The organism is Nostoc sp. DedQUE09, assembly GCF_034530915.1.
Taxonomy (GTDB): domain Bacteria; phylum Cyanobacteriota; class Cyanobacteriia; order Cyanobacteriales; family Nostocaceae; genus Nostoc.
In genome coordinates this window covers 1-44655 of the sequence record NZ_JAVRCE010000067.1, presented here as the reverse complement: position 1 = coordinate 44655, position 44655 = coordinate 1, and the positions used below count along the sequence as shown (strand labels likewise).

The 44655-nt window shown below is 42.7% G+C and carries 38 protein-coding genes; 12 read left to right on the top strand and 26 right to left on the bottom strand.

All coding sequences use genetic code 11. From position 1 onward, the window contains the following. Window positions 1–691 precede the first annotated feature (691 nt). Window positions 692–1183, bottom strand: coding sequence for a crossover junction endodeoxyribonuclease RuvC (ruvC, locus tag RMY27_RS29430; RefSeq protein WP_322668374.1), 492 nt, complete (start codon window positions 1181–1183; stop codon window positions 692–694). 174 nt (window positions 1184–1357) lie between these two features. Here ruvC and RMY27_RS29425 point away from each other — a divergent pair, with 174 nt between their 5' ends. The 3 genes from RMY27_RS29425 to RMY27_RS29415 all read left to right on the top strand — a co-directional run bounded on the left by RMY27_RS29425 (window position 1358) and on the right by RMY27_RS29415 (window position 5056). After that, window positions 1358–2767, top strand: coding sequence for a gluconeogenesis factor YvcK family protein (locus tag RMY27_RS29425; RefSeq protein WP_322668373.1), 1410 nt, complete (start codon window positions 1358–1360; stop codon window positions 2765–2767). Between the two features lie 61 nt (window positions 2768–2828). Then, on the top strand, window positions 2829–3284 hold the full coding sequence (gene tsaE / locus RMY27_RS29420) for a tRNA (adenosine(37)-N6)-threonylcarbamoyltransferase complex ATPase subunit type 1 TsaE (protein WP_322668376.1): 456 nt from the start codon (window positions 2829–2831) through the stop codon (window positions 3282–3284). A gap of 1133 nt (window positions 3285–4417) precedes the next feature. Continuing rightward, window positions 4418–5056 (top strand): PadR family transcriptional regulator, encoded by a 639-nt coding sequence (locus tag RMY27_RS29415; RefSeq protein WP_322668372.1) that lies wholly within the window; start codon window positions 4418–4420, stop codon window positions 5054–5056. Window positions 5057–5159: 103 nt separating this feature from the next. On the opposite strand, the gene RMY27_RS29410 is transcribed toward RMY27_RS29415, so the two are convergent. Together RMY27_RS29410 and RMY27_RS29405 are read right to left on the bottom strand one after the other, a co-directional pair. Beyond that, on the bottom strand, window positions 5160–6158 hold the full coding sequence (locus RMY27_RS29410) for an aldo/keto reductase (RefSeq protein WP_322668371.1): 999 nt from the start codon (window positions 6156–6158) through the stop codon (window positions 5160–5162). 62 nt (window positions 6159–6220) lie between these two features. Further along, window positions 6221–6952, bottom strand: a complete 732-nt coding sequence (locus tag RMY27_RS29405) for an SDR family oxidoreductase (protein ID WP_322668370.1) — start codon at window positions 6950–6952, stop codon at window positions 6221–6223. Window positions 6953–7161: 209 nt separating this feature from the next. Here RMY27_RS29405 and RMY27_RS29400 point away from each other — a divergent pair, with 209 nt between their 5' ends. Then, window positions 7162–8076, top strand: coding sequence for an AraC family transcriptional regulator (locus RMY27_RS29400; RefSeq protein WP_322668369.1), 915 nt, complete (start codon window positions 7162–7164; stop codon window positions 8074–8076). Between the two features lie 209 nt (window positions 8077–8285). Here RMY27_RS29400 and RMY27_RS29395 read toward each other — a convergent pair whose 3' ends face one another. Further along, complete coding sequence (locus RMY27_RS29395) at window positions 8286–8972, bottom strand: HAD-IA family hydrolase (protein ID WP_322668368.1); 687 nt, start codon at window positions 8970–8972, stop codon at window positions 8286–8288. Between the two features lie 236 nt (window positions 8973–9208). On the opposite strand from RMY27_RS29395, the gene RMY27_RS29390 reads away from it, so the two are divergent. Then, window positions 9209–9988 carry a glucosamine-6-phosphate deaminase gene (locus tag RMY27_RS29390; protein WP_322668367.1) on the top strand — a complete coding sequence of 260 codons (780 nt, stop codon included), beginning with the start codon at window positions 9209–9211 and terminating at the stop codon, window positions 9986–9988. Between the two features lie 321 nt (window positions 9989–10309). On the opposite strand, the gene RMY27_RS29385 is transcribed toward RMY27_RS29390, so the two are convergent. The 3 genes from RMY27_RS29385 to RMY27_RS29375 all read right to left on the bottom strand — a co-directional run bounded on the left by RMY27_RS29385 (window position 10310) and on the right by RMY27_RS29375 (window position 14154). Beyond that, entirely contained in the window at window positions 10310–10801 is a 492-nt protein-coding gene (locus RMY27_RS29385) for an orange carotenoid protein N-terminal domain-containing protein (protein ID WP_322668366.1), read from the bottom strand. Between the two features lie 930 nt (window positions 10802–11731). Then, window positions 11732–13180 (bottom strand): AAA-like domain-containing protein, encoded by a 1449-nt coding sequence (locus RMY27_RS29380; RefSeq protein WP_322668365.1) that lies wholly within the window; start codon window positions 13178–13180, stop codon window positions 11732–11734. A 578-nt stretch (window positions 13181–13758) separates the two neighbouring features. Beyond that, on the bottom strand, window positions 13759–14154 hold the full coding sequence (locus tag RMY27_RS29375; protein WP_322668364.1) for a hypothetical protein: 396 nt from the start codon (window positions 14152–14154) through the stop codon (window positions 13759–13761). 456 nt (window positions 14155–14610) lie between these two features. Here RMY27_RS29375 and RMY27_RS29370 point away from each other — a divergent pair, with 456 nt between their 5' ends. Then, entirely contained in the window at window positions 14611–15165 is a 555-nt protein-coding gene (locus tag RMY27_RS29370; protein WP_322668363.1) for a Coq4 family protein, read from the top strand. Between the two features lie 447 nt (window positions 15166–15612). Beyond that, window positions 15613–18324 carry a zinc-dependent metalloprotease gene (locus RMY27_RS29365; protein ID WP_322668362.1) on the top strand — a complete coding sequence of 904 codons (2712 nt, stop codon included), beginning with the start codon at window positions 15613–15615 and terminating at the stop codon, window positions 18322–18324. Window positions 18325–18341: 17 nt separating this feature from the next. On the opposite strand, the gene RMY27_RS29360 is transcribed toward RMY27_RS29365, so the two are convergent. The 3 genes from RMY27_RS29360 to RMY27_RS29350 all read right to left on the bottom strand — a co-directional run bounded on the left by RMY27_RS29360 (window position 18342) and on the right by RMY27_RS29350 (window position 20838). Further along, a complete protein-coding gene (locus RMY27_RS29360; protein WP_322668361.1) occupies window positions 18342–19310 on the bottom strand; it encodes an alpha/beta hydrolase in 969 nt (322 codons plus the stop codon). Between the two features lie 196 nt (window positions 19311–19506). After that, complete coding sequence (locus tag RMY27_RS29355) at window positions 19507–20016, bottom strand: HugZ family protein (protein WP_322668360.1); 510 nt, start codon at window positions 20014–20016, stop codon at window positions 19507–19509. Between the two features lie 165 nt (window positions 20017–20181). Continuing rightward, window positions 20182–20838: a DUF3386 domain-containing protein gene (locus RMY27_RS29350; RefSeq protein ID WP_194040812.1), complete on the bottom strand. Its 657-nt coding sequence runs from the start codon at window positions 20836–20838 to the stop codon at window positions 20182–20184. Between the two features lie 100 nt (window positions 20839–20938). Between RMY27_RS29350 and RMY27_RS29345 the strand changes: the two genes are divergently transcribed. Then, a complete protein-coding gene (locus RMY27_RS29345) occupies window positions 20939–21610 on the top strand; it encodes a LuxR C-terminal-related transcriptional regulator (protein ID WP_322668359.1) in 672 nt (223 codons plus the stop codon). A 228-nt stretch (window positions 21611–21838) separates the two neighbouring features. Here RMY27_RS29345 and RMY27_RS29340 read toward each other — a convergent pair whose 3' ends face one another. Continuing rightward, window positions 21839–22285 carry a hypothetical protein gene (locus RMY27_RS29340; RefSeq protein WP_322668358.1) on the bottom strand — a complete coding sequence of 149 codons (447 nt, stop codon included), beginning with the start codon at window positions 22283–22285 and terminating at the stop codon, window positions 21839–21841. Here RMY27_RS29340 and RMY27_RS29335 point away from each other — a divergent pair. After that, on the top strand, window positions 22268–22945 hold the full coding sequence (locus RMY27_RS29335) for a hypothetical protein (RefSeq protein ID WP_322668357.1): 678 nt from the start codon (window positions 22268–22270) through the stop codon (window positions 22943–22945). The two genes, RMY27_RS29340 and RMY27_RS29335, sit on opposite strands and share 18 nt — an antisense overlap. Window positions 22946–23050: 105 nt before the next feature. Here the strand turns inward: RMY27_RS29335 and RMY27_RS29330 are convergent, their stop codons facing one another. The 8 genes from RMY27_RS29330 to RMY27_RS29295 form a co-directional block, all read right to left on the bottom strand. Beyond that, the gene (locus RMY27_RS29330; protein ID WP_322668356.1) at window positions 23051–24562 is read right to left on the bottom strand and encodes a BamA/TamA family outer membrane protein; all 1512 of its coding nucleotides are present in this window, start codon (window positions 24560–24562) and stop codon (window positions 23051–23053) included. A 506-nt stretch (window positions 24563–25068) separates the two neighbouring features. Continuing rightward, on the bottom strand, window positions 25069–27042 hold the full coding sequence (locus tag RMY27_RS29325) for a response regulator (RefSeq protein WP_322668355.1): 1974 nt from the start codon (window positions 27040–27042) through the stop codon (window positions 25069–25071). Then, complete coding sequence (locus RMY27_RS29320; RefSeq protein ID WP_322668354.1) at window positions 27035–29182, bottom strand: ATP-binding protein; 2148 nt, start codon at window positions 29180–29182, stop codon at window positions 27035–27037. The genes RMY27_RS29325 and RMY27_RS29320 overlap by 8 nt, the downstream gene beginning before the upstream one ends. Next, window positions 29179–30186 carry an ATP-binding SpoIIE family protein phosphatase gene (locus RMY27_RS29315; protein ID WP_322668353.1) on the bottom strand — a complete coding sequence of 336 codons (1008 nt, stop codon included), beginning with the start codon at window positions 30184–30186 and terminating at the stop codon, window positions 29179–29181. The genes RMY27_RS29320 and RMY27_RS29315 overlap by 4 nt, the downstream gene beginning before the upstream one ends. Before the next feature lies 1 nt (window position 30187). Beyond that, complete coding sequence (locus RMY27_RS29310; RefSeq protein ID WP_322668352.1) at window positions 30188–30634, bottom strand: anti-sigma regulatory factor; 447 nt, start codon at window positions 30632–30634, stop codon at window positions 30188–30190. Next, on the bottom strand, window positions 30573–30986 hold the full coding sequence (locus tag RMY27_RS29305; RefSeq protein WP_322668351.1) for an STAS domain-containing protein: 414 nt from the start codon (window positions 30984–30986) through the stop codon (window positions 30573–30575). The genes RMY27_RS29310 and RMY27_RS29305 overlap by 62 nt, the downstream gene beginning before the upstream one ends. Window positions 30987–30999: 13 nt before the next feature. Then, entirely contained in the window at window positions 31000–31851 is an 852-nt protein-coding gene (locus RMY27_RS29300) for an STAS domain-containing protein (RefSeq protein WP_322668350.1), read from the bottom strand. Between the two features lie 235 nt (window positions 31852–32086). Beyond that, window positions 32087–32524 (bottom strand): YidH family protein, encoded by a 438-nt coding sequence (locus tag RMY27_RS29295; RefSeq protein WP_322668349.1) that lies wholly within the window; start codon window positions 32522–32524, stop codon window positions 32087–32089. A 207-nt stretch (window positions 32525–32731) separates the two neighbouring features. On the opposite strand from RMY27_RS29295, the gene msrA reads away from it, so the two are divergent. After that, on the top strand, window positions 32732–33400 hold the full coding sequence (gene msrA / locus RMY27_RS29290; protein ID WP_322668348.1) for a peptide-methionine (S)-S-oxide reductase MsrA: 669 nt from the start codon (window positions 32732–32734) through the stop codon (window positions 33398–33400). Between the two features lie 200 nt (window positions 33401–33600). Here msrA and RMY27_RS29285 read toward each other — a convergent pair whose 3' ends face one another. The 5 genes from RMY27_RS29285 to RMY27_RS29265 form a co-directional block, all read right to left on the bottom strand. Further along, window positions 33601–34794, bottom strand: coding sequence for a serine/threonine-protein kinase (locus tag RMY27_RS29285; RefSeq protein WP_322668375.1), 1194 nt, complete (start codon window positions 34792–34794; stop codon window positions 33601–33603). 417 nt (window positions 34795–35211) lie between these two features. Further along, window positions 35212–36273: a dTDP-glucose 4,6-dehydratase gene (gene rfbB, locus RMY27_RS29280; protein WP_322668347.1), complete on the bottom strand. Its 1062-nt coding sequence runs from the start codon at window positions 36271–36273 to the stop codon at window positions 35212–35214. A gap of 61 nt (window positions 36274–36334) precedes the next feature. Next, window positions 36335–37330: a glycosyltransferase gene (locus RMY27_RS29275; protein WP_322668346.1), complete on the bottom strand. Its 996-nt coding sequence runs from the start codon at window positions 37328–37330 to the stop codon at window positions 36335–36337. 95 nt (window positions 37331–37425) lie between these two features. Beyond that, entirely contained in the window at window positions 37426–38127 is a 702-nt protein-coding gene (locus RMY27_RS29270) for a DUF6391 domain-containing protein (protein ID WP_322668345.1), read from the bottom strand. Window positions 38128–38592: 465 nt separating this feature from the next. Further along, window positions 38593–38856 carry a helix-turn-helix domain-containing protein gene (locus RMY27_RS29265; protein WP_292870113.1) on the bottom strand — a complete coding sequence of 88 codons (264 nt, stop codon included), beginning with the start codon at window positions 38854–38856 and terminating at the stop codon, window positions 38593–38595. A 363-nt stretch (window positions 38857–39219) separates the two neighbouring features. Here RMY27_RS29265 and RMY27_RS29260 point away from each other — a divergent pair, with 363 nt between their 5' ends. Both RMY27_RS29260 and RMY27_RS29255 read left to right on the top strand, forming a co-directional pair. After that, complete coding sequence (locus RMY27_RS29260) at window positions 39220–40197, top strand: carbohydrate kinase (protein ID WP_322668344.1); 978 nt, start codon at window positions 39220–39222, stop codon at window positions 40195–40197. 155 nt (window positions 40198–40352) lie between these two features. Continuing rightward, entirely contained in the window at window positions 40353–40742 is a 390-nt protein-coding gene (locus RMY27_RS29255; RefSeq protein WP_322668343.1) for a hypothetical protein, read from the top strand. Window positions 40743–40912: 170 nt separating this feature from the next. On the opposite strand, the gene ptsP is transcribed toward RMY27_RS29255, so the two are convergent. Next, the gene (gene ptsP / locus RMY27_RS29250; protein ID WP_322668342.1) at window positions 40913–43429 is read right to left on the bottom strand and encodes a phosphoenolpyruvate--protein phosphotransferase; all 2517 of its coding nucleotides are present in this window, start codon (window positions 43427–43429) and stop codon (window positions 40913–40915) included. A gap of 61 nt (window positions 43430–43490) precedes the next feature. Next, the gene (locus RMY27_RS29245; RefSeq protein ID WP_322668341.1) at window positions 43491–44468 is read right to left on the bottom strand and encodes a hypothetical protein; all 978 of its coding nucleotides are present in this window, start codon (window positions 44466–44468) and stop codon (window positions 43491–43493) included. Window positions 44469–44655 lie beyond the last annotated feature (187 nt).

Sequence of the window (44655 nt, the reverse complement as noted above, 5' to 3'; positions counted from 1 at the left end):
TTGCAATTATACTTGGCTAGCCTTCTTTAGATTTACTTTATAAATAGTCTCTTACCAAAGGAACCGTAAAAATCAGGTGTCGCCCCAGAGTCACTCAGCATGGTGGTAGTACAAAAACAGCAGTTAATCTTTAGTTAATAGTCATCGGTTTTTTGTCCGAATTTCAGAGTTGATATTTAATTTTTCTGTCACCATAAGCACTAGGGCAAAAGCATTTAAATTACTCTTGATCACAACTAAGCTTAAGAACCAACGAAAAAATCAGCATTTCTCGTTTGGTTTAGTTTCCCAAACTCAAAGCGATCGCTAAAGCTATGTCAATAAGATGCTACTAATGCGACTATTATAAAACTTATTGACAATAAAATCCTTTTGTTGACATAATGCGTTTGCCCTGACATAAGGACGGAAGAGTCTTATTCTCTTTTTTCGATTGGGCTATATCCATAGCCACAGTACAAGTACTAACTATAAATTTATACACTACAGCGCTTCCGGCTATTACGGAATATAGTTTTTCTCCTTTCCCCTCTCCTAGTGCATACCTTTCAGCTTTGAGGATGTACCTTATAGCTGCCGGAAGTGCTGTAAGCTAAAGAGTAAAGACAGATGTGCCAGTCGGTTTCTAACTTGATTCTCTAGTTTCCAACTTTATTCTCTAGTTTCCAACTTTATTCTCTTTTTACAAAACCTACAGCTGATAAGATGCCGTTAAAGCCACTGCCAAAGCATCCGCAGCATCATCCGGCTTAGGAATTTCATCTAAATCCAATTCCCGCGCCACCGCTTCTTGCACTTCTGACTTATCAGCATTGCCATAGCCTGTTAAAGCTTGTTTAATTTGAGCCGGAGTAAACTCTACATAAGGAAGACGACGCTGGCCCAACACTAAAATGACTATACCCCGCGCCTGTGCAACCAGAATAGTACTTGACATCCGATAGAAGAATAGTTTCTCGATCGCCACTAAATCTGGTTGAAATTCCTCGATCAGGGTGTGTAAATCATCAAACAAGGTACATAAGCGCTGTCCCATTTCTACATCTGCTGACGTTTTAATTACTCCAAAATCCAGCATATTTACTGTAGTCTCTTGCACCTTTTTGAGATTTTGTGTGCAGCTAATCGCCCCAAATCCTAAAATTGCCAGTCCTGGATCTAATCCTAAAATTCGTTTTTCCATTAAATTCACTTTTACCAAGCCAGGGTATTGTTTAACTAGAAATCCTGGCAATGTTCACGACTTGCTCTTAGTCTAATAGGATTGATAAATATAATAGTTTCACGCCTGGTCTTTTAAACCAAGCGGTGTAGATTTTCTGTTAATTATTGTTTGTAGCACTGCTCCAAATTAGGTATGTCAATTGGTTTTCTCAGACAAGCCCTCAACGCCCTGCAAAAGCAGTCGCGCTCTCGTACTTCTTATCGGGTTAACCAGTGGTTCAAATGGTTATCCCCTGGACTATCGGTAAAACGTTGGTTGTTAATTAGTGTTGGGGGTGTATTGCTGGCGAGTTTGGGGTTAGCTATTTGGATTAAGCTGACCCCAATTTTTTGGATGATTGAGTTAGTTAGAGGTTTCTTGGGAGTCATCACCAACCTCTTACCGAACTATATCAGTGGGCCTTTGGTGCTGCTTGGCGGCTTGCTGTTATTGCTTTGGGGGCAAACTCGCACCGTAGGTTCAATTACTAAGGTACTAAGAGCAGAAGGCGGAGAGGAACTTATTGATGTCTTGCTGGCCCATCGTCGATTGTACCGAGGCCCAAAAATAGTGGTAATTGGTGGCGGTACGGGACTTTCTACGTTGTTGAGGGGACTGAAAACCTACAGCGCTAATATTACTGCGATTGTCACTGTCGCCGATGATGGTGGATCTTCTGGGCGTTTGCGTCAAGAATTTGGAGTGCTACCACCAGGAGATATTCGCAATTGTTTGGCTGCACTAGCAGATGAAGAAAAGTTATTAACAGAATTGTTTCAATACCGTTTTCGGGCTGGGGATGGGTTAACTGGCCACAGTTTTGGCAATTTGTTTTTAACGGCAATGAGTGATATTACTGGAGATTTAGAACAAGCAGTTGCAGCCAGTTCTAAAGTTCTAGCTGTGCGAGGACAAGTACTACCAGCAACTCTCAGTGATGTTCGCCTTTGGGCAGAATTAGCCGATGGTCGTCGTATTGAGGGGGAGTCTAGTATTCCCAAAGCTGGCGGTAAAATTGTCAAGATTGGCTGCATTCCGGCTAATCCTCCGGCTGTGCCAGCAGCTATTAAGGCAATTAAAGAAGCTGATTACATTATTATTGGCCCAGGTAGCCTTTATACAAGCCTAATACCTAATTTATTAGTACCAGAAATTGCCGATGCGATCGCTCACACAGACGCCCCCCGTATTTATATCTGCAATATCATGACTCAACCAGGAGAAACTGAAGGCTACACTGTTGCCGATCACATCAGAGCAATTGATGCTGCTTGTGGACAAAGACGACTATTCGATGCTGTGTTAATACACAAAAAATCCCCTTCGGAGCAATCACTTATCCGCTACGCCCAACAAAACTCCCATCCTGTTTTCCTCGATAGAGAAGCCGTAACTCAATTAGGACGACGGATTGTTCTAGCTAATGTTTTGTATGAAGATGAAACAGGTTTTGTACGTCACAATCCGCAGAAACTAGCACAAGTGTTATTGCGGTGGTACGGTAGAAGTCAGTCGCTTCTCCTACGAAGACGCTATGCGAGCGGGGAATTGAAAATTAAGTGAAGGTGAAAATTTGTCATTTGTCATTTGTTTAGACTAATCAGTAATGCCCAATACCTCAATCATGAAAATTTTTCTTGCAGATACAGAAGCGACGCTGCGCTTAGGTATTACTCTTGGCGAATCCCTGACACCGGGGAGTGTAATTTTACTAGAAGGTGATTTAGGCGCTGGTAAAACTACTTTAGTTCAAGGCATTGGTAAAGGTTTAGGAATTGCTGAACCCATTGTCAGTCCCACTTTCACGCTGATTAATGAGTACACGGAAGGGCGCTTTCCTCTTTACCATCTGGATTTATATCGCTTAGAACCGCAAGAAGTTGCAACCCTAAATTTAGAAAGTTACTGGGAAGGTGTTGAAGTGATACCAGGAATTGTGGCAGTTGAATGGGCGGAACGATTGCCCTACAAGCCAGATAGTTATCTGAGCGTGAGTTTGACTTATGGACATGAAGGCACTCGTCAAGTCGAACTTACACCATTTAATTGTGCCATTAGCCAAGTCATTGCCGCGCTTTAAGCTCATCTCCTGATTAAAGTACGAGGGATTTCAGTTTTTTGATCGCAACAGTCAAAAATTCCTACAAATAATCGAGAGAGAACTTTACACTCGTTCTATCTGCCACTACCACGTTCACCACTGTCAGTTACTAACATTGTTATCTCAACCAAAACAAAAATATTTAATCAGCTTTTCTTGAATAGAAAACTGGTAGTCAGCAAAGCTGACGCCTGTCCCTATAAATTTAGGAAAGTTCGCAACACACTGGCTTTCTTTAAAAGGGAGACTATTTTTCCTTCACTCCCTTAAATCTAGGCGGGGTTATATTATCCGAATAGTATTAAACCTAAAGTCATTCTTAACTAAACGGGATATACGAATTAAACAAGTGTAAATAAACTGTTGTTGGGGTCAATGAGAGTTTTGAGAGAACTTACTCAGCTTCGATTGAACCCGATTAGTTCCCTACTGTGGTTTAAAGATGGAATCTAGATTATTTAGCAGCGAATGCTAGTAGAAAAAGTTAAACAATTATAAATTTATGTATAATTTTAACTTTTCTCACACTTAGTATTCCCAAGTTCAGTTCACAATCTATACAAAAAAATAAAGTATTTTATAAATTTACAAAATTAGTTTTAATAATTTTAATTAGCAATAAATTATTATATTCACATCTGTAATTAGCACCGAGATCAATAAAATATTTAACTAAAATATCTCGTATTTATACATATTTTATCTATAGAAATCCGGTTTGATTACTGAAATCACTTGCGTAGGTAGGCAATAGGCAAGAGAATTTCAGAAGATTAATTTTTTTAAATTCAAATATGAGTCCTATAGAAATACAAGATGTATTAAGTAAATTGGTACGGAAAAATCAAACTATGTAAAGATACAGGGTTTTATCTGCGTCGTTAACTATTTGTTACAGCTATTAATTCACAGTTCAGCAAAAATGCTTAATCTACGGCTTGTTATCGTAGATTAAGCATTTTGCAATGGGTGGAGTCTTTTTCCGAACAAGTGCAGCCTATTAGCTAGTCGAAGTTGCTTTCGTTACAAATCTTCATCAAAATTCTATTCCGATATATCGGAATATATCGCGATATATCGTATATTAGAGAAAGTTGATTTGAGATTTACTTATGTTTAGACATTTTCGGTCACGTTTTGGCGCACCTGCATGGGCAGGAGTTAGCGAAGAGGATTCATTGCTTATCAGGTCTTGGTTTGGACATGGCAACCATCATGACAAGCATCATGGTAGACATCATGACAAACGCTTTGATAATGAAATGTTTGGTCGTGGTTGGGGAGATGAATACCGGACTCGTCGGGGTGACATCAAGTTCATTCTGCTGGAATTGTTATCCGAGCATCCTAGTCATGGTTACGACCTGATTAAAGAGATGGAAACTCGCTATGGTGGTTTCCGTCGCCTCAGTCCTGGGTCAGTTTATCCAACACTCCAATTGCTGGAAGAAGGTGGTTATCTCAAGAGCGCACAGGAAGGAGGCAAGCGGATTTATACGATTACGGATGAAGGTAAACAATTATTGGCAGAACGTACCCAACAAGAACCTTCAGATACTCCTTGGGATACCTTCAAAAGTTTTGTTACAGGTAAGCCCCAAGAGTTTATTGAGTTGCGGAATGCCGCCACAGAGTTAGCTGCTGCGGTGGTGCAGGTTGCTCGTAGTGGCAATATGGAGCGGATAAATCGGGTGCGCGAGCTTTTAGAGCAAGTTAAACGGGAAATTTACGCGATTCTGGCTGAAAAATAAGTACAGGCTCGTAGTAAGGGCTTAGTCACTTATTTTTTAAGCACCAAACTGCTTACTACAAACCCTCTAGTACTTTGCTTACGCTGTCGATCGCATTAGTGTTCTAGCGTTCGCTGTCTAGCATTTGCATCTGATGTTCATCATAACGAGTGCCTGCGATCGCAGATGCGGGAATTGCTGCTTCAATACGGGTTAAGTCTTCCGGGGATAAATTTACATCCAGAGCCGCCAATGATTCGGAAAGTTGGGTGCGCTTGCGTGCGCCGATGACCGGCACAATATTTCTGCCTTTTGCAAGTACCCAGGCAATAGCCAGTTGCGAAGGAAGAACTCCTTTCTCGGCGGCAATTTGCTTTAGTTCTTCGATCAGACGTTGATTCTGCGCAAGGTTTTCTTTACTGAAGCGTGGTAAGTAGGCACGGAAGTCTCCTTGTGTGGCTGGAATGGAGCCACTCAACAGTCCTCGTGACAGCACACCATAGGCAGTCACGCCAATACCAAGTTCTTCCAGTACAGGAAAAATCTCGCTCTCAGGACTACGGCTAATCAGGGAGTACTCAATTTGTAGGTCACTGATGGGGTGGATGGCATGGGCGCGGCGGATACTGTCCGCTCCCACCTCCGATAGCCCGATATGTCGGACGTAGCCAGCCGTGACTAGCTCGGCGATCGCGCCGATGGTGTCTTCAATGGGAACTTGCGGGTCTAATCGAGCTGGGCGGTAGATATCAATGTGGTCTACTCCCAATCGGGTAAGGCTATAAGCGACAAAGTTTTTCACCGCAGCGGGACGGGTATCTATACCAATCCATCCGCCATCAGGAGTACGTAAAGCGCCGAATTTTACCGAAATCAGGGCTTTATCTCGACGATCCTTGATTGCCCGACCAATTAGCATCTCATTGTGTCCGTTGCCATAGAAATCGCCAGTATCCAATAATGTGATCCCGCGATCGAGAGCTGCTTGGATAGTTGCAATGCTTTCGTTTTCGTCTGCTGCACCGTACATACCAGACATACCCATACATCCGAGAGCTAGGGGAAAAATAGTTAGACCATTAGAACCAAGTTGGCGAGGTTGAATTTTATTTTGGGTAGTCATATAGCGGTTCTTAGTTGTTTTACTGCTAGCTTAGGTTGAAAATTCTTCGCATCTTTGCGTAACTATACGCTGGCTGTGGGGCGCACGATAATCTCATTCACATCAACATCATCTGGTTGTTCGATTGCAAAGGCGATCGCTCTGGCGATCGCTTCAGCCGGAAGCGCAATCTTGCGGAATTCCTGCATACCTTTGACAGCTTCGGCGTCAGTAATGCTATCCGCCAGTTCTGACTCCGTTACGCCCGGCGAAATAACCGTAACGCGAATGTCAGTATTTTCCTGACGCAGCCCTTCCGAAATTGCCAACACCGCAAACTTAGTGGCTGAGTAAACGGCGCAGGTTGGCCAGACAGCGTGTCCGCCGATGGAGGACAAGTTGACGAACTGGCCAAATCCTTGGCGTTTCATCAGCGGTAGCCCAGCGGCAATGCCATTGAGTACGCCACGGATGTTCACGTCAATCATCCAGTCCCATTCATCAACTTTCAGCGCTTCTAGCTTCGAGAGGGGCATAACGCCTGCATTGTTAACGATGACATCAATGCGGCCAAATTTGCTCTGAGCAAATTCTACAAAGGCTTGGAAGTCGGCGCGATGAGTAACATCAAGAGTCTGATACTCCGCCGAGCCTCCCTCAGAGCGGATTGCAGCCACGAGGGTTTCTAGCCGCTCCGTGCGTCGTGCGCCCAGGATGACGTGGATGCCCTTACGAGCGAGTAGACGTGCTGTCGCCTCACCGATACCGCTACTTGCGCCCGTAATCAGTACTACTTTCTGTTGGTTGGTAGTCATAAAATCGTATCTCCAAGTTGTTGTATTCTCTAGCACACTCTTAATCTAAAAGAGTCAAAGCTTGATGCGGTAATCTGAACCTGCGAAATTCTTGCCTAATCCTGCATTTTTCTTGATTGTTTATCATAAAAAGATAAGCTGACCTACAGCGACTAAATAAATTGCGGCTGCCCTGAATGTTAGTTTCAGAAAGGATTTCAAACGACATTATGGAACAGACTGTTAGAAAGCAGCAGTCCGAGCTAGCTGCTCTGATTGCACAAAACACTAATGGAGATGGTGTCCATCCCACAGCGATCGAGCGGTTATTCCTGATCCGTTCCTTACAACCTACTGCGCCTCTCCATGCCTTGCATGAGCCTGCCCTGTGCATTGTCGCTCAGGGCAAGAAACAGGTAATGTTGGCAGACAATCTGTATGTTTATGGTCAAGACCAATATTTGGTGGTGTCCATCGATCTGCCTGTTGTCGGTCAAGTGATTGAAGCAACGCCAAGCGTTCCGTATCTGTGTCTTCGGCTCGATTTAGATATGGGAGAACTCAGCACACTAATGATGGAGGCAAAACTAGAGGCTCTAGCGAACGAACCACCGGAACCGGGCTTGTCTATTAATCCTGTTAGTCCACAACTGCTTGATGCCGCAATCCGACTTGTACGGTTGTTGGAAACGCCTCAAGATATTGCCATCCTTGCACCTTTGATTGTTCGAGAAATTCTCTACCGTTTGTTATCAGGCGAACACAGTGCTAGATTGCGACAGATTGCTTTAGTCGATAAACAACTCCAAGCAATTAGCAGAGCGATCAACTGGCTCAAATGGAACTACGAAAAACCATTTCGGATCGATACGATCGCTCGTGAAGCGCGCATGAGTCCCTCGTCTCTTCATCATCACTTCAAGTCAGTCACCAGCATGAGTCCTTTGCAATATCAAAAACAACTTAGGCTTCAACAAGCCCGTCGTCTGATGCTGGGGCAAGGTATGGATGCGGCGACAGCTAGTCATTATGTAGGTTATGAAAGCCCCTCACAGTTCAGCCGTGAATATAGTCGCTTGTTCGGCGCACCACCGTTGCGTGATATGGCTCGGTTAAAAAGTGGAGTTTTTGGGGATGGGGGATGAGGAGTAGGGGAGCGGAGGGGCAGGGGAGCAGGGGAGCAGGGGAGCAGGGGAGCAGGGGAGAAGTTGCAGTAAGTCTTTTCCCCTCTGCCCCTCTGCCCCTCTGCCCCTCCGCTTCTTTGCCCCTCTGCCCCTCCGCTTCTTTGCCCCTCTGCCCCTCTGCCCCTCCGCTTCTTTGCCCCTCTGCCCCTCCGCTTCTTTGCCCCATGTCCTCAAAAATTAGAAGCGATCGCACTTGAATCTTGCTCGATGAGCGAGTTTAGCAATGTCCACAACTGCAAATCAGTAAAGTCTGGAATTGCCATAAATGCACCCACTGACTGCAAAATTTGCGGATCGTGGGTGGAGGCAATGCCAATGGTGCGGATATCTGCGCCCACCGCTGAACGAATACCAGAGGGAGAGTCTTCTAAAGCGATCGCTTCTTCTGCTGTAATCCCCAATTTATTCAGGGCAACTTGGTAGGGCGTAGGATCGGGTTTACCTGCAATACAATCATCCGCTAAAACAATTGTATGAAAAGCTTCTTTTATCTCCAAAACTTCTAGCATAAATTCTGCATTTAATCTAGGTGCATTAGTTACTAATGCACGTTTTAATTGGTGTGTTTCTGTCCATGCTAGTAGTTCAGAAAATCCACTTAGCGGTTTGAGATGGGGGGCGAGTTCGCGGAACAGCGCCTCTTTTTCGTCTGCAAATTTTTGCCCTTCTGCTGCTGATAATTGTGGCAGAATGTCTTTAACAATTTCTGGATTTAGCCTTCCACTAATTCGGGATTTATAAAATGTTTCGTCTATTTCTATGCTGTAATTTAACAGCATTTCCCGCCAAGTTCGGTAGTGTATAGGGTCAGTGTTGACAATAGTGCCGTCTAGGTCAAAGAGAATTGCAGCCAGCATGATTTTTCGGTAGAATGTAAATAATTGTTAACTTAATTTAAATAGTTTACATTGTTTTTTGTCTTTAGTAATTGTTCCTTTGTTAATACGGGGATTGGGGACTGGAGAAGAAAATTTCAAGAGTCAGAAATTAATCTACTAAATTCTAAAATCTATACTGGATAGGGCATATAAGGGCAGACAGGTAAAACCTCTCGAAAAACTGCCGTATAATTGATAACCTTCTATGTAAGCAAATGGTAGCCGCCACAAACTTTTTTCGCGTTGATGATTTATTAGTGCAGATTTACAACTCTGAAGCCGAAATGGCTGAGGATGTTGCCGAAATCGTGCAAAAGTATTTACAGCAAGTTCTTAATCTTCAGGATACAGCTGCTGTATTGTTAGCTACAGGTAACTCCCAACTCAAATTTCTTGATGCTTTGATTGCATTGGGTGGTGTAGATTGGTCACGGATTATTCTGTTCCATCTAGATGAATATTTGGGAATTACTACTGACCATTCTGCCAGTTTTCGGCGTTATATGCGAGAACGTGTAGAGAAACGGGTTAAACCTAAGCAATTTCACTATATAGAAGGTGATACATTACAACCAGTAGCAGAGTGCGATCGCTACACCAAATTATTGCAAGCACAGCCGATTGACTTATGCTGTCTTGGTGTTGGCGAAAATGGACATTTAGCTTTTAACGATCCATCTGTAGCAAATTTTCAAGATCCTTACAGCGTAAAACTAGTAAAACTGGATACTGTAAACCGTCAGCAACAAGTAAATACAGGTCACTTTCCGAATTTAGAAACTGTCCCCCAGTATGCTTTTACTGTCACCATTCCAGCAATTTGTTCGGCTAAAAAAATTATCTGTCTTGCTCCAGAAAAACGTAAAGCGAATGTGGTAAAAGAGATGCTGCAAAGTTATATCGGTACAGACTGTCCGGCTTCTATTCTCCGTCAACAACCCCAAGCGACATTGTTTTTAGATATTAATTCTGCTAGCTTACTAGAATTAACTTAAACTTATTCACACGTCAATTTTTCAAGCTAATTATTATAGCGCTCAATGGAATTGCATGAGGTGGTTTCAGCATACAGTAACGCTATAACTATCAAGGGAAATTTTATATCCAAATTTGCAAATTCAGATACAGTTTTTTCTAAAAATTTTGATGTTTATAGAAGTTATAAACATCTCAAAGTAATGAAATAAAAGTTTCTAAATACGCCAGTCATCAAAATTTAGTTTTATATTCAGCGACTGGCGAATCTAGCAAGCTTTAAGAGAAGGGTATAAATAATTTAGTAGATACCCTCAAGCATCCTAAAAACTTCAAAAGGACTAAATTTCAGCACCTGATTTTGCTTCAGCACCCATTGGCGAAACATAATCACGGAAAAGAGTAATTTGCTGTTCAAACTCTAATCCTTGAATTTTACCAAACAAGGCTTTAGCTTCGGAAGGAAGTTGATAATCACCAGGTACAGGAATGATAGTACCATTATCCATCCCTTGAGATAATCGATACCAAAACAGGAGTTTTGTAGTATCACCCAAAGAGCCATACTCACGAGAAATTTGGGTATCCACTTTATTAATCAAATCACGCTGAACTTGTAATTGTTCTTCGTGAGACAATTCCTTAACTTGGTTAAATAAACCTTCAGCTATTTCTGGAGAAACAGTACTGGCTCCAGGAGCAGCAGGAGTAATTGAACCCCCCATTTCTTTGTAGATAAACCAAAACAAAGCAAGTTGTTGATCTACATTTAACTGTTGCCAAGCTTGAACGTGTTCGCGAATAGTGGGATCGTTAGTTTGTGTGTATGTCATGATTAACTTCAATTGCAATTATTTATTCTTAAATAATGTTATCAAATGTACATTTTGACTTTTACCCTACTGAAGACAGATGTCTGAAAATCATAAAGAAGATCGTTCAAAGGCAAAATAATGCTTGGCAAGTGCCAAATGAAAGAGTTAGCAATTAGAAGTCTGTTGCCAAATTGAAAGATTGTTAGAAGGTATTTCCCTAGATAGATGTTAGCTTGATTGTAATAGTGGATAAAAAAGCACCACTTGTTAATCTTTAAAAGGGCTAAGTTTAGAACTTACGCATTGACAGAAGTAAGCAACTGCGAAGTAAATCTCGTTATAATGCAGAGCCTTGTAACGCTCTTGTGGGTGGGTTACTGCCTTCAGTCAAATTAGGAGGCAGCAGGCTTTAATAAGCTATTTCCATGTTTTGTATGAGAACGAGATAAACAAGAGAACAATGGAAAATCGATTTTTTCTACTTGTATGTACACTGTAGCTTTTTAAAGGGAAGGAACCAAAGTTATGCCTTGTCTCTTTGAGGTTCTTTTTTGTGATTTATGCAAGAGGTTTACTTTATTCTCTACACAACGTTGCGCGAACGCAGGAGTAGCGAGTTTCGGAACATTATTAGTAATTACAAATGACGAATCGTCAATCTCTATTTTTGTAGGTTGCGATCGCTTTTCAGAATTAAGTTTTTAATTATCTTCTTAACTGTCTTAACTGTCATTGCATTTTTATGAAGATAGTGAAAAAATACAAATGTAACATTTAGTAGCACAGAAAGAACTTACCGTTAAAATTAATTTACTTGATTACTTAATTAAATCTGAAGAACCCTAAAGAGACAAAACGTAGCTTTGGCTACTTGTTTCTAGGCAAATAAGAGATTAAGGGGAGCGATTACGATGAACGTCATCAGAAAGCGTCTGTAATAATTTTTTCTCAAGCACGTTTTTTCAATGATTTATATTCAAACTCAGCAACACCTAGTTGTTTTTTAAAGTAAGCACGGTAGAGTTCACAACGCGGTAGGATACGATCGCCTTCATAAGCGATCAAACCCAAGCTTTCGAGCTTATGAGCGTCAATGGGATTGAGAGAAATGCTTTGATTTGCGGCTACAACTTCAACATACGCCTTTACTAAACTAGGATTTTCTTGTAAAATTGCCCAGTGTCGCCATAAATGATAGCGATAGATACCGCCGTTAGCGATCGCATCTTTTATCAGTTCTTCTAAGGTCATTCCTTGACAGCATAGATAATATAGAGCAATCCGAATCAGTGCTGGATGTCCCCCCACGAGAGACATCAGTTGGTTAACTTCGTTATTAGAAATCCAATCTAAGCCATGTCGTTGGGCTAAGTATTTTACTTGGTGTTCAGTAAATTCTGGCAGATGGATCGGTAGTCCAATATTAAATGGAGAACGGTTGATATCCAGCGAGACATATACTTCTGTGGAGTAAACTACCACTAATCTTAGTTTCTGCAAGTTGGGATCTTGCCGTGCTTCTTCATACCAAGAGCGCAACAAACCAAAGAACTCTGGAGCAATTTCTGGATATTCAAAAAAGCGGTCAACCTCATTTAATACTAAAACTACTGGACTTTTGCACTGCTTGAGCAAATAAGATTGCAAATATAAACTGCAACTCAACTTACAACCTATTTCCTCATCCCAGTTGTCATCTAGCTGAGGGTCAATATCTAATTCTGTTGCAATTTGCCAGCAAAGAGAACGCAAAAGCTTATTTAAGTCTGTCAGACAGCTTGAATCGATTTGGTTGCAATTCACGTTCACCGAGCGATAACTTTGCATCTTGGCAAAGGCTAACAACCGCAGTACAAGAGAACTTTTTCCCATTTCTCTTGGTGCTCGAATCCGAATCACACAGCCTGGTTGAATTACTTCTCGATAAACAAGTTCTTCGATGGGGGGACAATCGACATAGAAGGGGGAATCTACAGGTACGGGACCATCTGGGTATGACCAAAGATTCTCGAGTTGGTTATGGTGTTGAGTCGCAAGAAAATCTAAGGGTAAAGACGTAAGTAACTTTCTTTCTTCTGTGTCTAAAATTATTGATAAAGGTTGAAAACCTTCAGTATAATACTGCTCACCCAGGATTCCATAGTCTTCGCTGCACAATTCTAGGTTAAAGGCGCTAAAGCACAATTTCAAGGTTTTTTGATCTACGCCTGTATTCAACGACCATAATCGGTTCAGAGTTTTGGTAGATACTTTCATGCGATCGCCTAAATCTTCTAGAGTGAAGCGTTCTCCATTGTTTTCTACCTTTTCCATAGCCAGAATCGCCCCTTGTAAACGCTTTAGCCCAGCGATCGTTAAGATAAGTCCCCGCTTTCGCGTACTCTTAGATTGCTTCATATCATTAATTATCTATCTACTTTTTTTCTGACCGTTTTAGCTATCTCCTCATTGTTTCACGTTTTTAAGCAGTTATTGAACAGTTACTTACCCGTTCTTGAAGTGTTTATTAATTAGTAAAAAAATATACACTTCTGTTTGAAGAAAATTAGATGAGTAGGTATAAATAAACGTCACTACATCAATTGCCATTTTTGCTATTTCTATGGAAAGGTGCTGACATTTCTGTACCAAGCATCCTTTACCATTTGCAAATAACAAATGACAAGCCTTAATAGTTCACTTTATTTGTACCGGTTTATTAAGTGTTTATAAAAATTACACCGTAGGAGAGGAATGGAAGTAAGGTATTTTGAATGCAACACGCAGTAGGGGCGCATAGCTAACTATGTGCCCCTACTAAAGACCTATATTTTAGGCAACTGAGAAACGCTACAATCTTTCATTAAGAAGAGTAAGCGCGTTACCCAAGAAGTATTTGAAGACTTTGTTGATTTAATACCAACGTCTCTATGGGTTAATTAATTTATTGGCGAAAAGTTATTACTACTTGCTGCCAATAGGATATTTTGACGCATTTAGCGTGCAACTTTGTCTGTGATATTTCTGCCTGCCTTTGCCGCACTATCCCCTACATCACTAGCAGTTTCTTGAGCGCCCTCTACATACCCAGATCCAAATTCTTTGAAGGCTTCTCCTGACTGTTGTCCAATCTTCTGAAGTCGTTCGCCAGGAGAAGCTTCTGTTTCACGAGCATCTTTAAACCACTGCCCTACTGTTTTCGGTCTTTGAGCATCATTCTGCTCTACCTTTTCACGAACTCTCTGTTTTAAGTCTGGGTTATTTTGCCCATCACTAACATTCGTTGTCAGCATTAGAAAACCAACTAGGACAACAGCCAAAAAACCTTTTACCTGAAGTCCTTTAAGCAGGGAATTGATGTGACTAATCGTCCTAGAAATCAAATTTATCATGCCAATTAACTTATTTTTTGGGGTACTAGTAAAGACTAACTATAAAAAGGCAATTCTCCTTCTAGCAAAAGGCATATCTTAGTTATAAAAAAGAAAGGCTTCTTCAACCCTGGGGAAGAGAGAACTTATTTACGCTCTTTTGTGGATCTGAAAAAATACAATATTTGTAGATTGGCTTGAACAAAGTGAAACCTAACAAAAGCAAGGATCTTTGGTGTTAGGTTACTCTGCGGAAAGCCTCTTTGCGTCTACGTTCCTCAACTAAAGCTACACCTGTATTTATCAAAACTAGTCACAACAAGGGTTTGTGATCTTTATCTGTCAAGATTGCTAGTCTGTTATTTGGCCTACTCACCTAACTCTGTCCTTAACAGTTATTCGATGTTAGATAATTTTGTCTCAAAGTCTACCCCTGGCTCTTTCTCAACTGTTGTTAGCCCATTACGGAAAAGTATTATGCTCAAAAAACTACAACAACTCAAAGCAATTATGGCTTATAAAAACTCAGAAAATTTAGGTGATATTGCCATTCTTAAATCTGAGCTTTTTGGTACTAAAGTTTCTCCAAAAGTCGCTTCCAAACTACAACCAGTAGTGGGATATTATCCTGCAATTGATTTGAACCTATTAAGCCAATATCCTCAAGGCACTTTTGGACGAGAATATGCCAATTATATGGAAACAAATCAATTAAAACCATTAAACATCAGCCCTGAACTAGTAGACGTTGCCAAACGTAATCTATTTGCTCTGCGATATTTAGTTACCCATGATATTTTTCATGTCTTGCTTGATTTTGACACCACTTATGCAGGAGAAATTGGTGTACTTGCTTTTGCTGCTACACAAAACTACAGTAAATCACTCCAAATCGGTCTGTGCTTGGCTAGCTTGCTCTATCCAATTTTAGCTCCTCAACAAATCAAAGCGATTTTCGTCAACCTGGAGAAAGGGCGAGAACTAGGCAAGAAAGCTGATTTTCTGTTGGGCTACCGCTTTGAAGACCATTAGGAAGAACCAATTGACCATCTGAGAAAAAAGTTGAGATTACCATAAATTTCCACAATTCATCCGAAAAAAGGATTTACTTGCTTAATAACAGCTTTTTTAAAAGCTTTGCTCTTTTTTTATAAAAAATGCTTGATATTGCTTAGGCTGGCAAATGTAGCACTAAATACATTTTTAATGCTAGATTTGGTTTTTAATACAGATATAAGCAAAAAAAACATATACCTTTAGCGGTAAAAATTATCTACCTTAAGACATAAATACTTAATGGGTAATTCCTGAAGAGCTACTAATAACAATTAATATTCACAGACTTTTAGGTTAGAGACATTGTTTATCTGACTAAGTGGATTTATATGATAGTCCTTAGATATTTGAAGGGCTTGCAGATGACAAACTAATCCACATTTTTCCTCAACACGATAACTGCTTCAGGTGGAAAGCCAAAGGATGAAATACTGGATAACGAAATTAGTAATCTGTGTAGTATTACTGTCTAACTTGTTTCTATCAAATGATTATGCAGAAGCAACCCAACTTTCAAATACTTCTAATATTAATGTACAGCAATTAAATACACTGCCAGTAGTTGAAAACGTAGCAAGTGCTGACAATAATCTTGCTGAGATTAAAAAGGAAGATTTTTGCCGATTTAATGGGATTGTTAATCGGGTAGATAAACTAGAGGGACTCTTCACACTGTATTGCAGCGAGGATTCAGGAAAAGTTTTCTTAGAACTTAAGCCAGAGCAGCTAAATAAAGATTACCTAGCTATAGTGACATTGGAATCAGGCGTTGGGGAAAGTGGAATTTATAGTGGATTACCTCTCTCTGATTTTATCTTTTACTTCCAACGAGTAAATAATAGATTGCATTTTGTTGTGCGGAATGTAAAATTCCGTACAGATAGTATACCAGAACAGCGATCGCTTGCTCGTTCATTTAGTGATTCAGTTCTTTATTCACTCCAAATAGCCACTATTGATCCAAACAGTAAAAATATTCTGCTCGACCTGAATGAACTGTTAATGCAGGATTTTTCTGGATTAACTCCTCTATTAAAATACTCTTTACAGGCTGATTACCGCTTAGATGCACGCAAGTCATATTTTGGTGATGTTAACAGCTTCCCAGAAAATGTAGAGATTGATTCGATTTATGGTTTTTCATCACTAGAAGGCTCAAATTTAATCACTGTACCCGATAGTAGGGCACTCACTCTGAAGGTACACTATAGTTTTTCTCAGATGAGAGAAAACAATGGTTATATTCCCAGACTTGCCAATGACAGAGTTGGATATTTTACTACTGATTTCCAAGATTTTTCTCACAATAATGCTCACGAATCATTTGTACGTTACATTAATCGCTGGCATCTAGAACCATCCAATCCTGACGCTCCCTTATCTCCACCCAAAAAACCAATTGTATATTGGATTGAAAATGCTGTACCACTAGAATACCGCGATGCAATTCGTGAAGGCGTTTTGATGTGGAATAAAGCATTTGAAAAAGCCGGATTTCAAAATGCCATTGAAGTGCAGCAAATGCCAGATGATGCTAATTGGAAACCAGCAGATGTACATTACAACACTATTCGCTGGTTCAATTCTTTAGATGCAGGTTTTGCCAAAGGGCCGATGCGCGTTAACCCATTTACTGGGGAAATATTGGATGCAGATATCATTGTGGATGCCAATATGCTGCGCTTAGTTCAGCAAGAATACCACGCACTGCGCACAAATCCATGCCAAGAAAAGGCAGAAGGACGTGAAGACGAGGGGAAATTCCTGGATAAATTTGCCTCCTCTTCCTCTGAGTCCTGCTATGGTGTGGAATCTTCAAATCAAGCGGCTATGGGAGCGCTGGCGTTGTCAATGTTGCCAAACACTACATCTAGTAGTGAAACGATGAAGGATTATGTGCATCAATATTTGCGTTCTCTCATCGCTCACGAAGTTGGGCACACTCTAGGTTTACGCCACAATTTTCATGGCAGCACCATGTTAGCGCCTCAAGAATTAAATAATACCGAAATCACCCACACGAAAGGTTTAGTGGGTTCGGTGATGGACTATGTACCTGTGAACATAGCACCACAGGGAGTACAGCAAGGTGACTATTTTCCAAGAGTTATTGGGCCTTATGATGAATGGGCAATTGAGTATGGTTATAAAAGATTTCTATCAACAGCGCTTGAGGTAACTATTCCAGAATCAGAAAAAAGTTTTTTAGACCAGATTGCACTAGCGTCGCCTCAACCAGAATTATCTTACGCAACCGATGAAGATATCTGGGACATCAATCCTTTGGCAAACGTCTGGGATATGAGTAGTGATGTGCTACTTTATTCGCAGTGGCAAATGGATAATGCTCGTTTTATGTGGCAGCGTCTTAATAACGGTTATCTATCGAAAGGAGAAAGCTATAGTAACCTGCGCCTTAAATTTAATAGAGTACTTAAATATTATTTTCGGAACGCCACTTTGCTTTCTAAATACATTGGTGGACAATCGTTTCGGCGTCTCAATACCAGTAATGATGCTGCTTGGGCATTTGTCCCAGTTTCACTTTTAAAACAACGCCAAGCGTTGACAAAGTTGCAAGAGTATGTTTTTGCCGAAGATGCTTTTAGCTTTTCACCACAATTGCTCAATCAACTAGCACCCTCGCGTTGGGGACACTGGGGTAGTTCTGCACCTAATAACCGCCTTGATTATCCAATTCATGATCGCATTTTGAGTTTTCAAAGTACGATATTGCGATCGCTATTAGACAGCGATCGCCTAAATCGGTTACAAGATATAGAATTAAAAACTCTGCCTGGAGAAGCCCTTTCCATGCCAGAACTGTTCGACACCCTGCAAACAGGCATCTGGACAGAAGTTTTCACCCCCGGAGAACCAAAGCCAATTTCTAGCATCCGGCGTTCATTGCAACGGGAGCATCTGAATATTTTGTTACAGATGATGTTGGGTACTACTAATACACCTGAAGATGGTCGGACATTGGCTTGGTATGAATTGCGCCAACTGCAAAAAGCCATTGATGCCAGACTCAAACAACTAGGTGAAAGCCTTGATATTTACACCTTAGCTCACCTAGAAGCTTCTGGCGATCGCATCACTAAAGCATTAAACGCACAATTACTTTCTAAATAGTCATTTGTCATTTTTCATTAGTTATTCTCCCCTGCTCCCCTGCTCCCCTGCCTCTCGGTCACTGAGCGTAGCCGAAGTGCTGCCCCTCTGCTCTCCACTTCCCCAAGATACCGCTGCAATAAACCAATGAAAACTTCTGGTATTTCCAAATGAGGTAATATTCCGGCATCTGCGATCGCATAAAAATCTCGAATTGCTCTTGGATTTAGATTTGCCAAGCGTTGTCCTAATTTGATGTTGGTAAATTGTGCCTTTTCTCCCCAAAAAATGACGGTGGGAACTGTCAATTGTTGAATATATAAACTCAGATCAAAGTAAAGATCGCCTCGCAAAAATGCCAAAGCAGCAAACTTGGCATTAGGTTGTTGTGCCGAGGTTAAATAAGCCTCCACCATTTCTTGCGATACTCGTTGTGACTTAGCAAAGAGAAAACTTTGTAAAAAATTTCGGACTGCGATTTCATTTTCAGCACCAAGCATGTAAATAAAATTGTCCAACAGAGGCGCATTGATTACCGAAAGCGGAAGTCTGCGTCCAGCACCCTGCCCAAAATCATCAAATCCAGAAGGGGAAACCAAAAACAGTGCTTTGAATAAATTGGGTTGAACAATAGCTAGACGAATAGCAAAAGCAGCTGTGAGAGATGAGGCTACCACTGTCACCGGCTGACGACAAGTTTGGATGATAAATTCTGCGATCGTGCTGAGATAATCCCTAATTTTATAATCCCGCACTGGATGGGTCGATTCTCCCCAGCCGATTAAATCGGGGGCTAAAATGTGGTAATTAGAGGCAAAAGCTGGGTAAACTTTAGACCATTCATAAGCAGACGCTCCCCCACCAAAGTTATGGAGAAATAGTAATGTGGGTAAATCTTCAGTGTCAGCAATTGTCCAAGGTGCATTCGTTTGGGTATAGTAAACCATTGCTCCTAAGGATGTATGGATAACTTTATGTCCAAAGCCAGGAGGTTGAAACTGAAGCATAAAATTACAAAGTTTAGTTTATTTGAATTTACATACAGTCAAACTAATTAATGATTCAAAATACATCTGTCTGAATAGTTAAAGAATCAGGAGAAGATTTGATGAATCAATATACAGCAGAATTCAGAAGTCAGAATGGTCTAAACCTTAGCTATCCGCTAACAGGAGTCAGAATTGGCTACGCCTCATTCATAATTTACCCTTGCTTTTTCTCGGCATCTCCTGTAATTTGAACAAGTTGATGAAGGTTATCACCAGTAATATGATATGCTCTGCCAAAACCAACTACAAAACGACCTTCACCTGGAGTTAGCCGGAAAATCCGAAAGTCAGACAAGCCGCGCAAAACCTCGATAATTTCACCAAACCGCCCTTGAAATTGTTCAACAATTTGATTCCACTTATCAGTTTCACGCTCTATCAACGTTGCCGTACAATCAAAACTCAAACGACGACGGGCAAAAATTAGATTACTTTTAGCTTCATCCTCGATAAACAAGACACTAACATGAGGATTGGCATAAATATTTTTGGTATGAATCGAAAGACCACTAACATAAATATAGATATTTTTAGAATCATCCATTACAAAGGGAGCATAACTAGCATTGGGTATTGCCTGTGCGCTCACGGTGCTAATAATTACACTCTCAAATGCTTCGGGGAACTTTTCGTACTCAGCTTGAATATTTTCAAGTTGACTCATAAGTAAATTACCGCTTGATTAGGAACACCTAATTAAGTATCTTAACGTGATTGAGCGATGTGTATGAGGAGCTACAGCTACGCATGGAATGCCCAAAAAATAAAAGCGATCGCTCCCTTTATTAACTCAAGAGCGATCGCTAATTTTTGAATTACAGAATACAGCTTAAGCAGCAACAGGTTCCAACAATTTAATGTCAGAAAAGATAAATTCCTGAGTAGAAAATTCTCCTGCTGTTTCGGTGCGAATCTCCCGACGATTTAGGATGAAATAGTCACCAACTTTTTCATACTCATCAATAAATTCGCTTCTACCGCCCTTCTGTTCCCCAGTTTTAGGGTCATGGTACACAGAGTCATAGCGGTGAGACAGGTAGCCTTCGCCAGTGTCGTGACTGCTGAAGGTATCGATGGTAACATAAGTACCGTGGATTAGACGGTGAACATGACATACTTCATTATTGCGGACTTTGTATTTATCGCCTTCAGCCTTACCACCCATTAAAAGCTCAACCGCACCAGTTTCGTCAGTTTTACCATAGGTAAAGGTATTGGCGCTGTGGGTGTCTTCAAAGCTGCGGCGGACGCGGTGAATTGCTATCTCCCAGGCTTGACCATGAATTGCTTTCTGGGCTGACTCATCATCTACATCCAAAACTTCGGCTTTGAGATTGGCAGTGATGATAACTTTGCCTGTAAACACTTTATCATCATGCTTATAGGTAATATTTGCGGTATAACCAGGGAAATTCTTGTCCCAAGTATAGCGGTTTTCATAAGCAGCCCGGAAAAGTTCCTGAGCAGAGAGTTGTGTAACTGTCATGTGCTTCTCCTAGTCGCTACTGTAATTAGCGTTTTAGTTTCCTTGGTATTAGCATAGAAGTAATTGTTGAGGCTTGGATAGTCCCCAACTGGGTACACTTATGGCTAATTCTCTACACGCTGTATTTCATGCGATCGCTAATGTCCAAAATGAGCAAGAGTTAAGACTCGCTCTCACGGATAAAATTAGCGAGCATTTTGGCGTGCAAAATTGGGGTATTTATCTCCTTGATGAGCAGCCAACCACTGAGATTAATGTTCCAGGCATTCCAGCAGTATGCTTAGAGAGCAATCCAGTGGGGCGCTATGTGGTTGAGCGTCATGCTCCCGCCCATGAACAGTTATTATTATCGCCAGGAGACTGGAAGCATTTTTGTTCGCGTTCCGATCACGAACACGTGATGACTGGGCCAATTGTTTGCGATGGTCGTCTTGTCGGAACCCTTAACTTGACACGTGACAAGGGAAATCCTGCCTTTAATGGTAACGATTTAGCTGACTTGAGCGCTTTATGTATTCATCTGTCAGCAAAAATGGCAACCTTACGGACAAAACCCAAAATATCCAATTCCCTTTTAGTTAGTCCTTTAACAGCGCGTGAGTTAGAAATTGCCGAGTTAGTAGCGCAGGGGTTAACGAATGCGGAAATTGGAGAAAAACTTTGGATTACGCAAAATTCCGTCAAACAAGCTTTAAAGAGGATGTTTCGGAAGTTGAAGGTTTCGGCGCGTGCAGAAATGGTGGCAAAGCTACAAGATATACAAGTTTATTGAAGGGAGCAGGGGTAGGGCGCAGAGGGGCAGAGGGGCAGGGGTGCAGAGGGGCAGGAAGGAGGGTTTTTGTGCTTTCTGCGTAGATTTGGGAATTATAACTATTAGCCGGACATGATATGAAAACTTGAATTCTGGGTATAAAACCCAGTTTTCAAAGAAGAATTCTATTGAGTAGAGTGTAGCGAGATACAATTATTCTTACTTTAATCTCATGCTTTTAAAGGTGGGTTACTCCTGCCTTCTGGCTGACCTGGATTTCTCACAGATGCTCAAAGCCTTTGCTTGAGCAGGGGAGCAGGGGAGAGATTCGTAGAAGTTCTTTCCCCTCTGCCCCTCTGCCCCTCTGCTCCTCTGCCCCTCTGCCCCTCTGCCCCTCTGCCCCTCTGCCCCTCTGCCCCTTCCCTCAAGCTTGGAAGAAATGCGTGCTGGTTGTTGAGCGTAGTCGAAACACTGCTTCTTACCCTCTGTTATAAAGACTCTAACTGATGGTAATCTAAGATTGTAGAACCAAATCCAATAAAAACTTTTGTTTTTGACAGTTTTCTTTTTTGGACAATAGTAATATAAGTCGTGAATAAAGTCTTTGACAATTAAGACTTGGTTATGATTTAAGTAAGTTCTAAAGAACTTAGTTAGTTTTTTAACAGGAGAAGTAGGGTGCTTAACAACCTTCATCAGTTATTATCTCCCCGAAAGTGGGGAATTCCCCTCGCGGGCTTAGGCTTACTTCTCGGTTTGGGCTTTTTAGCCAAGCAGACTCAAGTAATATCATTTACAGATTCTCGATTATCATCGGCTCAGATTCAGAAAACCTCCGAGAACTCTCTTTTGTCGCAGCTGAGAAAAGTTCGAGAGCAGAGAAGTCAACTTAATGCGGCTTCTGGAGGCGATAAAACAGTACCTACAATCACAGCACTGGTTCCAGGCGATCAGGGAACTACAAAAAGTGCAAGAGTTTTACCAAAAGCAAGTTTTCCTGTAAAAGATGGGATTTACCTCTATGGCCAATCCCCAAAACCAAACCAGCTTGGTCAAGGTTATATCATCTTTCAAAAGCAGCAGAATAAGGTAACGGGTGCTTTGTATATGCCCCAATCAGAGTTTAATTGTTTTCAGGGTACAATCAACCCATCAGGAGAGTTGGCGATGACGGTTAATAGTTCGTCAAATGAAGCCAGTTCTGCACAATCGAATCAGGTAGCTACAAGCAATAGACTGCCCAAGGTTGGTGAGGATGAGTCAAATTCTTATGCTTACTCCCTGGCTCTGCAAGACTTTTATCGGTTAAATTTGATCGCAGCGAGCGATCGCCGCACGTTACAAATGTGCAATTAATCTCCAATATCTTGATTATGTCCTTTTGGACTAGACACACTCAAGCAGCCCTGAGTGTGTTATTAAGCAATCCTCAGTACTTTTCTAGGGCTTTTCCGCTACCCGTTAAAATCGCTGACCTGTAGTAACTTCAAATCTAAGTTCTCCTCGGTCGCTAATTCCTAAATCACCTCGAATTAGCCCAAAGGATGACTTGACGCGCAATCCTAAGCCGTAACCAAACCCACTTCCAGGTTTATCTCGTAGCACTCCTGGTTCTCCTAGTACGGTTTCGCTAGACCCGAAATCTGAGGCGAAGTCAGTAAAAAGAACTCCTCCAATTGAGTAAGAAATTGGGAAACGATATTCCACAGAAGCTAAACCATAACTCCGACCACTAGCAACTTTTCCATAACCGTAACCCCTAACAGAATCTAGTCCACCAATATTAAAAGCATCAGCTGGTGGAAAGTCTCCAATAGTCGTACCAATTTGGAAATTAATCGCCAACATTTCTGGATTGTCAGTTGGTCTACCATTACCGATCCAACTGACTGGTAAATACTGAATATAATCTCCCTGTAGGCGGTTGCTAGAAATATTACCCAGTCCAATCGGAATTGCTTGTTCTGTGCTGAGAGTGAGAATCGATCCTTGAGTCGGATTTTCTCGGCGATCGCGTTGATCTCTGGATACAGAAAATAATACTGTATATAAGTCATCAATGCCAGTACCACTGACAGATAAAGGACTCCCTAATCTATCCACCTGTGCGACATTATATTCGCGATCGCGTAGGCTAATTCTGGTATAGTTCAAACTTATAGCTGCATCCCACTGATCAAAAGATCGTAAAACTCCTACAGAACCGCCAAACCGTCCCTCGCGTACTTTGTCACCGTTAGACAATCTGATATCTTCATTGAAGGTTCCCGATATATTACGATTACGAAAAGCTCTGATGCTGTAGCCTAAGCGGTTTGGTTCTTGAGGACGATAACGACTAGTAAACTGACCATTAAATTGGACATCTTTACCGCTGATTTGCACAGTTGTATCTAATTTATCGTTAAGACCGCTGATATTTTCATCTTTATAACCTAACCGACCGAATAATCCAACATCTTCGTTACTACCGCCTCCTAAGATTAGAGAAGGGAAGTCACGCTCTTTAATTTCATAGATGAGATCAACGCTGTTGGCATCTTCTTGGCGATAAACATTGACTTCATTAAATGACTCTAATCTCCGCAATCGTTGCAAGTCTGCTTCTAGTAAATCTTCACGGAATACCTCACCAGGTTTGAGTTTCAGCAGACCAATGATAAACTCTTTTTGGGTACGTCCTTTGATCGGCTGACCTTTGTCGTCGAGCAATTGATCTTTGTTATTAACAAAACGAATCTGGATGTCTTTGACAATTCTCTGAGAAAACTCGGTAGACTGGTTATCTACAGGAGTTAATCCGATATAGTCACCATATTTTGCATACTCTCCCTCTATCTGTAATGTAGGTTTTGTTGTCACAATACTACTAGTGCCATCTTCAGTAGAAGTTTGTGAGCCTGCAACGGCCTCTAGATTTTCTCCAGCTATTAAGATGACTGCGATCGCAACTAAAGCTATTTGAATACGCATTTCGATTTATTCTTAGTTTGTAGGAAATAACGAGAAAAATGTCTGAAACTACTGATACACATAGCTTACAGCTATTTTAGTTAAAATAGCCTAAAATGCTTGCTGCATAAGGTTTCAAGGATTTCTGATCTTATTTCCTGATATCATGTCCGCATAATTAGTTATGATTCCCACAGTCATATCATGTCCGTATAATTAGTTATGATTTCCACAGTCATTGCACCCCACCCCCAGCCCCTCCCCGCAGGCGGGGAGGGGAGACAAAGCATAGCTTTGGCGGGGTGGGGTTCTTCGGGTTTAATAAGCAATCAAGCGGACATGATATCATTGCACCCCACACGCCAGATGCTCCACTTGGGGAGACCCCAAGACCGCACTGGCTCCCCTTAATCCCCTCCCCGCAAGCGGGGAGGGGAGACAAAGCGTAGCTTTGGCGGGGTGGGGTTCTTCGGGTTTGATAAGTAATCAAGCGGACATGATATGACAACTCTATTAAAGTCAGCTTGCTAGACCGTTACTATAGTCAAAATAGCCTGTATTAATACTTCTAGCTCAATTGGTTTAGAAATATGCTGTTGAAATCCGGCGGCTAGTGCTTGTTGTTGATTAATTTCTCCTGCATAAGCAGTTAGGGCGATCGCTGGGATTTCTCCGCCTTGATCGGGTGACTGGTTTCTAATTTGACGAATTAGTGTGTAGCCATCCATATCGGGCATACCAATATCACTGATTAACAAATCAAATTTTGCTCGTCCCAAATTATTCAGAGCATCATGTGCTGAGTCCGCTTCAGTCACTTGTGCCCCGTACTGTTCTAGCACAAAGGCAATGAACTCCCGCGAATCTTTATCATCGTCTACAAGCAGCGTTTGCAATCCATTGAGATTAAAGTCTGAGCGATCATGATCGGCTGTATTAACTTGATTCAATTTTGAAGCAGCGATCAGTGGCAGTTTGACTGTAAATACTGCTCCTTGGTCTTCTCCAGGACTGGCTGCGTGAACGGTTCCGCCGTGCAATTCAACTAAATGACGCACGATTGCTAACCCTAACCCTAACCCGCCAAATTTTCGCGTCGTTGTCCCATCGGCTTGGCGGAAGTAGTCAAAGACGTAGGGCAGAAAGTCACCAGAGATGCCCCTACCAGTGTCGCTGACAGTGATTTGAGTATATTCCACAGGATGAGTATCAACTTCATCCTTGATCGTTTCTAACCGCACCTCTACTCGACCACCTTGTGAGGTAAATTTAATCGCGTTAGAAAGTAGATTCCAAACAACTTGTTGCAGGCGACCAGAATCACCTAACACTTGCCCAACATTCGGTTCAAATATTGTTTGAATTTGAATGGATTTAGCTTCAGCAGCGAGCCGCACAGTTTCAAGAGCGGCTTTGATGGTAAAAGTTAGACTAACTGGAACTGTGTTTAAATTTAACTTACCTTGGAGAATGCGCGACACATCGAGCAAATCTTCGATTAGTTGTGCTTGCAGTTTTGCGTTGCGCTCGATGGTTTCGAGGGCGTACTGAGTTTTAGCTGCGTCTTGGTGACTCTTTTGGAGAATCCTGGCCCAACCCAGAATTGGATTCAAGGGCGATCGCAATTCATGAGACAGCACTGCCAAAAACTCATCTTTGATGCGGTTGGCTTGCTGCGCTTGTTCAGTCTGTTGCTGCAAAGAAATCATTAGTTGATTGAGGCGATCATTTTGCTCTTTCAGCAATGCTTCTGCCCGCTTACGTTCGGTGATATCTGACAGAATAAAAACGGCGCCTGTAAGATTCCCATCCCCATCAAGTACCGGGTCAATGGTTTTGGCAAACCACCGTTCTTGAGACTGAAATTCGAGGACTTGCCGTTGGTGGGTTTCTTTCGCACGGCGAAAGCAAACGCCATCACCGATTCCCAATTCTGCGCTCATCAACTCATGGTGGGCATAACCTAAAATTTCGTGGGAGGGCTTGTTAAAAAGCTGCATCATCGCTCGATTACAGCGTATAATTATCCCTTCTCGGTCTACCAGAGAAACGCCGTCGTTGATGGAGTCAAAGGTGGTTTGCCACTCTCGCGCTGAGGACAAAGCAGCTTCCTCCGCCTGGCGAATTCGCAGCAGCGATCGCAAAGTGGCGAGCAGTTCAATTGGTTCAACAGGTTGCACCAGATAAGCATCGGCACCGCTGTCCAAGCCTTCTGCTTTATCCTGGCTTTGGACAAAACTTGCAGAAAGGTGTAGCACAGGGATAAAAGCCGTTTCCGGGTTTGCCTTAATTTGACGACAGACTTCAAAGCCGTTGATATCTGGTAATTGAACATCTAAAATTACTAAGTCAGGCTGAAAGTTAGCAACAGCTTCTAATCCTGTCGTTCCAGTTGCCGCTTCCACCACAGTAAAGCCTGCATTTTGCAAAATACGGGTAACAACGTAACGATTGGCTTCGTTATCGTCAACATGCAGGATCGTAACTCGTGGCTCAGACATGACTTTTCCCTGAAACCTCTACAACAAGCCCAGCTTTGACGAGCGCATCTTGAAGTTGAGCGATCGCCGTGGTTTGAGAGCCTGTTTCTTTAGAAACAATGGCTATGCTTTGCGCCGCTAATCGGCTTTGCGCTTCTGCATCCAGTTGAGCAGATGAGTGAATAATCACAGGAATCGATTGAGTGACGGAATTGTTTTTAAGTTGCTTGAGTACATCAAACCCGCCGATCTCTGGCATCTCCAAGTCCAGCACGATGGCGTTTGGCTGCTCTTTTTGTGCCAAATTTAATCCTTCTTTTCCATTTGCGGCTTCTAAAATGCTCAAAGGTGTATTTATTAACAACTGTTTCACTAGATACCGATAGCTGGGGTCATCGTCAATTAACAAGACTTTTTGAGGCTTGTTCTCAGTAATTAGCGTATTCAGTTTGTTCAACAGCGGCAATCTGTCTACTGGCTTAATTAGGAAACCGTTTGCTCCTAGCGCCAGTGCTTGCTTTTCGTTATCAACGATGGTAATAACGAGTACAGGGATAGTGCGGGTAGTTTCATCTCCTTTGATTTCTCGCAAGAACGTCCAGCCGTTTTGCCCCTCCAGCAGAATATCTAGCATAATCGCTGCTGGTCGAAGTTTTTGTAAGGCAAGCCTTGCCTGAGCTAAGGTGCGGGTAGGAATCAATTGATAGATTGATTGTTGAAGGTGCTTTTCGTAAATAAATAGGGTTTCTGGATGATCTTCAACCACCAGAATGGGCAGGCGAGTTGGCTCAACTAATGTGATTGGTTGCAGTACAGTGAATTCGGTGGCATCTGGGTAGACAATGGGAATCAAGGCTGTAAAGGTAGTGCCTTCACCCAGCTGACTTTTCACCGAAATGCTGCCCCCGAGTAGCTCCGCTAGCTTGCGCGATAACGGCAATCCTAACCCGGTTCCCTTCACCTGCTTTTGCAGATGGGACTCGATTTGCATAAAATCCTCAAAAATCCGCTCTTGATCGGCGTGAGCAATGCCGATGCCCGTATCAGATACAGAGAAGGTGATGGCATGACCAGTTTGCACAGCGCTGACGCGCACCTCTCCCCGCTCGGTAAATTTCAGCGCATTCGAGACAAAGTTTCTGAGAATTTGAGCAATTTTGCCCTCATCGCTATAGAGCGGCGGAATACCTTCAGCTTCCTCGACAATCAGCGTCACAGAGGAACCTTGAACCAATAATGGGCGCAGCATCCCCCGCAGCGTGGCAAACAATTCACTAACTTCAAAGGAACTGGGACGCACTTCAATTTTTCCAGCTTCCACCTTTGCCAAATCTAGCAAATCATTGACCAGTTCTGATAATCCGTTCGCCGCCTTTTGGATGAATGTCACCTGCTTTTCTTGCTCGATGGTCAAATTGCCATCCATCCGGGCTAGCAGCATCCGAGAGAGGGACAAAATCGAGTTGAGCGGCGTGCGAAACTCGTGGCTCATGTTCGAGAGAAAGCGGGTTTTTAGCTCGTTTACCTGTTGCAGGGAGCTGGCTTTCTCATCCAGTTCTGCATAGAGGGCAACCACACCGCGATTAGTATCTTCCAATTCCTGATTGAGTTGGCTCAGTTCTTCCTCGCGCTTCCGTAGCTCTGCCATTGCCCGGAGTAATTCCTGGTTTTGCTGCTGAATTTCTTGATAGGGATTTTCAGGCGATCGCCCAATTACGGTTTCTCGAATCTGCTGCAATTGCGAATCGGTGAAAGTAGGTGTGCGCTTCGACAACCTTTTGCCAATTGTTACCGTTGTTCCTTCTCCCGGCAGCGATTCAATCTCAAATAAATCCATCAACCTGCGCGTGCCTACGATCCCTAGCCCCGCTCCCGTATCAGAGGTGTAGCGTCCTGCCAAAACGTCTGCTAAATGAGGAATGCCCTCACCCCGATCTTGAATCTGAATTAGAAACGCTTGCGGCTCTCCCGCCACAGAAAATTTCACTGTTCCGTCTTGGGCATATTGAAACGCGTTGCGGGCAATTTCGGAAACTGCGGTTGCCAATCGCGCCCGATCTTGAGCATCAAAGCCCAACTGCTCGGCAATCTCACGAGTTCGTTGCCGAGCTTGCACAACATCCTGTTCGTACTGGATGGCGATCGTGAAAATCCTTGTCATCTGCCCATTCCTTTCGCAACTAACACTGTCACATCGTCCCGCTCTCGGTTAAAGTCTCGGTATAGCACACCTGCAATCAGGCTGGGATGTTTTTGCATTAAGCCTGGATAGCGATCCATCTGCCACTTAGCGCCTAATCCGTCAGAATGCATAATTAAAACTCCGTTGGCATACCAGGGATAGCTAAACTCTTGAATTTTGCGGATTTCATGTCCGACCGTGCCATTGTGAGATAGCAGATGGCGATGCTCAGTAAAGGAGAAAATGCTAGCAGCGATATTGCCAATCCCAGCAAAGCGGACAGACTGTTGGTCAAAGTCGATTTCGGCAATGGCGAGTGCTGCTCCTCGGGTACTTCGCAAGGCGGCGTGGGCAGCTTCGATGATCGCCCCAGGAGAACGATGAAGATGTTCTTGAAACATTCTCACGGCTGCGGAAGCAGCAGAAGCCGCGGCAGGTCCATGTCCTAAACCATCAGCTACTAACAACAGGCTACGACAACTATCGACTTCCGATGCCCAGGTATCTCCTGAAACCTCTTCTCCTTGTTTGGGCAAACAGATCGCTCCAATTTCTAAAAACTTTTCAGGCAAATGGGGGGCTGAGTCTGACCAGAGGTGAACCAAAAGCGCTGTTCCTTGGTTGGGAACGGAGTAAATTTCCAATAAACCAGAAAGGCGACAAATTGCACCCATACCATTGCCCAAGGTTCCGGCTGTGGAAAAGCCATCTTGCAAACACTCATCCACATCGACCATTCCCCGTCCTTTATCTAGCGATAAGATTTCGATGCCAATTCTGGAATTTTGGTTGAGCGATCGCAGCAGCACTACTCCGCCGTGGGCGTGCTGTAGCAGATTGCTCGCAATTTCTGTCACCACAATCCCAATCTTGCCCCGTTCCGTTTCCTGAAAACCCAGCCGACTTCCTAAAGCCATCGCCGCCCGTCTGACTTCCCCAATCTGGCTAGATTCAGTAATTGTAACAGCGACAGATTCTTTCATTTTATTTCCATCGTACAATTATTATCCGTGTTCCTTCTCCCACCACAGACTGAATCTCAAACTCGCTGGCAAGTCGTTTGGCACCACCCAGCCCCATACCTAAGCCGCTGCCGGTGGTGAACCCATCCTTTAGGGCCAGTTCGATATCGGAAATTCCCGGTCCTTGATCTTCAAAGGTCAGCCGGAGTCCTCGTCGTCGTCCTTCTTGAAGCGTTTCTAGCTTGACTGTGCCGCCCCCTCCGTAGTCTAAGGTATTGCGGGCTAACTCACTGGCGGCGGTAATAATTTTAGTTTGGTCTACTAAGCCAAAGCCAATTTCCACGGCCAACTGGCGCACAGACTGCCGAACTAAAACTACATCTGTAGAAGATTGAATGTTAATCGTTTCAGTCTTCTCCATCGTCATCTGCACGCCATTTAGTGCTAGTGATTTGATTTGTGGTTTCATTGAGTGACGATCGCAACAATGCCATACCTTTTTCAACGTTTAAGGCAGTGCGAATCCCCATCAGCGACATCCCCAATTCCACTAGGGTGATTGCCACAGCAGGCTGCATCCCGACGACAACTGTCTCAGCATCTAGCACCCGTGATATTCTGGCAATGTTGGCTAAAACTCTCCCAATGAAAGAATCAACAATCTCTAATCCCGAAATATCGATCAGGACACCGTGAGGGTGAGTTTGAGTGATGCGGTTGGTCAGGTCTTCTTGTAGCGTCATGGCGAGGCGATCGTGCATATCTACCTGGATTGTCACAAGTAGAAAATTGCCCATTTTGAGTATAGGAATGTGTTCCATTACTTCCTTCCAGCTATTTGGATTGAGAGCGGGCAATGGTCGTTCCCAACCGTTTTAGCGCCGTCAGAAAGGCATCGGCTAAGGTTGCTTTCGTGACTACATTTGTCAAATCAATGCCAAGATAGACGATTGTTTGGGCAATTTGCGGACGAATGCCACTGATCATACAATCAGCTCCCATAAGACGGGCGGCAGTAACAGTCTTGAGCAGATGTTGGGCAGTCAGAGTATCGACAGTGGGAACCCCGGTAATGTCAATGATCGCAACTTCGGAACTGGTTTCGACAATTTTTTGCAATAATGATTCCATCATCATTTGAGTCCGGGCACTATCCAGGGTACCGATTATCGGCAATGCCAAAATTCCCTCCCAGAGTTTAACGACGGGGGTAGACAGCTCCATCAACTCTTCCTGCTGCCGCAAAATCACCTCTTCCCGCGCCTTTTGATAGACTTCAACGGTCAGCAATCCTAGCTGATCTAGTAAGTTTGTAGCTAACCAGATATTTTCACCCAACTCAATGGGGTCTTTTAATTGCTGGCGCATTCGGTTGAACAGGGGTTGCTTGAACGAAAAGACGAATGTAGCCGTTTCTGAGGGTGTAAAACCATTTTGCGATCGCGATCGAGAAATGCTGTTGAGCATCTCCCGCATCTCCTGCCAAGCCGCTGCCTGAATATTGGTAAACTTGTCTTGCCCAACAGCAATCCGCAACAAACTCAGGAATTCCCGGCACTCCTCCTTTAGCTGGGCTTCTTTTATCAAGCCTCTGCGAATATTGACAATGGCTAGTTCTTGAATCCACTCCGACAGCAAGTCTGCCTCGAAGGTTTCCAATATCTCTGATATCTTACTTTCGCTCATCGTTTCTTTGAAGGCAACCGCTTTCATTAGTTCAAAATCAGTGTATGACGATTCAGCGCAAGGTGAAAGCGATGATTACAAAAAGCCTAAAAGCTAGATATCAAGTGCGATAAATTGGGCAGATATACAGCGATATCTGGGTTGGGCTACGCCTACCCTAAGATTGATTGAGGATCGGCAAAAAAGTCACAAAAAAATGCGATCGTCTAAAAGTGTATTTTGACTCCTGCGGTATTTAATGCAAACTTCGAGACTGGGGCTGAATGGGAAGCGGAGAACGAGAAGGTACTTTATCGCGCCATAAAAGCAAAGGAATACAGAAAAATCCCAAAATAATCACAGATCCAGTCATGATCCAAACCATTAACCGATTTGGTCTATAGTTCCCTCCTTCAATTTGCCAAAAAACTTGGTTGTATCGCCATGCAGCTAAGGCAATAGTCGAAATTCCAAAAATTACCAAAGCAACACCCAAATTTTCCGAGTTAGATAATGGACTTACCGGAGGTTCTTGTTGAGTAATAGTAATATTCAACTGGCGCAGAAATATACCAAATCGCGCAATCACAAAACCAAAGCTAATCAATGCAATAGAAGTGCGTAGCCAAGCCAGAAAGGTACGTTCATTCGCTTGATGCTCCCTTTGACGGTCAATTTTCGGTATTTTATCCATAAGTATCTTCTGAGGCTAAGTTTGCCTTAAAAAGTATTCATAGCATGGACTAACGCCACAAAGGACTTACGCAACTGGCACAATCGCCCTCGGTGCGGCGAAAGCGTACCTTCAATATCCATAAGGTCTTAATACTTACAACCCAAGCGATCGCGAGAATCTTTACAATGGTAAATAAGGTAAAGATATATATCAGAGTCAAAATCAATGGCACTATTCGGATTTGGCAAAAAGGCAGTTATGCCCACACCAGAGGAAGCTTTGTCAGGAAGGGCACAATCTATGTCAGTACCCGCCGCTCATTATGTCAACAAGAATCCCTTAAAACCTCCTTTTCCCGATGGATTAGAGAAGGCAATCTTTGGCTTGGGCTGTTTTTGGGGTGCAGAACGCAAATTCTGGCAACTTAAAGGAGTTTACACCACCGCAGTCGGTTATGCTGCTGGGTTAACACCCAACCCCACTTATGAAGAGGTATGTAGTGGGCGAACCGGTCACAATGAAGTGGTGTTGGTTGTGTTTGATCCCAAAGTGATTAGTTATGCCGAACTGCTCAAAGTCTTTTGGGAAAGCCACAATCCCACCCAAGGGATGCGCCAAGGTAATGATGTTGGCACTCAATACCGTTCGGGAATTTATGTATATTCCGAAAATCAAAAGCAGCTAGCAGAAGCATCACGGGAAGCTTATCAGCAAGCCCTCAACAGCGCAGGTTATGGCAAGATTACTACAGAAATCTTGGATGCGCCGGAATTCTACTACGCCGAAGCTTACCATCAGCAATACCTGGCTAAAAATCCTAATGGGTATTGTGGTTTAGGAGGGACAAATGTATCTTGTCCCGTGGGTGTAGTTGAATCGCAAGTTAGCGGTTAGAAGAAAGCAGGGGGGCAGCACTTCTCTACGAGACGCTGCGCGAACGGCTACGCTCAGTGACCGAGGGGCAGGGGGGCAGCACTTCGGCTACGCTCAGTGACCGGGGGGCAGAGGGGCAGCACTTCGGCTACGCTCAGTGACCGAGGGGCAGAGGGGCAGGGGAGAATAAATAATACCAATGCCCAATGCCCAATGCCCCACTAAAATGCAGATTTGAGTAAAGCGATCGCTCGCACCCATAACATAATACTAATAGGTGCTCCAAGTAGAATACCAGCGATCGCCCAGCCTCTCTGATGGGCTTTGAATTGTTCAATACTGCGCCACTGCCTACTTTTCCAAGCCCATTCATTGCCTTTTGCACCGAGTGCGATCGCCATTACCCACCAAGCATTAGGTACAAAACAGAATAAACCATACCACACTTGATTCGGCCACATCCACAACCAAGGCATCAGAAAAGCACCCCAATTCCAACCGAGAATTTCCTCTGGAACTGTTTCATTCTGATTATTGATCCCGCATCCAGAATTGTTAATTATTTCTTTTAGTGGCAAAAGTTCATTCCTCTTTCCAGATTTGACAGTCAGTCCCGATTTTAGGGCATTCAGCGCAACGCTTGCACTAGTAAATCTTTGTTCGGGAGCGGGTTCTATCAATTTTTGTAGCCAACTGACAAAACTGGGACTGAGGTTAACTCGGTCTGTAAATTGTAGTCGCAAATCCTGCTGGGGTAAATCAGAGGGGGGAGTTCCAGTGAGCAAATGAATCAAAGTAGCTCCCAGTGCATATAAGTCTGAAGCCGCAACAGCTCGACCACCAAATTGTTCCATTGGGGCATAACCATAAGTCCCGACAACGGTAAAAGTAACGCCTTCTCTTGCTGCTTTATCCTGAACTGCGCCAAAATCAACTAAATAAATCCGATTATCATCACCCCAGATTAAATTACTCGGTTTAATATCTCTATGCAACACCCCAGGATTCAACTCATGTAGATAGATGAGAATATTTAAAACTTCAATAGCAATTTTTCTCGCTCGCTTTTCACTAAACCTTTTGCCAACAGCAAGTTTTTCCTTAAGCGACTCACCAGGAATATATTCTTGTATTAAGCCAAACCAGAGAGTGCGATCGTCGATACAAAAATAATCTATATATCGAGGGATGCGGGGATGATTTAGCTGTTTAAGAACTTGTGCTTCCCTCTCAAAAAGTTTCAGGTCATCCCATTGTACAGTACCGCCAAAGGCCAAAAGTTTGACCACAACGATAGAATTTTCGCCATCAGAGGCTTGTAAATCCAATGCTTGCCAAGTTTGGCGAATTCCATTATTGCCGAGTTGGCGCTGGATTTGATAACGATCTTGTAATATTTGTTCTGGTTGCAGCATCATACACCTGCTGGCAATTTACGCTGATCTGAATTCCCTTATATTTAAGGATAGTCATTATTTAGATAAACTGTGAGAGCATTAGAGGATGTCTGAAAAGTTTTTTTGTATACACTTAACCCTTGGAGTTTTTTTGTTTCCCCCCTTTACAAGCTACGGTGTACACACAAGTCTGAAGCACTTCACTCATCAGACTTTAAGCGTAAGTTTTACCCCTCCCTAACCCTCCCCTTGGAAAGGGGAGGGAACTGTATTTCTAGTTTCCCCCTTTTCCAAGGGGGGATTAAGGGGGGTAATTCGACTTGTGTGTACACCGTAGCCTTTACAAGGGGGGATTAAAGGGGGTAATAATGTGATTAAAATTACAGCCAACTACTTTTAAAACAACCTCTTAGGTGCAGAATGTGAGTTTGTGGGTTACAAATAATTTTTGCGATAGTAAGCTTGATATTCCGCAGACAGCAGAGGCTCCCACCAATCACGATGATTGAGATACCATTCAACTGTTAAACGTAAACCCTCAGCAATTGTTACTGAAGGCGTCCAACCAAGCTGAGTTTTAATTTTGTTCGCGTTAATTGCATATCTCCTGTCATGTCCCTGTCTATCCTTAACAAAAGTAATCAACTGCTTGGCTGGATATACTGGTAAATCAGGTGCTAATTCATCCATCATTTGACATAAAAGTTGCACGAGGTTAATATTTTCCACCTCATTATTGCCACCAATATTGTATGTTTCTCCTGGTTGACCATTATTGATTACCACATCTAAAGCACGGCAATGATCGCCCACATAAAGCCAATCCCGGACATTTTTACCATCACCATAAACAGGTAATGGTTTCCCGATCAAAGTGTTGATACACATTAGGGGAATTAGTTTTTCGGGAAACTGATAAGGCCCGTAATTATTAGAGCAATTTGTGATAATGGTTGGAAGTTTATAAGTATGATAATAAGCACGGACTAAATGATCGCTACCTGCTTTTGAAGCTGAATAGGGACTATTGGGAGCGTAGGGTGTGGTTTCACAAAAAGCTGGGTCATCTGCGCCCAAACTGCCATAGACTTCATCAGTAGAAACGTGTAAGAAACGATAATCAGATGGCTGTGCTTTCGCCTCCCAATGTTGCCGATAAGCTTCCAGCAGCGTGAAAGTTCCGACTACATTAGTTTGCACAAAAGCAGCCGGCCCAAGAATCGAACGATCCACATGAGATTCAGCGGCAAAATGGGCGATGGTATCAATATTTTCCGTTGCTAATAGGTTGTCTATGATGGTGCGATCGCAAATATCCCCCTGCACAAACCGAAAATTCTCTCTTCCCTCAACCAGCGCCAAATTCAGACGATTCCCCGCGTATGTAAGCGCATCTAATACCACCACGCGATCGTCTGGATAAACCTGACACCAATGATGCACAAAATTTGCCCCAATAAATCCCGCACCCCCAGTAACTAATAACCGCCGATTCATTCAATTTCCTCTCTTCTTTTTGTGATCTGTGCGCCTCTGCGGTTCGTTTGTATTATTTATATTACTTAAAATATTTCTTCCTCAGCTTCCCATATATCCTTTGAGCAAGTAATTTTGCCATCCGTGTTTTTGTCAAACTCTTAATATTAGATGGCTGCTGACTTTTGTGATCAAAAAACTCATTTAACTCATCCAAAATAACTTGGAAACGCTTAATAATATTTTCAGTGCGATGCTCAACCAAAAATTCTTCAAATAAACTAAAAGCTACTGAAGAATCAATCACCTTCAGAATACGTTGCACATCATATTCTTGAGAATATCCAGCAATTTTATAGCAATTAAATCCAGGATCTAAGTAATCAGCTAGTCCACCGTTGACACTAGAAAATACTTGACAACCACAAGCAAGAGCTTCCATTGGTTGTAAACCAAATCCTTCACTAACACGCTGTTGTGCCCAGTACTCAGCCGAATCATAGAGGTAAACCTTAGCTCGGTTGAATAGTCCGGGTAAATCCTCTACATAAGAGTCAACAACCAATACTTTACAACGTTTTTGCAACGCTGGAATTAATTCTTTAATTAAATACTCAGAAGACTTCCGAGCTTGAACTAAAACATCAATATCCCGTTCTAAACCTAAATTTTGAAACTCATCAGAAATTTGATTGGGCAAATAATAAATCAGAGAATTGGGTGATTTTTCTCCCCAATATCCCATTGTATAGCGGCTAACAGTCATGATTGGAATACTTGCAGGTAGCTTAAATCGATAACCTGCACTATGTGCATGATAAACGACATTGTATTGCTTAAGTTTAGCCACGAGTTGAGCTATATCAAATCCCCAACTGATCACAAAAATTACATCATTTAAATTTTCCTCTTTTAGCAAATCATCAATAAAAAGCTTATCTTTTTCCCGTTGGCGGTAAGTTACAACATCAGCACTACAGAAATTCTGAGCTAAATTAAGTGCTTTTAATTCAGCCCAAAGACCACCACAGGCAAATTTGCTATCTGTACCAGGAAGCAAGAAGTAAAGTTTTCTCATAATTTTTTTAGGGGAGTAGGAACTAGGGAGTGTGGGAAGATGGGGAAGACAAGAGAGAAAATTTTATCTTGTCCCCTTATCTCTTCTTGCTCTCTTCATTCTTGCCAGCCTACTTTAACAAAATGTGCCTCACGCCCCCAAACATCTCGTGTACGGGTAATATTTTCAATTGCTAGGTTAAAAGGAATGGCAGTTGTTAGGTAACGCTGTGCCATAGAACCTAAATCAGGTGCGATTTCCGCGGCTGTCGTTGCTGCTAATCCCAAACCTATAAGTTGCTCGATTGGTCGAAATGGTAGCAATAGATGCACACCGACAGCTAGTCCAGCTGTTAAGAGCATTGCTACTGATAAATTTGTGCCACAACGGGGATGTACAGCCAAATCCCATTCTCCACTGGTGATGCGATGTCGAGCAAGTGTGACTGCACGCCGCAAATCACTAATATTTACCTCACCATAGAGGTAGAATCCCTGCTCAGTAGATAAACCGCCTAATAGTTCATTATCTAGTTGAACGTTAGTGGCTACTCCTGTAGCAGGATAGGCGCTTTTTGATTCGCTAAGAACCCAAACAGTAGCATGTTCTAAAGCATGAACCTGCCGCAGCATCAAGATTTCTTTCAACCCTGGAATAAACGATAGCTGTCTGAGTAAGTCGGCATCTTGTGTGGATTGCGGAAAGTCTGAAGATTGGTCTTCAAGACTGGGAACCTTCTCAGATACAGGTATCGTAAAATCAAAGTTAAAAAATTCAAAGGGAGACGAGCTACCCTGAAAAGAAGCGGAAGTATTCATTGGAACACTACTCCCAAAGCCGATGGGGCAACATAGATTTCCTTCAAATGTAACGCTTGCACCACTGAATTGTTGCTAATTTTTGTAGATGGTTGTTTTAGTTAGGGCATGGGGCATAAGAGGCAGAGGGGAAAGACTTACTGCAACTTCTCCTCTGCTCCCCTACTCCCCTTCTCCCCTGCTCCCCGGTCACTGAGCGTAGCCGAAGTGCTGCTCCCCTGCTCCCCTGCTTCTCCAGCCCCCAATCCCCAGTCAATTTGGAAAGGAATTCTGATCTTTTTAGTTTCCGAGTCCGAGGGTCAGCTGGCTCCACTAACATAAACTCCGGCTGAGTGATGGACTCGGAACTTTTGGTAGAGTGTTCACACTGAAAACTTAGGCGTAAGGAGGGGAACAATCAGTAAAACTCAAAATTGGCTTGTAATTTACTAGACCAAAGCAATTAAGCTTCTACTAGTAAATTGCTTATTCAATCTGGTTAGGTAGAGTACAGCAATTGACATCATTCAAACAGACTTTGCCCCACTGTAAAGCCCAGCGGACAAGGGCTACTCGATTATCTGTCTCAGTCTTAGTCAGAATATTACTGATATGGTTATCAACTGTACGCTTGCTAATCTCCAGTTTTGCTGCAATCTCTTGGTTAGTTAAGCCAGCGGCTACTAAGTCGATAATTTGCAGTTCTCTGTCTGACAGACTAACGGGGGTCTCAGACTTGCCACCAGCCATGACTATTTCTATCCTCCCTTGGTATATGTACTTAATCGCTCTTTCTAATTCTAGAAGATTCTTTTCTTGGTAGGGGTTTCAAGTGTTAGCAGTAATATGATTGTCAATATTTTCTTTGGATTTCAAGTTGGCAAAAATATAAACTATGCGACATTTGATGTAATAAATATAGCTCATTTTGATAAAGATGTTGTCTAAGCACTTAGTTGAAATAAGCGAGAATCAGAAGCATATATATGCTATAGGAGTAGTAAAAATTGCTATTTAATTCTATGAAGGACTGGCGACAGATTAGCAAAAACTATTGTAGATTTTATACTGTAAATTCCTAATCCCAAATCGAAATCTAAAATTGAAAATGAGATGAGCAATCCCCGTGTTTTGTGCCTTGGTGAAATTTTGTTTGATTGTTTAGCCGATCAATTAGGGCTAAAGCTGGAAGAAGTGAAATCTTGGACTCCTTATCCAGGAGGGGCACCAGCTAACGTAGCCTGTGCTTTAGTCAAGCTGGGAATGTCAGCGGGATTTATCGGAGCTGTTGGCGAAGATGAGCCAGGAAATGCACTGGTCAAACTATTACAAGATGTAGGTGTAGAGACTACGGGAGTACAACGTCATCCCACAGCACCAACGCGGCAAGTTTATGTTACACGGGATCTGGCTGGCGATCGCACGTTTGCCGGATTTGGTCAGTACGATACCGCAGAATTTGCCGATACTCGCCTGCAAGCTAAACAATTGTCAGATTCGCTGTTTCAAGAAGCAGATTTTCTGGTTTTGGGTACTTTGGAATTAGCCTATCCTGAAAGTGAAGCGGCAATTCACCGCGCTTTAGAGTTAGCAGAACATTACGACTTAAAAATTGTGCTGGATGTTAACTGGCGTCCTGTATTTTGGAAAGAGCCAAACATCGCCCATCAAAAAATTCCAGAATTATTTAAGCGAGTTGATTTCCTCAAACTTTCCAAAGAAGAAGCTGAATGGCTATTTGAAACCGCAGATCCCGGAGCCATAACTTATCGTCTAGCTTCAATTGAAGGGGTACTGGTGACAGATGGGGAAAACGGCTGCACTTATTGTCTAGGTGAGAACGAAGGCAAATTACCCTCGTTTTCCATCCCTGTAGTTGATACAACTGGCGCAGGAGATAGCTTTTTGGCAGGATTCATCCACCAACTGGGTCAGTATGGTATCCACAGCTTGCGGGATGCAGAAACAGTAAAACGCATTGTTACTTATGCTAGTGCTGTTGGGGCACTGACTACCATTAAACCAGGTGCGATCGCTTCCCAACCTACTGCTGCTGAAGTCGAAGCTTTTTTAGCCACACATCAACTCTAGGAATTAGCATAAGCCACTGGGATATCAGCCTCCAAAGGCTGATACTCCTGGCTAGAAAATCTTACTAAAAGCAGGTGCGACGGCACTAGGGTTCTTTTTATGCGTCTTCATAAACAATTGGTATAAGTCCTAAAAACAATTAATCGGAGAACAACGTGAAAATCGCGATTATTGCTAAAACATTAATTACATCTATAGGTTTGTTAACTTTGTTTGCCCCAAGTCAAGCATCGGCTCAACTGATACCGCAACCTTGGGTTTCAGTTGGTGGAAAAGATGGTGACATAACTTATGCTGTCGGAGCTAGGGCTTTGAATTTCGGGGTTGAAGTAGGAACTGGCGCTGATGGTGCTACGGGAGTTGATGTTTTAAAATTTATCAATTTGCCTGTAATTTCACCTTATGTAGGAATTGGACTTTATTCAGAGGATAAAGGCGTTGCAGTTTCAGGTGGCGTTCAGGTAGGTGCTACTAATAACGTTTTTGTTGGTGCTGGTTACAATACTATTCGTGGCTTTAACGGGCAATTGGGAATAAGATTTTAACTAATTCGTAATTCGTAATTCGTAATTCGTAATGACATTCGTGGACTGGCTAACATGATTATTGGCGAAATACTCATGCGTAATTGTATTTATTGGTGGTCTTGAATTAGTAGGGAATTTAGACTCTAGGTAATTCAATTATGAATTAAAAATTACGAATTACGAATTAATTATGCGGTGGGAGTAACTAAAGTTGAAATTAGTTCTCTAACATACTCTGCGGAATCTTGTTGTAATGCTGATGCTGCGATCGCTTCACTCTCAACTATACTCAACCTAGCGATCGCCTGCTTCACTCCAGGTATACTTTGAGGATTGACGCTCAACTCATCCAGCCCTAAACCTAATAAAATTGGTGTTGCTAAAGTATCTGCTGCCAATTCTCCACATAATCCTACCGAAATCCCCGCCGCATGGGCAGCTTGGACAGTTTGCTGCACCATTCGCAATATGGCTGGATGTAGCGCATCAACTAAATTTGCCACGCGGGGATTAGTGCGATCGCTAGCCATGACGTACTGACTCAGATCGTTAGTCCCTATACTAAAGAAGTCTACTTCAGCTGCTAACTGATCTGCGATCGCTACTGCTGACGGAACCTCCACCATAATTCCTACTTTCATCGCTGCATCAAATGCGATACCAGCTTGATTTAGTTCAGCCTGTACTTCGCCCAAAATTACCTTAGCTGCACGTACTTCAGTTACAGTAGCAATCATCGGCAACATGATTTGAATTTGGTGTCCTACACCGGCTCTCAAAATTGCCCGTAACTGAGTTTTGAAGAATTCTGGACGATCTAAACAGAAACGAATTCCCCGCCAACCCAAAAAAGGGTTAGCTTCTGGCAACCCTACTTTAATATAGGGAAGTGGCTTATCACCACCGACATCGAGGGTACGAATAATTAGCGGCCGATTATCTAAAACTTGGGCGATGGCCTGATACACTTCTAGTTGTTCTTCTTCAGTGGGTGCGCTTGTTCGGTTTAAATACAGAAACTCAGTGCGGAGTAATCCCACCCCTTCTGCACCGCTAGCCACGGCAACTTGCACATCACTACTAATACTACCAATGTTGGCGAAAACGCTAACTTGCCGACCATCACGAGTAATTGCTGGCTGATGTGCCGTAGCTCGTGCTTCCTGTTGGGCAGTTTGCCAAGCTGACTGCTTTGCTGCAAGTAAATCTAGGATATGTGATTCTGGTTCTACCCAAGCTTTGCCACTTTCACCATCAAGTGCCATTAGTGTACCATCTGCCAAGTGCAACACCTGAGCATCAACTCCCAGAACTGCGGGAATACCCAATGTCCGGGCGATAATGGCGCTGTGAGATGTGGCACTGCCTGAAGTTGTACAAATACCCAACACCTTTGTCGGATCTAGTCCAGCGGTATCTGAGGGAGTTAAATCAGTTGCAACTAAAATCGCGGGTGACTTAAGATGCAGGTTAGCCGCAGCATTTCCAGCGAGTAATCGCAGCACTCTTTGCCCAACATCTACAACATCGTCAACTCGCTCTTGCAGATAAGAATCTTCAAGTGCGCGGTAGGAAGTCGCTACGTCATTGACTACAGCTTGCCAAGCTGCTTCAGCATTTATATGGTTGTCTAAAATGCGTTGATGAGCCGCTGACAACAGTACTGGATCTTCTAAAAATAGTAATTGGGCATCAAAGATGGCGGCTTCAGCATCACCAATTTGCAGAGATGCTTGGGAGAAAACTGCTTGAATTTCTTGTCGGGCAGTGTTGATCGCTGCCTGTAATCTTTGCCACTCTGCATCAGGATCGTTTACGTGGTATTCCGTAATAGAAACGTGGGTAGGTTGATAATGAACAACAGGTGCGATCGCTACTCCGGCAGAAGCTGCAATTCCCGAAAGTTCACCGTGAGTTGTTGGTGTAACTTCATGGTGTGCTGGTGGAGAATTCAAAGTAACATTATCTTCACCAAAATTATTTGCGAATAATCCCTGTAATGCTGCTAGCGCCTCATCTGCATCAGAACCAGTGGCAGTAATCAGCAGTTCGTGTCCTTGACGCACCCCTAAAGTTGTGACTTGGTTAATACTGTCACCCCTGACTAGCTCAGTATTTCTTGTTAAATTCCGTACCAGAATTTGAGATTGAAACCGGGCTGCCGTTGCCACAAACTGGGCTGCGGGACGGGCGTGTAATCCTAAGCGATTGCTCACAATCAGCCGAATTTCTCGCGTTGGCGATTCTACATTAGTTGTTATTGGGGTGACAACTGACAACGGCCTAGTAACTACACCCAGTTGAGTTGCTTTTGCAAGCAGTGCGCCGCGTGCTTCCGCCATAACTTGGTGAATATCTCTACCAGCCGCCGCCGCTACTACAGCAGCGCTCGCGCCTTCAACTAGAGGTGCTTCACACAAATATACTTTCTTCTGTTGTGCTTCTGATAGAAACTCAATTGCCATTTCTGCACTCAGTAAAGCACTACCCAAATCCATTAACACCAAGACACCATCATCAGAAAATACAGAAGTGATCGCCTCATAAACCTGAATCGGATCTGTACCCAATGGATTTTCAGAATCTTCAATACCTGCTGCAACAGCAATGGGAACTTGGCCCTGAACCATTTGCGCGGCGAGTTCCCGCACACCCAAAGCTAGTTGTTTACTGTGAGAAACGATAACAATTGCGATTGCGGCCACACCGTCAACCTTGTTGAGAGGTTTGCGTTTAGCTAGTTATCCATTTCATTTTCCCATTCCGCTACAATTGCAACTGCCCGAATATATTCCGGTCTTTCCAGCTAGAAATACGAATAAAATAGCCTTCTGTTACGGAAATACGTGGTGTCCACTCATAAACACCATCGCTAGCAGTACGGGAAGAAATGTTTTGGATAAGTTTGTTCCCATCGTACAACTTAATCGAGACATCATCGGCAAAATTATCCCGCCACAATATTAAAAAAGGTTGATCCTTCTTTGGAAGTACTTTACCAACTGGCTGACTAATTGATATTTTTGGCGCAACCTGATTTTTACTTTTCTTACGGAATCCCAAATAATGAGGTAAATGTCGGAAAGTAGGATTTTCTTGCAGATTAGACAGTTGGGGAACAATAATATTTCCTTTCTGGGAATTGAACAAATAAGTTGATCTGCCACCGTCAACGGTAATGATATCGCCTTTGACTCCTAATTTACGTAATAAATCAGCTGCCTCATCTAGAGTTGCTTGGTTCACCGTCATAATCAACAAAAGCTCGTCACCTTTAACACCATCTTTGTTCAAAGTACCGATAACTTGATACTTATTCGCTTGGTTTTGGGCTAATACTTTCGCCGGATGATCGCTATATCGGTAAGTAACAATCGCATTCTTCACTGCTTTTTGGTTAAGAGGCGCACCACTAGCTTGGTTGTAATCGGTAATATATGCCTGCTTATCATCCCAGACTAAGGTTTTGAGGCGAATATTACGATAATATTTATCTTTTGGTTCCTTGATTGGGCCATAAGGGCTAGTGCCACCAGTGATGACTACACCATTGAGTTTTATTGGAAAAGATAATTGAGTACTAGATTGATATTGCTCAAAAAAAGAACAATTAATCACCGAAAAAACATTGTTTGTGTAAAGTTTTTTATACTCGCCTGTAACTTCAGAAAACAACTTATTTTGGAAAAAAGGGCTGTAATGTCCACTTTCTCCTTTATAATACTTACCTTCATTTAGACCCATATTATCTACCTCTCCGGTAATTTGGTCTATGTGCATTTTACGAATATTAATAACTTGTAAATATGCTTCATTACCATTCGTTAATTGTTTTTTATATAAAGCTGCACCGTCTACAGCTTGGAGAGGCTGATAAGAGGCTATTTATAAAGTAAATCTAAAGGAGAGTCATTAGGTAAAAAGGCAACGG

What these genes read in the sequence shown, in the direction of transcription:
- RMY27_RS29410 (WP_322668371.1), bottom strand. Translation starts at nt 6,158, where the DNA reads ATGACTACCCAAAATAAAATTCAACCTCGCCAACTTGGTTCTAATGGT.
- RMY27_RS29275 (WP_322668346.1), bottom strand. Translation starts at nt 37,330, where the DNA reads ATGAGAAAACTTTACTTCTTGCTTCCTGGTACAGATAGCAAATTTGCC.
- ruvC (WP_322668374.1), bottom strand. Translation starts at nt 1,183, where the DNA reads ATGGAAAAACGAATTTTAGGATTAGATCCAGGACTGGCAATTTTAGGA.
- RMY27_RS29375 (WP_322668364.1), bottom strand. Translation starts at nt 14,154, where the DNA reads ATGATAAATTTGATTTCTAGGACGATTAGTCACATCAATTCCCTGCTT.
- RMY27_RS29415 (WP_322668372.1), top strand. Translation starts at nt 4,418, where the DNA reads ATGTTTAGACATTTTCGGTCACGTTTTGGCGCACCTGCATGGGCAGGA.
- RMY27_RS29315 (WP_322668353.1), bottom strand. Translation starts at nt 30,186, where the DNA reads ATGAAAGAATCTGTCGCTGTTACAATTACTGAATCTAGCCAGATTGGG.
- RMY27_RS29345 (WP_322668359.1), top strand. Translation starts at nt 20,939, where the DNA reads ATGGCTAATTCTCTACACGCTGTATTTCATGCGATCGCTAATGTCCAA.
- RMY27_RS29385 (WP_322668366.1), bottom strand. Translation starts at nt 10,801, where the DNA reads ATGACATACACACAAACTAACGATCCCACTATTCGCGAACACGTTCAA.
- rfbB (WP_322668347.1), bottom strand. Translation starts at nt 36,273, where the DNA reads ATGAATCGGCGGTTATTAGTTACTGGGGGTGCGGGATTTATTGGGGCA.
- tsaE (WP_322668376.1), top strand. Translation starts at nt 2,829, where the DNA reads ATGAAAATTTTTCTTGCAGATACAGAAGCGACGCTGCGCTTAGGTATT.
- msrA (WP_322668348.1), top strand. Translation starts at nt 32,732, where the DNA reads ATGGCACTATTCGGATTTGGCAAAAAGGCAGTTATGCCCACACCAGAG.
- RMY27_RS29270 (WP_322668345.1), bottom strand. Translation starts at nt 38,127, where the DNA reads ATGAATACTTCCGCTTCTTTTCAGGGTAGCTCGTCTCCCTTTGAATTT.
- RMY27_RS29405 (WP_322668370.1), bottom strand. Translation starts at nt 6,952, where the DNA reads ATGACTACCAACCAACAGAAAGTAGTACTGATTACGGGCGCAAGTAGC.
- RMY27_RS29295 (WP_322668349.1), bottom strand. Translation starts at nt 32,524, where the DNA reads ATGGATAAAATACCGAAAATTGACCGTCAAAGGGAGCATCAAGCGAAT.
- RMY27_RS29380 (WP_322668365.1), bottom strand. Translation starts at nt 13,180, where the DNA reads ATGAAGCAATCTAAGAGTACGCGAAAGCGGGGACTTATCTTAACGATC.
- RMY27_RS29350 (WP_194040812.1), bottom strand. Translation starts at nt 20,838, where the DNA reads ATGACAGTTACACAACTCTCTGCTCAGGAACTTTTCCGGGCTGCTTAT.
- RMY27_RS29245 (WP_322668341.1), bottom strand. Translation starts at nt 44,468, where the DNA reads ATGGGTCTAAATGAAGGTAAGTATTATAAAGGAGAAAGTGGACATTAC.
- RMY27_RS29285 (WP_322668375.1), bottom strand. Translation starts at nt 34,794, where the DNA reads ATGCTGCAACCAGAACAAATATTACAAGATCGTTATCAAATCCAGCGC.
- RMY27_RS29360 (WP_322668361.1), bottom strand. Translation starts at nt 19,310, where the DNA reads ATGCTTCAGTTTCAACCTCCTGGCTTTGGACATAAAGTTATCCATACA.
- RMY27_RS29395 (WP_322668368.1), bottom strand. Translation starts at nt 8,972, where the DNA reads ATGCTGGCTGCAATTCTCTTTGACCTAGACGGCACTATTGTCAACACT.
- RMY27_RS29305 (WP_322668351.1), bottom strand. Translation starts at nt 30,986, where the DNA reads ATGGAACACATTCCTATACTCAAAATGGGCAATTTTCTACTTGTGACA.
- RMY27_RS29370 (WP_322668363.1), top strand. Translation starts at nt 14,611, where the DNA reads ATGCTCAAAAAACTACAACAACTCAAAGCAATTATGGCTTATAAAAAC.
- RMY27_RS29330 (WP_322668356.1), bottom strand. Translation starts at nt 24,562, where the DNA reads ATGCGTATTCAAATAGCTTTAGTTGCGATCGCAGTCATCTTAATAGCT.
- RMY27_RS29325 (WP_322668355.1), bottom strand. Translation starts at nt 27,042, where the DNA reads ATGTCTGAGCCACGAGTTACGATCCTGCATGTTGACGATAACGAAGCC.
- RMY27_RS29310 (WP_322668352.1), bottom strand. Translation starts at nt 30,634, where the DNA reads ATGAAACCACAAATCAAATCACTAGCACTAAATGGCGTGCAGATGACG.
- RMY27_RS29355 (WP_322668360.1), bottom strand. Translation starts at nt 20,016, where the DNA reads ATGAGTCAACTTGAAAATATTCAAGCTGAGTACGAAAAGTTCCCCGAA.
- RMY27_RS29425 (WP_322668373.1), top strand. Translation starts at nt 1,358, where the DNA reads ATGTCAATTGGTTTTCTCAGACAAGCCCTCAACGCCCTGCAAAAGCAG.
- RMY27_RS29400 (WP_322668369.1), top strand. Translation starts at nt 7,162, where the DNA reads ATGGAACAGACTGTTAGAAAGCAGCAGTCCGAGCTAGCTGCTCTGATT.
- RMY27_RS29265 (WP_292870113.1), bottom strand. Translation starts at nt 38,856, where the DNA reads ATGGCTGGTGGCAAGTCTGAGACCCCCGTTAGTCTGTCAGACAGAGAA.
- RMY27_RS29390 (WP_322668367.1), top strand. Translation starts at nt 9,209, where the DNA reads ATGGTAGCCGCCACAAACTTTTTTCGCGTTGATGATTTATTAGTGCAG.
- RMY27_RS29260 (WP_322668344.1), top strand. Translation starts at nt 39,220, where the DNA reads ATGAGCAATCCCCGTGTTTTGTGCCTTGGTGAAATTTTGTTTGATTGT.
- RMY27_RS29320 (WP_322668354.1), bottom strand. Translation starts at nt 29,182, where the DNA reads ATGACAAGGATTTTCACGATCGCCATCCAGTACGAACAGGATGTTGTG.
- RMY27_RS29300 (WP_322668350.1), bottom strand. Translation starts at nt 31,851, where the DNA reads ATGAGCGAAAGTAAGATATCAGAGATATTGGAAACCTTCGAGGCAGAC.
- RMY27_RS29340 (WP_322668358.1), bottom strand. Translation starts at nt 22,285, where the DNA reads ATGAAGGTTGTTAAGCACCCTACTTCTCCTGTTAAAAAACTAACTAAG.
- RMY27_RS29365 (WP_322668362.1), top strand. Translation starts at nt 15,613, where the DNA reads ATGAAATACTGGATAACGAAATTAGTAATCTGTGTAGTATTACTGTCT.